Annotated in this window: 50 protein-coding genes (1 of these 50 running past the window's edge); 24 read left to right on the plus strand and 26 right to left on the minus strand. The window is 69.1% G+C overall.

Annotated elements, in window-relative coordinates:
• Positions 1–53 carry the 3' portion of an iron ABC transporter permease gene (locus ACFWMR_RS07785; protein ID WP_378377829.1) on the plus strand. Its footprint begins 2,026 nt before the window's first position, so 53 of the gene's 2,079 nt are visible here — the last part of the coding sequence; its start codon lies beyond the left edge, outside the window; the stop codon is at positions 51–53.
• 68 nt (positions 54–121) lie between these two features.
• Here the strand turns inward: ACFWMR_RS07785 and htpG are convergent, their stop codons facing one another.
• From htpG to ACFWMR_RS07800, 3 genes are read right to left on the minus strand one after another with little or no spacing between them, the layout of a single operon-like run.
• A complete protein-coding gene (gene htpG, locus ACFWMR_RS07790; RefSeq protein WP_378377830.1) occupies positions 122–1,987 on the minus strand; it encodes a molecular chaperone HtpG in 1,866 nt (621 codons plus the stop codon).
• A gap of 29 nt (positions 1,988–2,016) precedes the next feature.
• The gene (locus ACFWMR_RS07795) at positions 2,017–3,603 is read right to left on the minus strand and encodes an alkaline phosphatase D family protein (protein WP_378377831.1); all 1,587 of its coding nucleotides are present in this window, start codon (positions 3,601–3,603) and stop codon (positions 2,017–2,019) included.
• 51 nt (positions 3,604–3,654) lie between these two features.
• Positions 3,655–4,272: a hypothetical protein gene (locus tag ACFWMR_RS07800; protein WP_378377832.1), complete on the minus strand. Its 618-nt coding sequence runs from the start codon at positions 4,270–4,272 to the stop codon at positions 3,655–3,657.
• Between the two features lie 84 nt (positions 4,273–4,356).
• On the opposite strand from ACFWMR_RS07800, the gene ACFWMR_RS07805 reads away from it, so the two are divergent.
• Positions 4,357–6,015 carry a sulfatase-like hydrolase/transferase gene (locus tag ACFWMR_RS07805; protein ID WP_378377833.1) on the plus strand — a complete coding sequence of 553 codons (1,659 nt, stop codon included), beginning with the start codon at positions 4,357–4,359 and terminating at the stop codon, positions 6,013–6,015.
• Positions 6,016–6,245: 230 nt separating this feature from the next.
• Here the strand turns inward: ACFWMR_RS07805 and ACFWMR_RS07810 are convergent, their stop codons facing one another.
• Entirely contained in the window at positions 6,246–7,205 is a 960-nt protein-coding gene (locus ACFWMR_RS07810) for a helix-turn-helix transcriptional regulator (protein WP_378377834.1), read from the minus strand.
• Positions 7,206–7,266: 61 nt separating this feature from the next.
• Here ACFWMR_RS07810 and ACFWMR_RS07815 point away from each other — a divergent pair, with 61 nt between their 5' ends.
• Positions 7,267–8,424, plus strand: coding sequence for an epoxide hydrolase family protein (locus ACFWMR_RS07815; RefSeq protein WP_093932383.1), 1,158 nt, complete (start codon positions 7,267–7,269; stop codon positions 8,422–8,424).
• Between the two features lie 116 nt (positions 8,425–8,540).
• Here the strand turns inward: ACFWMR_RS07815 and ACFWMR_RS07820 are convergent, their stop codons facing one another.
• Positions 8,541–9,545: an aldo/keto reductase gene (locus tag ACFWMR_RS07820; protein ID WP_378377835.1), complete on the minus strand. Its 1,005-nt coding sequence runs from the start codon at positions 9,543–9,545 to the stop codon at positions 8,541–8,543.
• Positions 9,546–9,592: 47 nt separating this feature from the next.
• Here ACFWMR_RS07820 and pdxR point away from each other — a divergent pair, with 47 nt between their 5' ends.
• Positions 9,593–10,954 (plus strand): MocR-like pyridoxine biosynthesis transcription factor PdxR, encoded by a 1,362-nt coding sequence (pdxR, locus tag ACFWMR_RS07825; RefSeq protein WP_378377836.1) that lies wholly within the window; start codon positions 9,593–9,595, stop codon positions 10,952–10,954.
• 86 nt (positions 10,955–11,040) lie between these two features.
• Positions 11,041–14,091, plus strand: coding sequence for an AfsR/SARP family transcriptional regulator (locus ACFWMR_RS07830; protein ID WP_378377837.1), 3,051 nt, complete (start codon positions 11,041–11,043; stop codon positions 14,089–14,091).
• Positions 14,092–14,613: 522 nt separating this feature from the next.
• On the opposite strand, the gene ACFWMR_RS07835 is transcribed toward ACFWMR_RS07830, so the two are convergent.
• Positions 14,614–14,973: an arsenate reductase family protein gene (locus ACFWMR_RS07835; protein WP_378377838.1), complete on the minus strand. Its 360-nt coding sequence runs from the start codon at positions 14,971–14,973 to the stop codon at positions 14,614–14,616.
• A 90-nt stretch (positions 14,974–15,063) separates the two neighbouring features.
• Between ACFWMR_RS07835 and ACFWMR_RS07840 the strand changes: the two genes are divergently transcribed.
• Positions 15,064–15,426 (plus strand): YdeI/OmpD-associated family protein, encoded by a 363-nt coding sequence (locus ACFWMR_RS07840; RefSeq protein ID WP_378377839.1) that lies wholly within the window; start codon positions 15,064–15,066, stop codon positions 15,424–15,426.
• Between the two features lies 1 nt (position 15,427).
• Here ACFWMR_RS07840 and ACFWMR_RS07845 read toward each other — a convergent pair whose 3' ends face one another.
• Positions 15,428–16,633 carry a PP2C family protein-serine/threonine phosphatase gene (locus tag ACFWMR_RS07845; protein WP_378377840.1) on the minus strand — a complete coding sequence of 402 codons (1,206 nt, stop codon included), beginning with the start codon at positions 16,631–16,633 and terminating at the stop codon, positions 15,428–15,430.
• Positions 16,634–16,642: 9 nt separating this feature from the next.
• Positions 16,643–17,338: a TetR/AcrR family transcriptional regulator gene (locus ACFWMR_RS07850; RefSeq protein WP_378377841.1), complete on the minus strand. Its 696-nt coding sequence runs from the start codon at positions 17,336–17,338 to the stop codon at positions 16,643–16,645.
• A gap of 58 nt (positions 17,339–17,396) precedes the next feature.
• Between ACFWMR_RS07850 and ACFWMR_RS07855 the strand changes: the two genes are divergently transcribed.
• The 9 genes from ACFWMR_RS07855 to ACFWMR_RS07895 all read left to right on the plus strand — a co-directional run bounded on the left by ACFWMR_RS07855 (position 17,397) and on the right by ACFWMR_RS07895 (position 28,753).
• Positions 17,397–18,194 carry a thioesterase family protein gene (locus tag ACFWMR_RS07855; protein WP_093932376.1) on the plus strand — a complete coding sequence of 266 codons (798 nt, stop codon included), beginning with the start codon at positions 17,397–17,399 and terminating at the stop codon, positions 18,192–18,194.
• A gap of 78 nt (positions 18,195–18,272) precedes the next feature.
• The gene (locus ACFWMR_RS07860; protein WP_378377842.1) at positions 18,273–20,324 is read left to right on the plus strand and encodes a hypothetical protein; all 2,052 of its coding nucleotides are present in this window, start codon (positions 18,273–18,275) and stop codon (positions 20,322–20,324) included.
• Between the two features lie 62 nt (positions 20,325–20,386).
• Positions 20,387–20,797: a DoxX family protein gene (locus ACFWMR_RS07865; protein WP_378377843.1), complete on the plus strand. Its 411-nt coding sequence runs from the start codon at positions 20,387–20,389 to the stop codon at positions 20,795–20,797.
• A gap of 299 nt (positions 20,798–21,096) precedes the next feature.
• A complete protein-coding gene (locus tag ACFWMR_RS07870) occupies positions 21,097–22,389 on the plus strand; it encodes an extracellular solute-binding protein (protein WP_093932373.1) in 1,293 nt (430 codons plus the stop codon).
• Complete coding sequence (locus tag ACFWMR_RS07875) at positions 22,386–23,372, plus strand: carbohydrate ABC transporter permease (RefSeq protein ID WP_378377844.1); 987 nt, start codon at positions 22,386–22,388, stop codon at positions 23,370–23,372. The genes ACFWMR_RS07870 and ACFWMR_RS07875 overlap by 4 nt, the downstream gene beginning before the upstream one ends.
• Positions 23,369–24,199 (plus strand): carbohydrate ABC transporter permease, encoded by an 831-nt coding sequence (locus ACFWMR_RS07880; RefSeq protein WP_093932371.1) that lies wholly within the window; start codon positions 23,369–23,371, stop codon positions 24,197–24,199. Before ACFWMR_RS07875 ends, ACFWMR_RS07880 begins: the two co-directional genes overlap by 4 nt.
• Positions 24,200–24,202: 3 nt before the next feature.
• On the plus strand, positions 24,203–25,645 hold the full coding sequence (locus ACFWMR_RS07885) for a glycoside hydrolase family 3 protein (RefSeq protein ID WP_378377845.1): 1,443 nt from the start codon (positions 24,203–24,205) through the stop codon (positions 25,643–25,645).
• 206 nt (positions 25,646–25,851) lie between these two features.
• Entirely contained in the window at positions 25,852–27,774 is a 1,923-nt protein-coding gene (locus tag ACFWMR_RS07890) for a GTP-binding protein (RefSeq protein WP_378377846.1), read from the plus strand.
• A gap of 16 nt (positions 27,775–27,790) precedes the next feature.
• Positions 27,791–28,753 carry an LLM class flavin-dependent oxidoreductase gene (locus tag ACFWMR_RS07895; RefSeq protein WP_378377847.1) on the plus strand — a complete coding sequence of 321 codons (963 nt, stop codon included), beginning with the start codon at positions 27,791–27,793 and terminating at the stop codon, positions 28,751–28,753.
• 80 nt (positions 28,754–28,833) lie between these two features.
• Here the strand turns inward: ACFWMR_RS07895 and ACFWMR_RS07900 are convergent, their stop codons facing one another.
• The 4 genes from ACFWMR_RS07900 to ACFWMR_RS07915 form a co-directional block, all read right to left on the minus strand.
• The gene (locus ACFWMR_RS07900; RefSeq protein ID WP_378377848.1) at positions 28,834–29,706 is read right to left on the minus strand and encodes an NAD(P)-dependent oxidoreductase; all 873 of its coding nucleotides are present in this window, start codon (positions 29,704–29,706) and stop codon (positions 28,834–28,836) included.
• A 110-nt stretch (positions 29,707–29,816) separates the two neighbouring features.
• On the minus strand, positions 29,817–30,554 hold the full coding sequence (locus ACFWMR_RS07905) for a Long-chain-fatty-acid--CoA ligase (protein WP_378377849.1): 738 nt from the start codon (positions 30,552–30,554) through the stop codon (positions 29,817–29,819).
• Between the two features lie 54 nt (positions 30,555–30,608).
• Positions 30,609–31,703, minus strand: a complete 1,095-nt coding sequence (locus tag ACFWMR_RS07910) for a glycosyltransferase family 4 protein (protein ID WP_378377850.1) — start codon at positions 31,701–31,703, stop codon at positions 30,609–30,611.
• An 80-nt stretch (positions 31,704–31,783) separates the two neighbouring features.
• On the minus strand, positions 31,784–32,572 hold the full coding sequence (locus ACFWMR_RS07915; RefSeq protein ID WP_378377851.1) for an inositol monophosphatase family protein: 789 nt from the start codon (positions 32,570–32,572) through the stop codon (positions 31,784–31,786).
• Positions 32,573–32,589: 17 nt separating this feature from the next.
• Between ACFWMR_RS07915 and ACFWMR_RS07920 the strand changes: the two genes are divergently transcribed.
• Positions 32,590–33,285, plus strand: a complete 696-nt coding sequence (locus ACFWMR_RS07920; protein ID WP_167406248.1) for a creatininase family protein — start codon at positions 32,590–32,592, stop codon at positions 33,283–33,285.
• Positions 33,286–33,354: 69 nt separating this feature from the next.
• Here the strand turns inward: ACFWMR_RS07920 and ribA are convergent, their stop codons facing one another.
• Genes ribA through ACFWMR_RS07950 form a run of 6 tightly spaced genes read right to left on the minus strand, consistent with a single transcriptional unit; the run spans position 33,355 to position 38,252 of the window.
• On the minus strand, positions 33,355–33,993 hold the full coding sequence (gene ribA / locus ACFWMR_RS07925; protein ID WP_378377852.1) for a GTP cyclohydrolase II: 639 nt from the start codon (positions 33,991–33,993) through the stop codon (positions 33,355–33,357).
• Positions 33,990–34,976: a lysylphosphatidylglycerol synthase transmembrane domain-containing protein gene (locus ACFWMR_RS07930; RefSeq protein ID WP_378377853.1), complete on the minus strand. Its 987-nt coding sequence runs from the start codon at positions 34,974–34,976 to the stop codon at positions 33,990–33,992. Before ACFWMR_RS07930 ends, ribA begins: the two co-directional genes overlap by 4 nt.
• On the minus strand, positions 34,973–35,791 hold the full coding sequence (locus ACFWMR_RS07935) for a class I SAM-dependent methyltransferase (protein WP_378377854.1): 819 nt from the start codon (positions 35,789–35,791) through the stop codon (positions 34,973–34,975). Before ACFWMR_RS07935 ends, ACFWMR_RS07930 begins: the two co-directional genes overlap by 4 nt.
• Positions 35,788–36,855: a glycosyltransferase family 4 protein gene (locus tag ACFWMR_RS07940; RefSeq protein ID WP_378377855.1), complete on the minus strand. Its 1,068-nt coding sequence runs from the start codon at positions 36,853–36,855 to the stop codon at positions 35,788–35,790. Before ACFWMR_RS07940 ends, ACFWMR_RS07935 begins: the two co-directional genes overlap by 4 nt.
• On the minus strand, positions 36,852–37,250 hold the full coding sequence (locus ACFWMR_RS07945) for a 6-pyruvoyl trahydropterin synthase family protein (protein WP_378377856.1): 399 nt from the start codon (positions 37,248–37,250) through the stop codon (positions 36,852–36,854). Before ACFWMR_RS07945 ends, ACFWMR_RS07940 begins: the two co-directional genes overlap by 4 nt.
• Before the next feature lie 21 nt (positions 37,251–37,271).
• The gene (locus tag ACFWMR_RS07950; RefSeq protein WP_378377857.1) at positions 37,272–38,252 is read right to left on the minus strand and encodes a zinc-dependent alcohol dehydrogenase; all 981 of its coding nucleotides are present in this window, start codon (positions 38,250–38,252) and stop codon (positions 37,272–37,274) included.
• Positions 38,253–38,312: 60 nt separating this feature from the next.
• On the opposite strand from ACFWMR_RS07950, the gene ACFWMR_RS07955 reads away from it, so the two are divergent.
• Positions 38,313–39,008: a CDP-alcohol phosphatidyltransferase family protein gene (locus tag ACFWMR_RS07955; RefSeq protein WP_378377858.1), complete on the plus strand. Its 696-nt coding sequence runs from the start codon at positions 38,313–38,315 to the stop codon at positions 39,006–39,008.
• Here the strand turns inward: ACFWMR_RS07955 and ACFWMR_RS07960 are convergent, their stop codons facing one another.
• The 4 genes from ACFWMR_RS07960 to ACFWMR_RS07975 all read right to left on the minus strand — a co-directional run bounded on the left by ACFWMR_RS07960 (position 39,009) and on the right by ACFWMR_RS07975 (position 43,793).
• Entirely contained in the window at positions 39,009–39,371 is a 363-nt protein-coding gene (locus ACFWMR_RS07960; RefSeq protein WP_378377859.1) for a tautomerase family protein, read from the minus strand.
• A gap of 1 nt (position 39,372) precedes the next feature.
• Positions 39,373–39,936 (minus strand): TetR/AcrR family transcriptional regulator, encoded by a 564-nt coding sequence (locus ACFWMR_RS07965; protein ID WP_378377860.1) that lies wholly within the window; start codon positions 39,934–39,936, stop codon positions 39,373–39,375.
• 566 nt (positions 39,937–40,502) lie between these two features.
• Entirely contained in the window at positions 40,503–41,087 is a 585-nt protein-coding gene (locus ACFWMR_RS07970) for an Rv1733c family protein (protein ID WP_378377861.1), read from the minus strand.
• Positions 41,088–41,216: 129 nt separating this feature from the next.
• Entirely contained in the window at positions 41,217–43,793 is a 2,577-nt protein-coding gene (locus tag ACFWMR_RS07975; protein WP_378377862.1) for a sensor domain-containing protein, read from the minus strand.
• A gap of 134 nt (positions 43,794–43,927) precedes the next feature.
• Here ACFWMR_RS07975 and ACFWMR_RS07980 point away from each other — a divergent pair, with 134 nt between their 5' ends.
• The 3 genes from ACFWMR_RS07980 (at position 43,928) to ACFWMR_RS07990 (ending at position 46,515) form a co-directional block, all read left to right on the plus strand.
• Positions 43,928–45,079, plus strand: a complete 1,152-nt coding sequence (locus tag ACFWMR_RS07980) for a beta-ketoacyl synthase N-terminal-like domain-containing protein (RefSeq protein ID WP_093936151.1) — start codon at positions 43,928–43,930, stop codon at positions 45,077–45,079.
• A 110-nt stretch (positions 45,080–45,189) separates the two neighbouring features.
• Complete coding sequence (locus ACFWMR_RS07985; protein ID WP_378377863.1) at positions 45,190–45,855, plus strand: DUF998 domain-containing protein; 666 nt, start codon at positions 45,190–45,192, stop codon at positions 45,853–45,855.
• Positions 45,856–45,921: 66 nt separating this feature from the next.
• On the plus strand, positions 45,922–46,515 hold the full coding sequence (locus ACFWMR_RS07990; RefSeq protein WP_378377864.1) for an AAA family ATPase: 594 nt from the start codon (positions 45,922–45,924) through the stop codon (positions 46,513–46,515).
• Here ACFWMR_RS07990 and ACFWMR_RS07995 read toward each other — a convergent pair.
• The 3 genes from ACFWMR_RS07995 to ACFWMR_RS08005 all read right to left on the minus strand — a co-directional run bounded on the left by ACFWMR_RS07995 (position 46,512) and on the right by ACFWMR_RS08005 (position 50,767).
• A complete protein-coding gene (locus tag ACFWMR_RS07995) occupies positions 46,512–47,471 on the minus strand; it encodes a DNA polymerase domain-containing protein (protein ID WP_378377865.1) in 960 nt (319 codons plus the stop codon). The two genes, ACFWMR_RS07990 and ACFWMR_RS07995, sit on opposite strands and share 4 nt — an antisense overlap.
• Before the next feature lie 77 nt (positions 47,472–47,548).
• Positions 47,549–48,064, minus strand: coding sequence for a lytic polysaccharide monooxygenase auxiliary activity family 9 protein (locus ACFWMR_RS08000; protein WP_093936148.1), 516 nt, complete (start codon positions 48,062–48,064; stop codon positions 47,549–47,551).
• A 213-nt stretch (positions 48,065–48,277) separates the two neighbouring features.
• Positions 48,278–50,767 (minus strand): CHAT domain-containing protein, encoded by a 2,490-nt coding sequence (locus tag ACFWMR_RS08005; protein WP_378377866.1) that lies wholly within the window; start codon positions 50,765–50,767, stop codon positions 48,278–48,280.
• 758 nt (positions 50,768–51,525) lie between these two features.
• On the opposite strand from ACFWMR_RS08005, the gene ACFWMR_RS08010 reads away from it, so the two are divergent.
• A complete protein-coding gene (locus ACFWMR_RS08010) occupies positions 51,526–52,176 on the plus strand; it encodes a hypothetical protein (protein WP_378273743.1) in 651 nt (216 codons plus the stop codon).
• 31 nt (positions 52,177–52,207) lie between these two features.
• On the plus strand, positions 52,208–52,531 hold the full coding sequence (locus ACFWMR_RS08015) for a hypothetical protein (protein WP_378377867.1): 324 nt from the start codon (positions 52,208–52,210) through the stop codon (positions 52,529–52,531).
• 49 nt (positions 52,532–52,580) lie between these two features.
• On the opposite strand, the gene ACFWMR_RS08020 is transcribed toward ACFWMR_RS08015, so the two are convergent.
• The gene (locus ACFWMR_RS08020) at positions 52,581–53,039 is read right to left on the minus strand and encodes a hypothetical protein (protein ID WP_378377868.1); all 459 of its coding nucleotides are present in this window, start codon (positions 53,037–53,039) and stop codon (positions 52,581–52,583) included.
• Positions 53,040–53,194: 155 nt separating this feature from the next.
• Here ACFWMR_RS08020 and ACFWMR_RS08025 point away from each other — a divergent pair, with 155 nt between their 5' ends.
• Together ACFWMR_RS08025 and ACFWMR_RS08030 are read left to right on the plus strand one after the other, a co-directional pair.
• Positions 53,195–54,091 carry an ABC transporter ATP-binding protein gene (locus ACFWMR_RS08025; protein WP_378377869.1) on the plus strand — a complete coding sequence of 299 codons (897 nt, stop codon included), beginning with the start codon at positions 53,195–53,197 and terminating at the stop codon, positions 54,089–54,091.
• Entirely contained in the window at positions 54,081–54,905 is an 825-nt protein-coding gene (locus ACFWMR_RS08030) for an ABC transporter permease (protein ID WP_093936142.1), read from the plus strand. Before ACFWMR_RS08025 ends, ACFWMR_RS08030 begins: the two co-directional genes overlap by 11 nt.
• The last annotated feature ends 269 nt before the right edge of the window (positions 54,906–55,174 follow it).

A 55,174-nucleotide genomic window follows, 5' to 3' on the forward strand; every position in this document is an offset into this window, starting at 1 on the left:
CCATGGTCGGGACGCCCTACTTCGTGCTGGTGCTCTGGCGGACCCGGCCGTAGCAGTACATGAAGGCCCCCTTCCTGTACCTAGGCGCAAGGAAGGGGGCCTTCATGTACTTCGGACCGGACTACAGGGTCTTCTGCAGGTGGGTCGCGAGGAGTTTGGTGAAGCGGGCGGGGTCGCCCAGTTCCCCGCCCTCGGCCAGCAGAGCCATGCCGTAGAGCAGCTCCGCGGTCTCCGCGAGCCCCTCGGACTCACCCTTGTCGGCGAACGAGGACCGCAGCCCGGCGACCAGCGGGTGGCCCGGGTTGAGTTCCAGGATCCGCTTGATCTGCGGCATTTCCTGGCCCATCGCGCGGTACATCTTCTCCAGCGTCGGGGTGACGTCGTTCGTGTCGCCGACGATGCAGGCGGGCGACGTCGTCAGCCGCGACGAGAGCCGGACCTCCTTGACCTGCTCCGACAGCGTCGTCGTCAGCCAGGTCAGCAGGCCGGAGAACTCTTCCTTCTGCTCGTCGGTGGTGTCGTCGTCGAGTTCGACCTCGCCCTTCGCGACCGACTGGAACTGCTTCTCCTCGTACCCGGAGACGGCGTCGACCCACATCTCGTCGATCGGGTCGGTGAGCACGAGCACCTCGTAGCCCTTGGCCTGGAAGGCTTCCAGATGCGGGGAGTTCTCGATGCTCTGCCGCGACTCGCCGGTCAGGTAGTAGATGTGCTCCTGGCCGTCCTTCATCCGCTCGACGTACTCGCGCAGCGAAGTCAGCTTCTCCGGGTCATTCGTCGAAGCGAACGAGCAGATGTCGAGGATCGCGGTGCGGTTCTCGTGGTCGTCCAGCAGGCCTTCCTTGACGGCGCGGCCGAACTCCTTCCAGAACGTCTCGTACTTGTACGGGTTCTCGTCGGCCATCAGGGTCTTGACGGTCGAGAGGACCTTCTTCACCAGGCGACGGCGGATCAGCTGGATCTGCCTGTCCTGCTGGAGGATCTCGCGCGAGACGTTGAGCGAGAGGTCCTGCGCGTCGACGACGCCCTTCACGAAGCGCAGGTACTCCGGCATCAGCGCTTCGCAGTCGTCCATGATGAAGACGCGCTTCACGTACAGCTGGACACCGCGCTTGCGCTCCCGCATGAACAGGTCCAGCGGCGCGTGCCCCGGCAGGAACAGCAGCGCCTGGTACTCGAAGGTGCCCTCGGCCTGGAGCCGGATCGTCTCCAGCGGGTCGTTCCAGTCGTGCGCGACGTGCTTGTAGAACTCGTTGTACTCGTCTTCGGTGACGTCGCTGGAGGAACGGGCCCACAGCGCCTTCATCGAGTTGACCGTGGCGGTCTCTTCGCCCTCGGTCATCCGGATCGGCCAGGTGATGAAGTCCGAGTACTTCTTGACGATCTGCTTGATCTTGGTCGCCGAGGTGTAGTCGAAGAGCTGGTCTTCGGCGTCCTCGGGCTTGAGGTGCAGGACGACCGACGTGCCCTGCGGCAGGTCCGGGACCGTCTCGATGGTGTACGTGCCTTCGCCTTCGGACTCCCACCGGACGCCCTCGTCCGATCCCGCGCGGCGCGTCAGCAGCGTGACCTTGTCGGCCACCATGAAGCTGGCGTAGAAACCGATGCCGAATTGGCCGATCAGATCCTGCGAGGCCGCGGAATCCTTCGTTTCCTTCAGCTTCCTCAGGAATTCGGCGGTGCCGGATTTCGCGATCGTGCCGATCAACGCGACGACGTCGTCCCGGCTCATCCCGATTCCGTTGTCCCGCACGGTGAGGGTGCGGTTTTCGGGGTCGGTGTCGATCTCGATGTGGAGATCGTCGGTATCCGCCTGGAGTTCCTTGTCGCGGAACGCTTCGAGGCGGAGTTTGTCCAGTGCGTCGGAGGCGTTGGACACCAGTTCCCGCAGGAAGGTGTCCTTGTTCGAGTAGATCGAGTGGATCATCAGCTGAAGCAGCTGACGTGCCTCCGACTGGAACTCGAGTGTTTCGGCAGAGGTGGTCACGCGCCGATATTACCGAGCGCGGGAGCCGCTCAAGCCAGCCTCTGCCTGGCCACCTCGACGAGCCCGTCTTCGGTGGCCTGTTCGATCGTGGTGACGGCGGATCGGCCCTCGGCCTCGACCGTGGAGATGACGTTGCCGAAATGCGGGCCGGACAGCTTGGACCAGGCGAGCGGATCGGGTCCGACACCGCCGCGCGTCGCCCAGCGGCGGGCGAGCGACGCCACCGAGGACGACCAGGTGGCGGCGAAGGCGAGCCGGAGCGGGCGCGGCATCGCGTTGTGCACCGGCGAGCAGGTGAGCTGGAAGACCGACGACGTCACCGGTTCGGGATAGCGCGCCTCGGCGATGTAGGCGTGGTGGACGTCGCCCGAGAGCACCGCGATGGTGGCGGGCGGTTCGTCGCGCCGCCCCTCGCGGGCGATCATCGCGGACAGCCGCTCGAACGACGCCCGGAACGCCGCCCAGTGTTCGAGGTCGCCCGCCTGGCGGATCTTCTCCGCGAGCCTGCCGCGCCACCCGGGGCGGTTGCAGGCGCGCTCGTTGAGCGACTGCAGGTGCGAGATGACCGGGGGCAGCAGCCACGGCAGCGAGGAGCCGATGAGCAGGTGATCGCACGGCGCGGCGGCGTTCTCCTCGATCCAGTCGAACTCGTCGTCGTCGACCATCGACCGGGTGCCGCCCGCGAGGATCCGGCCCGCCCGGCTGTCGATGACCAGCAGCCGCACACCGCCGAAGTCACGGCGATAACTCCAGCGCGCGCCCTTGGTGCCGTCGCGTTCGTTGTCGGCCTCGTCGGCGTACGCGGTGAGCAGGTCGGCGTTGTCCCCGCCGGAGGTGATGGCCTTCTGGAAGGTTTCGTCCTCGGCGAGTTCCGCGGGGCCGAGATTCCCGAGGTGCTGATAGACCCAGTAGGTCATGATCGCGCCGCGCAGGCGCTCCTTCCACCACGGCTGGGCACGCATCTGCTGCTGCCAGGTGTAGGAGGTGTTCCAGTCGTCGCGGACGTCGTGGTCGTCGAAGATCATCGACGTCGGCACGGTGGACAACAGCCAGCGGATCGCCGGTTCGCCCCAGGCCTCGAAGTAGAGGTGGGTGTACTCCTCGAAATCCTTGACCTCGGTCCCCGGCGGCTCCGATGTGTCGCGACGGCGGGCCAGCCATTCCTGGGTCTCGTCGGTGGTCTCGTCGGCGTAGACCTGATCGCCGAGCATCAGCAGCGCCTGCGGCCATTCGGTTTCCTCGCCCACGGCCATCCGGCGGGCGTACGCGGCCAGCGCGTCCGGGCCCAGGGCGTCGTCTTCGTGGGGTTTCCGGCAGGAGCCGAACACGAGCCGCACCCGTGATTCCTCCTCGGGCAGCGTCCGGATCCGGCTCGGCGGGAACGCGGAATCCTCCAGCGGCCACACCTTTTCACCGTCCACGCGCACTTCGTATTCGAGGCACGAGCCGGGTTCGAGGCCGGTCAGCACGAGCAACGCGTAGTGATGGCCCCGGATCTCGAAGGTGCGGGCGGTCGTGCCGAGGACTTCGACCTCACTCGCGGTGTCGGTCTCGACCCACACCGTCGCCGATGTCGCGTCGACGTGTCTCAACAGGGGTCCCAGGCGCAGACTCATTCCTGAAACGGTGCCACAGCCGGGCGAAGATCGTGCGCTGAGCGGTTCCCCTCAGCCGAGCCTGGCGAAGATCTCCTTGATCTCGGCCAGGTTCTTCCGCCGTTCGGCGTCGTCTTCGTAGTAGCTGTCCTCGGCGCGGGCTTCGACGATCGCCTCGGGGGAGAACTCCTCGCCGAACTGGTAGTCGCCGAGGCAGTAGGTGAACCCCGACTCGCCGAACGCGTCGAAGCCTTCCCGGCGGCAGTGCTCCACGAAGCCTTCGGCCTGCGCCCACCGCTCGCCGTCGAACCAGAACACGCCACCGGCGTAGAGGATCGTGGCTCCCGTGTCCTCGTCGACGATGTTGAGGGACTCGTAGTTCTCCGGGCGGTCGCGCACCAGCCGGACGAGGTGCTCGGGGACACCGCCGTAGAGCGCCACCTGCTCCGCGTAGGTCCCCTCGGCGAACAGGTTCAACGCCGACTCGTGGTCGAAGGTCAGCAGCAGCGCGTGCTTGTCCGGCGTGAAGTACCAGACGGCCGACTGCCCGCCACCGTCGTTCCAGGCGAATCGCTCCGCGCCGTCCACCTCGACCGGCTCGATCTCGGTGACCGCGTCGATGATCGCGGCGCGTCGCCGCACCTCGTCGAGGGTCGTCGCACCGAGGGCCGCCCAGATCTCATCACTCACCGGCGCAGACTACCGACCTTTGAACCGCCGGGACCCGCACTCCGTGTAACCCGGTGAAGGCTGTCCCGGCGGAAGGAACGTGCGTTGTCGGTTTTCCCACGCCCCGCCCTGGTGGGCCTGCCGGGCGACCGGACGGCCGCCCGCGAAATCGCGTCCAGCGCGGTGACCACGCTGTCCGCCGTCCTCGTGTTGTTCGCCCTGCTCGCGCCGAAGGACCTCGACGGGCTCGGATCCGAGGCGTTCGTACGGCTGCCGGTGGAGGCGCTGCTCGGGGTGGGTCTCGTCCTCGTGCTGCGCGACGGCGCCCGGCGGATCGTCGCGGTGTCCGCGGGCGCGGTCCTCGGGCTCCTGACCGTCGTCAAGGCCATCGACATCGGCTTCGGGCTCGCGCTGAACCGGCGGTTCGACCCGGTCTTCGACTGGGGCGTCCTCGGCAACGGCGTCGACCTCCTCGGCACGTCGATCGGCCGGGCGGGGGCGATCGCGTCGTTCCTCGGGCTGACGCTGCTGGCCGTCGTCGTGATCGTGCTGATGGGGCTGGCGACGCTGCGGCTGAGCCGGGTGGTGGTGGGCAGGCGCACCGCGTCGACCAGGGTGACCGCTGTGCTCGGCGTGGTCTGGATCGGGTGCGCGGTGTCCGGCGCGCAGCTCGCCCCGGGTCAGCCGTTCGCGTCGCGCAGCGCGGCCGCTTTCGCCTACGAAGACCTCCGCCAGGTGCGGGCCGGTATCCGCGATCGGGAGGCCTTCGCCGCGGAAGTCGCCGCCGACTCCTTCCGCGACACGCCGTCGTCCGGTCTGCTGAACGCGTTGCGCGGCAAGGACGTCCTGTTCACCTTCATCGAGAGCTACGGGCGGGTGGCCGTGCAGGACTCCGACATCGCGCCCAAGGTCGGCGCGGTCCTCGACGCCGGGACCGCGCGGCTGAAGAGCGCGGGGTACGGCTCGCGCAGCGCGTTCCTGACCTCGCCGACGACGAGCGCGGGAAGCTGGCTGGCGCACTCCACGCTCCAGTCCGGGGTCTGGGTCGACAGTCAGCACCGCTACGACGACTTCGTGAAGACCGACCGGTTCACCCTCGGCGGCGCCTTCAAACGCGCGGGCTGGCAGACCGTCGGCGTCGTGCCCGCGCATACGGAGGACTGGCCGGAGGGCAAGGTCTACGGCTACGACCGCTACTACGACTCACGGACCATCGGGTATCACGGCCCGCCGTTCTCCTACGCCACGATGCCGGACCAGTTCACGCTTTCGGCTTTCCAGCGCGCCGAGCGCGCGCGGGAACATCCGCCGCTGATGGCGGAGATCGACCTCGTCACCAGTCACTGGCCGTGGACGCCGCTCCCCCGCCTGGTCGACTGGACGGCCGTCGGCGACGGTTCGGTCTACAACCCCATGCCCTCGCAAGGGAAAACGCCCGACGAGGTGTTCACCGACCCCGCCAAGGTGCGCGGCGCGTACGGCGACTCGATCGCGTATTCGCTGAACTCGCTCATCTCGTACGTGGAGACGTACGGGGGCGACGACCTCGTGCTCGTGTTCCTGGGCGACCACCAGCCGAACCCGATCGTCGCCGGCGCGGGCGCGGATCGCGACGTGCCGATCAGCGTCGTCACGCGGGACAAGGCCGTGCTCGACAAGGTCGCCGGATGGGACTGGCAGGACGGCCTGTACCCGGACCGGAACGCGCCGGTGTCGCGAATGGACACGTTCCGGGACCGGTTCCTGACCACCTTCGCCCACTGATCCCCCGCGTTCAGAGGACTAAACGCGGGTCTCCCGCGCCCCTCCGAGAGCTTCCCGCCGCCGCAGGCGAGCGTGCGGCCTGCGGGAGGTGTTGTGAAAGCCACTTTCGCAACCTTCAGCGTTGTGAAAGCGACTTTCACAACACCTCCCGAAAGCGACCCGCACAACACCGGAAACCACCACACCGCCCAGCGTGCGAGACGGTGCGACCACACACCGCATTTAGCCGACTAAACGCGGGTCGCGTCGCGATACCGGTCGGCCAGCTCGCGCAGGTAGTCGACCAATTGCGGGGGTTCGGTGGCCCGGAAGGGGTGACCGAGCAGTCCAAGGTGGACGGCCAGCGTCTCGATGCTGTCGGCGCCGGTGTGCAGCACGCAGGTGCTCGCGTCGACGGCCTCCACCGTGCCGACGGCCGGGTTGATCCGCGCGGACACCTCCTCGGCGGACGCGTGCACGACGACGTCGGCCCGGTATCGCCAAGCCGCGGCCGAGACCCCGCGCCGCACCCGGTCCGTGACGTCCTCGGGCAGGTCACGCGGGGTGAAGCGGGGGCCGATCGGGACGCGCGGGTTCAGCCTGTCGACGCGGTAGGTGCGCCAGTCGCCGCGGTCGAGGTCCCACGCGACCAGATACCAGCGGCGTCCCCAGTTCACCAGGCGGTACGGCTCGACCTTGCGGACACTCTCGGAGCCGTCATGGCTCCGGTAGCCGAACCGCAGCACCTCGTGATCCCGGCAGCAGGCCGTCAGCACGGTGAGCGTCTTCGCGTCGACGCGCGGGCCGGGATCGTCCCTCGGCACGGGGATCGTGTACGCCTGCAAGGCGTTCACGCGACGTCTCAGCCTCGACGGGAGCACCTGCTCCAGTTTCGCGAGCGCGCGCAGCGACGTCTCCTCGACTCCCGCGATGGTGCCGCCTGCCGCCGTGCGGAGTCCTATCGCGACGGCGACGGCCTCCTCGTCGTCCAGCAGCAGCGGCGGCAGGTCGGCGCCGGCGCCGAGACGGTAGCCGCCGACGGAACCGCGGGTCGCGTTCACCGGGTACCCGAGCGCGCGCAGGCGCTCGACGTCGTTGCGGACCGTCCGGGAGCTCACTTCGAGGCGTTCTGCCAGTTCAGTGCCGGTCCAGTCACGGGGAGTCTGCAAGAGGGAGAGCAAACGGAGCAGCCTTGCCGAAGTTTCCAACATTTTTCGAGCGTGCCTCCCCATTAGGAACGAGATGTTCCTAATGGGAGCTTACCTTGGTCTCATGAACGAGAACACAGAGATCAGACCCTTCCGCGCCGACATCCCGCAGTCCGAATTGGACGATCTGGCCGACCGCCTGGCCAAGGTCCGCTGGGCGAACGAACTGCCCGCCGACCAGGTGACCGACGGGGTGCAGCGTGGACCGGTCACGCCGGGCTGGGAGTACGGCGTGCCCTTGGACTACGTGCAGCGTCTGGTCGCCTACTGGCGCGATGGCTACGACTGGCGGGCGTGGGAGGCGAAGCTCAACCAGTACCCGCAGTTCACCACCGAGATCGACGGGCAGAACGTCCACTTCCTGCACGTTCGCTCGCCGGAGCCGGACGCGACGCCGCTGATCCTCACGCACGGCTGGCCGAACTCGGTCTTCGAGTACTTGGACCTGATCGACCGGCTGACCGACCCGAAAGCGCACGGCGGCGACGCGGCCGACGCGTTCCACGTCGTGATCCCGTCGCTGCCCGGCTTCGGTTTCTCGGGCGCCACCCGGGAGAAGGGCTGGAACCGGTACCGCACGGCCCGCGCGTGGGCGGAGCTGATGCGTCGGCTGGGCTACGAGCGCTACGGCACGCACGGGAACGACGCCGGCTCGTTCGTCGCCCCCGAGATGGGGCGTGCCGACGCCGAGCACGTCATCGGCGTGCACGTCACGCAGCTGTTCTCGTTCCCGAGCGGCGACCCGGCCGAGTTCGAGGGCATGACCGAGAAGGAGCTGGAGTACATGCAGTTCCTGCAGACCTTCAACGACGACATGTCCGGCTACGCGAAGCTCCAGGAAAGCGCGCCGCAGAACCTGGCGCACGCCCTGGCCGACTCTCCGACCGGGCAGCTGGCGTGGAGCGCTCAACTGCTGTCTGGCACGAGCGACGACCACGTCCTCACCAACGCCACGCTGTACTGGCTGACGAACACGGCGGCGTCGGCGGCGCGGTTCTACTACGAGGACAAGCACACCGAGCACCCGGCCGAGCCGACGACCGCGCCGACCGGGCTGGCGAGCTTCGCCTACGACTTCCGTCCGCTGCGCCGGTTCGCCGAGCGGGACCACGCGAACATCGTGTCGTGGCAGGAGTTCGACCGCGGCAGCCACTGGGCGACGCAGGACGCGCCGGACCTGCTGCTGGGTGATCTCCGGGACTTCTTCCGCAAGCTGTCCTGACCCCGCGGGGGCCTGCCCAAGTGTCATGAAAGAGTCTTTCAGGACAAAAAATGTCTTGAAAGACTCTTTCATGACGTCCGCGCGTTCCGCATTTAGAGGACTAAACGCGACAGGGATCAGGCCCCCGCGCCGTCCAGCACCGCCAGTTGCGACGCGTCCAGCTCCAGCGTGAAGGCGGGCCGGATCGCCTCGTAGTGCTCCCACGTCCGCGGCCCGATCAGCGGCAGCACCCGTGGCGACGTCTGCCGCAGCAGCCACGCCAGCGCGACCTGGTTCCCGGTCGCCCCCGCCTCCCGCGCCACGGCGTCGACGGCGGCCATCCGTGCCTCGCCGTCCGCCCCGGCGTAGGTCTGCCAGACCGGATGCGCGAGCCGCCGCGCGGAGTCGTCGTAGATCCCGCGCAGGATCGACGAGTAGGCGGCGAGCGCGATGTCTTCGTTGCCCCGCAGGAAGTCGAGCATGTCCCCGGTGGCCAGCGACGCCGAATCGGCCACCGGCCGCAGGTACGAGTGCTGCAGCTGGACGGCCACCGGCGACGCCCACCCGTTCCGCTCCGCGAGCGAGCGGACCTGTTCCAGCCGCCAGGAGCGGACGTTGCTCCAGCCGATGTGCCGGATCTTCCCCGCCCGGACGCTCTCGTCGAGCGCGGACAGCGTCTCCTCCAGCGGGGTCGCCCGGTCATCGACGTGGATGTAGTAGAGGTCGATGTGGTCGGTCCCGAGCCGCCGCAGGCTTTCGTCGACGCCGCGCCGGATCACGTCGCCGCCGGCGCCCTCGAAATGCCGTCCGATGTAGTCCCAGTCCGCGGTGCCGTCCTCGTGGTAGCCCTTGCGCGCGCTTTCGGCGTCGGCGACCGCCGCCGATCCCTTCGTCGCGAGGAAGACCTTGTCCCGCCTGCCTTTCAGCAGTTTCCCGAGCAGCTCCTCGCTCTCCCCGCCCGCCGCGCCGGGCACCCACCACGAGTAGCAGTTCGCGGTGTCGAGGAAGTCGCCGCCGTCGTCGAGGTACGCGTCCAGGATCCGCGCCGAGGTCCGCTCGTCGGTGGCGGTGCCCATCGTCATGCACCCGAGCGAGACCTGGCTGACTTTCCGGCCGGTCCGGCCGAGCTCCACCTTTTCCATGGTCTGGACCATACGGCCGGATCGGTCCGGTACTACAGTCCATTCACATGACGAAATCCCAGACCAATCTGGCTTGGGACGTGCTCCTGGACCTCTCCGGACCGGGGCCGCGGCACGAGCGGCTCACCAGGGCTCTGCGCACGGTGATCCGCGAAGGCACGCTCGGCTCCGGCGCCGCGCTGCCGCCCAGCCGCACCCTCGCGGCGGATCTGGGCTTCTCCCGCTGGGTGATCACGCAGGCGTACGAGCAGCTGATCGCGGAGGGCTACCTCGCCGCGCGCACCGGCTCGGCGACCGTCGTGCGCTGGTCGACGTCGAGCACCGGACCGGCGAAAGCCCTCCCGCGCAAAGCCACCCCACCGGAGATCGACCTCGCGCCCGGCCTGCCCGATCTGCGCCACTTCCCCCGGCAACGCTGGGCGGAGGCGGTCCGCGAAGTCCTCGCGAACGCGCCGCACGGCGAGTTCGGCTACCCCGTTCCCGGCGGGCATCCGCGGCTGCGCGCGGTGCTGGCCGACCACCTCCGCCGCTGCCGGGGAGCCGTCGTCGAAGACGTGCGGATCTCGTCGGGCGTCACCGACGGATTCGGCCGCGTGTGCCGCGCGCTGCGCGCCGCCGGGATCACCCGTATCGCGGCCGAGGAACCCGGCTGGCTGACGCTGCGCCGGGTCGCGACCCGTGCCGGGCTCGAAGTCGTCGGTGTCCCGGTCGACGAAGACGGCCTGCGCGTCGACGAGATCCCGGCGGGCGCCCGTGCCGTCCTCGTGACCCCGGCCCACCAGTTCCCCACCGGCACCGTCCTCTCCCCCGCCCGTCGCGCCGGGCTGCTGAGCTGGGCGCGCGACGTCGACGGCGTGATCGTCGAGGACGACTACGACGCCGAGTTCCGCTACGACCGGCGCCCGGTCGGGACCGTGCAGGGGATGGATCCGGCGCGGGTCGTGCTGCTCGGGTCGGTCAGCAAGACGCTCAGCCCCGCGCTCGGCCTCGGCTGGTACGCCCTGCCTCCACAGTGGACCGACCTGGTCGATCCCTCGCCGACGCCGCCCGCGCTGGAGCAGCTGGCGTTCGCGGCCTTCCTCGAACACGGCTCCTACGACCGGCATCTGCGCGCGGCCCGGCGTCGCTACCGGGCGCGGCGCGACGCGCTGGTCGGCGCACTCGGCCCGCTGCCGGTGTCCGGGATCGCGGCCGGTCTGCACCTCGTGCTCGACCTGCCCGGTGTCCGGGCGGCCGAGGTGGTGCGGCGGGCGGCGGTCAAAGGATTGCGCGTGGCCGATCTCGACGACTACCGCGCGACCCCCAGGACACCCGGGATCGTCCTCGGTTACGGCAACCTCGCCGACGGATCCGTCGGCACCGCCGCCCGCCTGCTGATCGAGGCCATCGGGGAGGCCTCGCGGGGGTGATCGTGACAGGTGCCGGTTTCAACCGGGCAACAGCAGTAATCTGGCGCACTGGGAGGTGAGCGCGTATTCCCCGCTTCGGTTTCGGTGTGCTCGGCCCGCTCGAGGTGACCTGCGACGGGAAGCCGGTGGCGGTCGCCGGGCCCAAACTGCGGGTCCTGCTCGCGGCGCTGCTGGTGCGGGCCAACACGACGGTCTCGCTGGACCGGCTCGCGGACCGGCTGTGGGGCGAGGACCAGCCGTCCACCGCCCGCAAGAGCACGCAGGTCTACGCGCTGCGGCTGCGCCGGATGCTCGGCGACGGGCTGATCGAAACCCGCCCGGACGGTTACCTGATCCGCCTGGAGCCTGAGCAGCTGGACCTCCTCCGCTACCGGCGGCTGGCCGACGCGGGCCGGGAAGCGGGCAAGGCGGGTGATTCCGCCGAGGAACTCGCGCTGCTGGCCGAGGCGCTGGAGTGCTGGCGTGGTCCGGCCCTCTGCGACGTCCCGTCGGAATCCCTGCGGCGTGACGAAGCCGCGCAGCTCGACGAAGACCGCCTCCGCACGCTGGAGCACTGGATCGAGGCCGGGCTCGACGCGGGCGGGCACCGCGAACTGGTCTCCGAGCTGATCACGCTCACCAAGGAACATCCGTGGCAGGAGACGTTCTGGGCGCAGCTCATCACCGCGCTCGACCGATCCGGGCGCCGCGCCGACGCGCTGGAGACCTACCGCTCGATGCGCCGGATGTTCGCCGACGAACTGGGGATCGAGCCCGGTCCGCGGTTGCGGCGCGTCCACGCCGCGATCCTCGACGAGGGCGCCGATCCCCCGAGGGAGACGATCAGCCAGCTGCCGCCCGACGTCCACCGGTTCGTCGGCCGCGCGGATCCGATCGCCGAACTCGCCGGCCTGCGGCTGACCGCGACCGGGCGCAACTTCGTGATCTCCGGGCCGCCGGGAGTCGGGAAGACAGCGTTCGCGGTGCACGTCGCCCACCGGTTCCGGCCGTACTTCCCGGACGGCCAGCTGTACGTGAACCTTCAGGGCTACGCCGCCGGTCCGCCGCTCGACCCGTCGGCCGCGCTGACCCGGTTCCTCGGCGCGCTCGGCGTGCACCGGGACCGGATCCCGGCCGAACCCGCCGACCAGGCGGCCCTGTTCCGCAGCGTGCTGGCGGACAAGAAGATGTTGCTGCTGCTGGACAACGCGGTGCACGTCGACCAGGTCCGGCCGCTGCTGCCCGGGCGGCCCGGCTGCGCCGTGCTGATCACCAGCCGCAACGACCTGCGCGGGCTCGCGGTCAATCCGGGCGCCGTGCACCTGCCGCTCGGTGTGCTCGCCGAGGACGAATCCCGTGCCGTGCTCGCCGAACTGCTCGGGCCCGCGCGCACGGCCGCCGAGCCCGAAGCGGTCGGCGCCCTCGCCGCGGCCTGCGCGCATCTGCCACTGGCGCTGCGGATCGCCGGAGCGAACCTCGCCGCCGACACCGGCCGTGGCATCGCCGAGTACGCCGCCGAGCTGACCCGTTCGGGTCGGCTGGAGGAGCTGGCCATCGACGGCGACTCGTCGTCGGCCGTGCGGGTCGCCTTCGATCAGTCCTATCTGCGGCTGTCCGAACCGGACCGCCTGTTGTTCCGGATGCTCGGCCGCGCACCGGGTCCGGACTTCGGCGCGCCCGCGGCGGCCGCTGTCGCCGGGGCTTCGCGAGTGGCGACCGGCCGCGCGCTCGACCGGCTGGCCGCGGCGAACCTGCTGCAACGGACCGCGCCCGGCCGCTACCAGTTCCACGACCTCATCCGGGAGTACGCCGCCGAACGCGGGCACGCCGAAGACCCGCAGGAAGCCGCGCTGACGGCGTTGTCCCGGCTGATCGAGTCCTATGTGGAGACAGCGGCCGCGGCCACCCGCGTGCTGTACGCCGGCGCCGCCTCGCCGGTCTTCGACGAACACACCGCGTTGCGCTGGCTGGACACCGAACGGGACAACCTGGTCGACACGATCGCCCGCGCCACCACCGATCCGGCGTTCCAGCCCGCCGCGTGGCGGCTGATCGACGTCCTGCGCGGCTACCTCCAGGCGAGCGGACACGCCCGTGAGGCTGTCGCGACCTGCACGGCCGCGCTGCGGTCGGCGACCGAGACGGGCAACGTGCGGGCACGGCTGTCCCTGCTCGACGTCCTCGGGCAGATGTCGCACAACCTCAGCGATTACGGTCCGGCGATCGAGCACTTCCAGGAGGCGCTCGCGGCCGCACGGGAACTGGAGGACCTCGACGCGGAGACCGACGCGTTGCGCAACCTCGGCCGCGCGTCCAGTCAGCAGGGCAAGGCCAGGCAGGCGCTGCACTTCCACGGCCAGGCGCTGGCGGTCAGCCGCCGGGCGGGCAACACCGGGGCGGAAACGCTGGCGCTGAACTGCATCGGCGTCATCCACACCTTCTCCGGCAGGCCGAGGACGGCGGTCGGCTGGCACGACCGGTCACTGCGGCTGGCCAGGGAAACCGGTCAGCGCGAGGCCGCCTTCCACGCCCTCAACGGACGCGGGATCGCGCTGTGGGCGCTGGGCCGGTTCGACGAGGCCATCGCGGACCACGAGCAGGTGCTCGCCTACACCCGCGAGGCCGGGCTCGGCTTCGGGGAGACCGCGACCCTGAACTGCCTCGCCGAAACCCACTGCGACGCGGGCCGTCTCGACGTCGCGATGACACTGGCGAGCGAATGCCACGCCCGCTCCGTGCAGATCGGCGACCGGCGCGGCGAGGCGGCGGCCGCCGAGATCATCGCGACGGTCCGAAACCGGCGGGGCGAGCACACGGAAGCGATCGCGGGTCTGCACGAGGCGTTGCGGGTGTTCACGGAGATCGGCCTCGGCTACGGACAGGGCTCCGCCCGGATCGGCCTCGCGTTCGCGCACCGGAGTCTCGGCGATCCCGCGAAAGCGTTGGAGTACGCCGAAAAGGCGTTGGCCACGCTCCGCGAGAACGGTCAGCTCCTGCTGGAGGCGGACGCCCTCACCGAAGTCGCCCACGCCCGGCTGGACCTGGGCGAGCCGGAAGCGGCGAGGGGACTGGCCGATCAGGCGGTGCGGCTCGCTTCGAAACGGGGACGGCGGCTGCCCGAGGCGCGGGCGCGGGCACTGGTGCTGCTGCTCACGTGAGGCTCACCCGGCCATTGCGGCAGCGGGGTGGTCGTGAGTGGCGGTTCGGGTTACTGAGAGGCAAGGCGAATATGGCGCGATCGGCTTTCGCGGCTCGACCTGAACTGTCCGCGTGAGCCGATCGCGACCTCGACCGTCCACAAGGGACACTCTTACCAGCCGGAATGCCCGTTTTGGGCACTTTGCGTGACTTTGCGAAGGGGTCGTGAGTGATAAGGAGCGTTCTAACCCTCTTTATCACTCACGACCCCCCACCGAAAAGCCCATATGGGCATGAATCGGACGCTCAATCGTCGCCAAACGTCCCATGTGGACACTCGGGGCGCGATGCGCTCCGGCAGCACCCAGCGTCGCGAAGCCGATCGCGCCCTCGCCCGTCCACAAGAGACACTCTTGCCGCCGGAACGCCTGTTGGGCACTTTGAGTGACAGCCCATAAGGGCATAAATCAGGCACTCAATCGTCGCGAAACGTCCCCGTGCGTCAGCTCCCCGAACAACCGGCCTCACCACACCTGAGACACTCAGCCGGGCAGTACCGCCTGCACGGCCTCCGGGGTCCGCCCGACCACGGTCGTGCCGTCGTCGGCGGTGATGATCGGCCGCTGGATCAGCTTCGGATGCGTGGCCAGGGCCTCGATCCACCGGTCGCGGTCGGCGGGCGTGCGCCCCCAGGTCTTCAGTTCGAGTTCCTTCGCGATCGGCTCGGCGGTGCGGGTGATGTCCCACGGTTCGAGGCCGAGCCGCTTGAGGACGGCCTTCAGTTCCCTCGCGGTCGGCGGGTCCTCGAGGTACTTCCGCACGGTGTACTCGGCCCCTGCCTCGTCGAGCATCGACACCGCGGACCGGCACTTGGCGCACGCCGGGTTCACCCAGATCTCCATCCGGGACCACCTCCCTTCGAAAAGTGCTCACTCGATGAGCACTTTGCTTCCGATGATGGTCACAGACGTTACGACGGAAGGAACCCGGTCATGGACGAGCCCACCTTCGCCGCCGCCACCCCCGCCGAGTGGCGCGCGTGGCTGGCCGAGCACGCCGACTCCGAAAAGGAGGTCTGGCTGATCATCCGGCACAAGAACAGCGGGATCCCCAGCGTCCGCATCCACGAGGCGATGGAACAGGCTCTGTGCTTCGGCTGGATCGACGGGCTGCATCGCAAGAACGACGCCACCAGCTCCCGGCTGCGGTTCACCCCGCGCCGCCCGCGGAGTACGTGGAGCGGGCTCAATCGCGAGCGGGCAGCCCGCCTGATCGCCGAAGGACTGATGACCGAACGCGGTCAGGCGGCGATCGATCTGGCCAAGGAGAAGGGTCGCTGGAACCCGGTCGGGTGACTCAGGCCGGGTCCCGCCGCGCCACGAGGAGGGCGATGTCGTCCTGCGCCGGGGTCGCACCGACGAGCGCGGCCATCACCCGCGCGCACACCACGCCGGGCTGATCGGGGGTGACCACGTCGGTGAGCCGCCGCAGACCGACGTCGATCAGGTGATCCCGGCGCTCCACGAGACCGTCGGTGTAGAAGGCGAGCACACCGCCGGGCGGCAGTTCGACGTCCGTCGTTCGCCGTCGCGGCCCGGTCACCCCGATGGGCGGATCCACCGGGACGTCGACGAACGCCGACGGCAGACCGGGCGCCGCGAGCACCGGCGGCAGGTGCCCGGCCAGGGAGATCGCCACCCTGTCCCCCGAGGCCGGCACCAGCCCATAAACCACGGTGGCCAGCGCTCCCGGCTCGAAATGCTGGACCTTCCGATCCAGTTTGGACAGTACTTCCGCGGGGTCTTCCGTTTCGAGCGCGTAGGCGCGAAGCGCGCTGCGCAGCCGTCCCATGATCACGGCGGCGTTGAGGCCGTGCCCGGCGACGTCACCCATCACCATGCCGAGACGGTCGCCCGGAAGAGGGAACAGGTCGTACCAGTCGCCGCCTACCCCGGGTTCGGTACCCGGCACGTAGCGCGCGGAGAACTCCATCCCGGCGACGGCGGGCAGCCGCCCCGGCAGCAGGCTTCGCTGCAACGCCGCCGCTGCCGCGCGGTCGGTGGTGGAAAGGTCGATCTGCACGGCCAGCGCGAGCCGTGCGGCCACCAGCTTCAGCAGTTCGACGTCGCTCTCGGAGAATTCGCGCGACGTCAGCGAGCCGACGTGCAGCACGCCGACCAGCTCGTCCCCCGCGAGCATCGGCACACCGAGCAGCGTGCGCAGCCCGCGTTCCCAGAGGAGCGAGTTGACCACGGTGGTCTCGTCCACGTGGTCGATGATCACCGGACGCCGCTGGGCGGCCACCCGCCCCGCGAAACCGGCCCCGATGGCCACCCGGACGTCCTGGTAGACCTCTTCCTCGATCCCGGAGGCGGCGATCGCCTGCAATTGCCGGGCCGCCTGGTCGTGACGGAGCACCGTGGCGGTGTCGACTCCGAGCAACTCGCGCACGCGCGCGAGGATCGTGGCCATCACCTTGTCCTGGTCGAGGTGTCCCAGGGCCGCGTCGGTGAGAGCTTCGAGCACCTGGAGCCGGTCCTCGGCTGTCGGGGTCTCGGGCATGCGCAAAGCCTAACGAGGCCCCTCGGCCCCCATCGTCCAGGTCGTCGCCAGCCTGTCGAGATCGGCCGCGAGTTCGGCACTCGGCGGAATCGCCTCGCGCGGGACCCGGCAGGCGAGCGCCGTCCCGAGCCCCGCCATCCGGATGACGGTGTCGATCAGCGCTTCCGGTTCTTCCGGCCAGTCGAACCCCGGCTGGGCGATCAGCAGGCTCACGCAGCCGTGCATCGCCGACCAGAGTCCCATCGCGAGGCTTTCCGGTTCGCCGCGCAGGATCCCGGCCCGCACGCACGCGGCGGTCGCGTCGGCGAGATGCCGGAAACAGGCGACCGCGCCGGGCGACGAGCCGCCGGACGGGCGCATCAGCAGGACCCGGTACTGCACCGGATGGTCCAGGGCGAACCGGGCGTACACCCGGGCGCAGCGGCTGAGCGCGCGCATGGGATCGGAGACCTCGGCGGCGTGCTCGCGCATCCGGTGCGCGAGCTCGTCCCAGACCCGCAGGCAGACCGCTTCCAGCAAGGCGTCACGGCTCGGGAAGTGCGCGTAAACCGACGGCGTGGAAACACCTGTCCGCCGTGCGACGGCGCGCAAGGTCAGCGCCTCGTCGGTCCCCGCTTCGCCGAGCAGGTCGTCGGCGGCGCGCAGGATCTCGCCCCGGAGCTTCTCTCCCTCGCCCGGCCGCGCTTTCGTCCGCTTCGCGCCCATGCCGTGATGCTGCCAGCATTGACTTGACACCGTCAACTTGACGATGTCAGCTTGAGGTATGGCGCACTTCCAGACCGCGACCGCCCTGGTCCGCCGGGGCGACGGCCCGGTGTTCGACACCGAGCTCGATCCACAGTGGACGATCGGGCCGAAGCTGCACGGCGGCTATCTGCTCGCCGTGCTCGCCAAGGCCGCCGCCGAGGTCTCCACGCATCCGCACCTGACCGCGATCAGCGGTTCGTTCTCGGTGGCGCCGGAGCCCGGTCCCGCGGTCGTCGAGGTCGAGGTGCTGCGCGAAGGCCGCGGCCTCACCCAGCTGCGCGCGCGGCTGAGCCAGAACGGCGCGCCCTGCACCGAAGCCCTGATCACCCAGGGCGTCCTGACGGACGACGACGCCTGGTGGTCCGGAGTGGACCCCGTCGAGATCCCACCGGAACAGGACTGCCTGCCCGTGCCCGCCGACGGCGGTGGCGGCTTCCGGATCGGCCTGATGGACGTCGTCGAGCAGCGCATCGACCCGGCCGCGGCGGGCTTCGCGGTGGGACAGCCGTCCCGGAAAGGCGTCATCTCGTCCTGGCTGCGGCTCGCCGACGGTACCGATTGGGACCCGGCGAGCCTGCTCGTGGCGCTCGACCCGGTGCCGCCGATCTCCTACGACCTCGGCATCGCGGGCTGGGCGCCGACCATCCAGTTCACCGCGTACCTGCGCGGTATCCCGGCGCCGGGACCGGTGCGGGTGCGGATGCGCGCGGGCGAGATCGGCGGCGACCGGATGGACGAGGTCGCCGAGCTTTGGGACGAAAAGAACAGGTTGATCGGGCAAGCCACCCAGATCGCCGCCGTCCGCGTGCCCTGATCCCCCCGAAAGCGGGGCCATGACAGAACTCCGGGAGTTAAGATCCGGCGTCGACGTCATCGTTCTGGGGGCAGGACCATGGAAGTGGAACCACGCCGCGCGGACGCGGAGGGCTCCGACGGGGACGGGGCCGAGATCAGCAGGCTCTGCCGGACCCTGGTGCCACTGGCGGCCGCGGGCAAGCACGCCGAGGCCGCGTCGACCTATCGATGGGTGACCAGGGCCTCTTCCGGGGCCCCGCTGGAGTACGGCGACCACGCCTTGCGCCTGGAGTTCTGCGCGCTCACCGGCAACGAGCACACCGGTCTCGATCTTCTGTCGCTTTTGGACGGTGTCGGTGACCACGCGGAAGCCGTCGGCAGGCTGGAGTTCTTCGCCTCGGCGGCACTGCTCACCCGGCGGTTGACGGAAACCGGATACGGCGAGATCCAGTTCGTTCTCAACGGTCCCTACGACGGCCTCACCCTCGACCTGCTGCACCGGCGGATGCGGGCGGCGGCGTTCGTCGAAGCCGAGGAACTCGACGAGGGTGATCCGACCGGCTATTTCACCGCGCACGCCGAGCGGAAGATGGCCGCGAAACCGGTCGCGGAATTCGTCCCGCTCCTGCCTTCCGCGCTGCCCCGGGTCCCGATCCTGCCCCCGCCGGGCCTGTCGGCGGAGGAACTCGTCACCCGCGCCGAAATCCACAATCACCGGTGCGAGCCCGAGGAGGCGCGGGCGTGCCTCGCCGCGATCGACATCGTGTCGGACGACATCGCCCCGCGGCTGGCCGAACTGCGCGCGATCTTCTTCCAAGGCGGTGACACCGAGGAGCGGCTGCGGCGCGCGGCCGCCGGCTTCCGGCGCCAGGGCGACGAGATCCGGTTTCTTCTCAACCAATGCTGGCTCGGTTTGTGGCTCGTTTTCGACGATCAGGCCGAGACCGGCGTGGCGCTGACGACGGTGGCCGCGGCACGGTTGCGCGCCGGGACCGACGATCGAGCCGCCTGCTGGGGCGAGTACTGGCTGGCGCACGTTCTTTCCGGCCAGGGCCGCACTCCCGAGGCGTACGAGGCGCTGCGGCGTGGGGCGGAACGCGCTCGCGAGGCGGGCGATCCCTTGCTGCACGGCACTCTTCTGTGCCTGGAGGCGTCGCTGCGGAACGGCGACGGCGAGGATCCGGCGACCACGCTGGAACTCGCGCAGGCCGCGACGGACGCCTTCATCGTCGGGAACGTCGGCGAGAAAGCCGTCGAAGCCGTCGAACAGGTCCGGATCGCTTATGAGCGCACAGGATCGCTCGACGAACTGGACGTCTTCGTGGAGCACCTGCTGGCGACGCTGCCCGTGGGCGGCCCGGAACGGTTGCGCGGGCATCTCCGCCAGCTTCGGGCGCTGTCCCTGATCGGCACCGGACGGTTCGCCGAAGCCGTCGACGACGCCTACGCCTCGCTCGGGGTCGCCGCGTCGAAAGGCAAGGACAACGCGGAACACTGGTACGTCCTCGTCACCGCGCTGCACGGCGCCGGCCGCTACGACGAAGTGCTCGACGTCGCGCCCCACACCATCGACCTGCTCGGCGGCTTGCCGGACTGGGGCCACCGCTGCCGGTGGATGTACGCCGACACCTACCGCGCGCTCGGCGAATCTTCGCGTGCCTTCAACGAATACGCCGTCCTCGCCGAAATCCTCGCGGAGTCGGGCGACACCGGGCACTCCTACATCTCGGTGAGCATGGCCGCCGCCGAACAACTGGACCTGCTCGGCTACGGCGCGAACGCGGCCGACTTCTACGCGCAGGCGGCCGACGCGGCCGTGGCGATCGGCGGCGGCTACGTGGCCGCCACCTGCCGCAACGCCGCGACGCTATCGCGCTTGCGGTCCGGCGACCTCGACGCGGCGCTGACCGCGCTCGACGCCGCGGAATCCGCCGTGCACGCCGTCGAAACCGAAACAGCGCCCGCCAGGGAGCACCTCAACGCGCAGCTGGACCACGTCGCCGCCCACGTGCTCAGCGCGGCGGGCCGTGTCCGGGAAGCCGCCCGCCGCGCGCTCCGCGCCGCCGAAACGTTCCACCGGATAGGCGAGGCCGAGTCCGCCCGGGACGTCGACCTCTTGCTCGAACAGATACTCCTCGGCGAACACTAGGCGCATTTAGTCCTCTGGACGCGGCCTTGCCAGCCCAGCCCACCCGGAGAAAGAATTCCGGCATGCCCGGACGACCCAGCCTGCCCCTCGGCTCGATCGCGCTGTGGATCGTGCGTGCCGTGCTCGCCGCCGAGTTCCTCTACAGCGGCTACCTGCTGTTCGCGGGCGGCCACACGGAGCAGACCTTCGCCGAGATCGGCCTCGGACAGTGGCTGCGGTACGTCACCGGTGTCCTGGAGGTCGGCGGCGCGATCGGGCTGCTCGTCCCCCGCTTCGGCGGGCCGTCTGCGCTGCTGCTGGCGGGCATCATGGTGGGCGCGAGCGTCACCGAGCTGTTCATCCTCACCGACGGCGGCCCGGTCCTCCCGCTGGTCCTGCTGATCATCACCGCGACGCTGGCGTGGTTCCTCCAGGATCAGACCCGTGCGCTCTTCGGCATCGAGCCTCCCGAAGACGACGAGGACTACCGCTAGGCGAACGCGAGCCCGGTGTTCCACTGAACGGAGCAACGGCGACCGGCCGAATGCACCGACCACCGGGACAGTCAACGAAAAACCGCATGTCAGCGCGCCTCGCGAGCCCTTGTCGACACGCTCGAAATCCGATCATCAGCGTGATCATGCGCTCACACAAGGTGAAAGATTGCGGCTCGTTTACAACGAACCGGCCACCCGCTTGACAGTCGGAGTGGTACGTACCACGCTGCCGACATTGGTCTACACCATTTTGTGGGAGCCCGGCACAGTGGCCGGGCATCGAAAGGACGGCACGAGTGAAGCGCTGGCTCAAGATGGCTGCGGGCGCCGCCGCCATCACCCTCGCGACGGCGGGCTGCGCCGGTTCCGGTAGTGGCGACAGCACGAATTCGAGCGCTCCGGCGTCGAACGGCTCGCTCACGGTCTGGCTCATGACCGGGACCGCCCCGGAATCGCTGACGAACTCGCTCCACAAGGAATTCGAAGACGCACACCCCGGCGTCAAGGTCAAGTACGAGATCCAGCAGTGGAACGGCATCCAGCAGAAGCTGACCACCGCGCTGGCCAGCGACAACCCGCCGGACGTGATCGAGCTGGGCAACACCCAGACCCCCGCGTTCGCGAACCAGGGCGTGCTCGCCGACCTCACCTCGAGCGTGGGTGACTTCAACGGCGCGCAGTGGCTCCAGGGCCTCAAGGCTTCGGGCGAGTACGACGGCAAGACCTACGGCGTCCCGTTCTACGCGGCCAACCGTGAGGTCATCTACCGCAAGGACATGTTCGAGCAGGCCGGCATCACCGCGACGCCGAAGACGCGCGCGGAGTGGCTCGACGCGATCACCAAGCTCAAGGCCAAGTTCGGCAGCGACCCCGAGTTCCAGGCCCTCTACCAGCCGGGCCAGAACTGGTACGAGCTGCTGTCGTTCATCTGGGACGAGGGCGGCGACATCGCGCAGGCCAACGGGAAGTCCTTCAAGGCGACCCTGGACTCCGCGCAGGCGAAGGCCGGGCTCGAGTTCTACAAGCAGCTCACCGACGCCTCGGGCACCAAGGCCCCGAAGGACGCCGACGAGGCCACCCCGCAGCAGGCCGGCATCTACGGCGCGGGCAAGGTCGCGATGATGATCGGCGTCCCGGGTGAGGCCGACACCGCCGCGAAGACCGACCCGTCGATCAAGGAGAAGTCGGGCGCGTTCCCGATCCCGGGCAAGTCCGCCGACAAGTCGGCCCCGGTCTTCCTCGGCGGCTCGAACCTGGTCATCCCGGCCAACAGCAAGAACGCGGCCGCGGCCAAGGACTACGTCAAGCTGTTCTCCACCCCGAAGTACCAGACCGAGCTGGCCAAGGCCGGTTACGTACCCGGTACCTCGACCGACGTGTCCGCGCTCGACGCGAACCCGCTCACCAAGGTCATGGCCGAGGCTTCCAAGAACGGCCGTGCCGTCCCGACCAGCCCCAAGTGGGGTGACGTCGAGTCCGGTCAGAACCCGATCAAGGACATGCTGACCGCTTACCTGACCGGAACGAAGACGCTCGACCAGGCGACCGCCGACGCCAACGCAGCGCTCGACAAGCTCATCGGCGGATGACCACGACCAAAGATGTGACGATGCCGGCGGGGGCCACCCCGCCGGCATCGCCGCGCATCAAACCCCCGAAGTCCAATCGGCGCCTCCGCATCGGCGAGCGGACGGCGCCGTACCTGTTGATCCTTCCCGCGCTGGTCGCGATCCTGGTCCTGCTGGGCTGGCCGACGATGCAGCTGATCGGGATCAGTCTCCGGAAGCTCGACCTGCGTGAGCTGGTCTCCGGGGAGATGGTGTGGGTCGGGTTCCAGAACTTCTCCGAGATCCTGTCCGACTCCGAATTCTGGGAGATCACGGTCCGCACGCTGGTGTTCACCGCCGCGGTCGTGATCACCACCCTGCTGCTCGCGCTGTTCATGGCGCTCCTGATGCGGCACCTGAACCCGGTGGTCCGGGTGGTCCTGCAGGTCGCGCTGATCCTCGCGTGGGCGACCCCGGTGCTCGCGACGACCACGGTCTTCCAGTGGATCTTCGACCAGCAGTACGGGATCCTGAACAAGACGCTCGCGAAGCTCGGTTTCGAGAGCTTCATCGGACACTCCTGGTTCGCCACCGGCCCGAGCACGCTGACCGTGATCGGCCTGCTGGTCGTCTGGCAGGCCGTGCCGTTCGTGGCGTTCACGCTCTACGCCGGGCTCCTCGGCGTCCCGAAGGAGCAGTACGAGGCCGCGGGCATCGACGGCGCGAACGCCTGGCAGGCGTTCTGGGCGGTCAGCTGGCCGGCGATCCGGCCGATCCTGACCATGGTGACGTTCCTGTCGGTGCTGTGGGACTTCAAGTTGTTCGCCCAGGTGTGGGCGATCCGCCAGGGCGGGCCGGACGGCGCCAGCACGACACTGCCGGTCTACATGTACCTCAAGGGCCTCGCGGGCAACCACTTCGGCCTGGCGGCGACCGCCGCCCTGCTGATGATGCTCGTGCTGATCCTGCTCACCGCCCGGTACGTCCAGCTGCTGGTGCGCTCGAAGGAGGCCGACCTGTCATGAAGAAGTCCCTGACCCAGCGGATCGGCCTCGGCGCGTTCGGCGTGATCGTGGCTCTCCTGTTCGTCTTCCCGACGTACTGGATGGTCACGTCCTCGCTGAAGACGCCGGGCCAGGTCCTGTCCCCGGACTACGACCTGATCCCGTCCGCGGCGACGCTCGACAACTTCGTCACGGCGCTGACGAAGCCCGGGTTCACCACGTACCTCATGAACAGCCTGATCGTCACGCTCGGCGCGGTGCTGTGTTCGCTCGTCGCGGGTGTGCTGGCGGCGGTCCCCCTGTCCCGGATGCGGTTTCGCGGGCGCAAGGGCTTCCTGATGCTGGTGCTGGTCGCCCAGCTCGCGCCGTTCGAGGCGCTGCTGATCCCGATGTACCTGCTCATGCGCGACGCCGGGCTGCTCAACCAGCTGCCTTCGCTGCTGCTGGTGTACTTCGCGGCGACGCTGCCCTTCACGTGCTGGATGCTCTACGGCTTCGTCAACGGCATCCCGTACGACCTCGAAGAGGCCGCGATGATCGACGGCTGCAGCCGGGCGGGTGCCTTCCGCCGGGTGACGCTGCCGCTGCTCGCGCCGGGCCTGGTGACCACCTCGGTGTTCAGCTTCATCACCGCGTGGAACGAGTTCCTGTTCGCGTTCGTGTTCATGCGCGACCAGAACAGGCAGACCCTGCCGGTGTGGCTTTCCTCGTTCCGCACGGCGTTCTCCGTGGACTGGGGCGGGATCATGGCGGCGTCGGTCATCTACGCCGTGCCCGCGCTGGTGTTCTTCATCATCGTTCAGCGCAAGCTCGTGTCCAACCTGACCGCAGGCGCAGTGAAGGGGTAATCCTTGTCTTCACCGGAAAAGCTCGCCGCATCCGTTCTCGTATCGGGCTTCGACGGCACCACCGCTCCGGATTGGCTGCGCCGCAAGGTGGCCGACGGCCTCGGCGGCGTGATCCTGTTCGGCCGCAACGTGGTCGACGACGAGCAGGTGGCCGCGCTCAGCGCGCAGCTGCGGGCGGAACGGCCCGGCGTGCTCATCGGCATCGACGAAGAGGGCGGTGACGTCACCCGGCTCGACGTCGCCACCGGCTCGTTCATCCCGGGGCCACTCGCACTCGGCGCGGCGGACGACGTCGAGCTGACGGCCTCGGTCGCCGCGGCACTCGGCGAACGGCTGGCCGCCTGCGGGGTGACGATCAACTTCGCCCCGTGCGCGGACCTGACCCTGGCGGCGGAGGATCCCTCCATCGGGGTCCGGGCGTTCGGGTCGGATCCGGTGAAGGCGTCGCCGCATGTCGCGGCGTACATCACCGGGATGCAGAAGTACGGCGTGGCCGCGTCGGCCAAGCACTTCCCCGGGCACGGGGCGGCGACCGACGATTCGCACCACGCGCTGCCGGTGCTGCCCCGGACCGAGGCGGAGCTGCACGAGATCGAACTCGTCCCGTTCAAGGCGGCGATCGCGGCGGGCGTCCGCGCGGTGATGACCGGGCACCTCGTGGTGCCCGCGTGGGGCGATCTGCCCGCCACGCTCAACCCGAAGGCGCTCACCGACGTCCTGCGCGGTGAACTCGGCTTCACCGGCGCGGTGATCACCGACGCGCTCGACATGGGCGCCGTCGCGGGCGAACTCGGCAAGACCGAGGGCGTCGGCCGGGCCTCGGTGCGGGCGCTGGTCGCCGGCGCCGACGCGCTGTGCCTGGGCGGCGTGTCGTTCGAAGAGGACGAGCTGAACCGGATCGCGGCGGTCATCGCCGCCGCGGTCGAGTCCGGCGAACTGCCGCTGGAGCGGCTGGTGGAGGCGTCCGAACGGGTCGCCGCGCTGGGCACTCCGCCGGTGCCGTCGACGATCTCGCCGGTGGATCACCGGCTCGGTCTGGAGGCGGCGCGCAAGGCCCTGCGGATCCAGGGCACGCCGAAGCTGGACGGCCCGCCGCTGGTGATCGACATCGAGACCGAGCCGATCATCGCGGCCGGTCCGATGCCGTGGGGGCTCGGCTCGCATCTGACCGGGCTCGTGCCCGGCACCCGCGCGGTCAAGGTCGGCGCGGACGGGATCGCGACCGCGATCGAAGCCGCCCAGGGCGCGCGCGACCTCGTCGTCGTGACGCGTGAGGCGCATCGGCACCCCGAGGTCCGCGAGTTCCTGAGCTGGCTGCGGGAGTCGGGCGCGGACTACATCCGGGTCGAGACCGGCGCCCCCGGCCCCGCCACCGAAGGCCCGCGGATCGACACGTTCAGCGGGTCCTACGTCAGCCTCCGCGCCGCGGCTGAATACCTGGCCTGACCGACCCCTTTCGCATTTCGTCCTCTGGATGCGGTTCTTGCACACGCAACTACCGCATCCAGAGGACGAATTGCGTTCGGGGGTAATTCGGTTGCGGCACCGACGCGAGAGTGCTGTAGTCGACTGGACCTAGGAGATGATCGTCTTGCCGGTGTCTGCGTCCTTCCCATGGGTAATTTCCGCCTACCTCAAGGACAAGACACCTCGTGAAGACCCTCAATCTGGGGATTCTGGCGCATGTTGACGCCGGGAAGACGAGCCTGACCGAGCGGCTGTTGCACACCGCCGGGATCATCGGCGAGCTGGGCAGCGTCGACGACGGCAGCACGCAGACCGACTCGCTGGCGCTGGAACGCGCCCGCGGGATCACCATCAAGGCGGCCGTGGTGTCGTTCGCCGTCGGCGACGTCACCGTGAACCTGATCGACACCCCCGGCCACCCCGATTTCATCGCCGAGGTCGAGCGCGCGCTCGGCGTGCTCGACGGCGCCGTCCTGGTGCTGTCGGCGGTCGAAGGCGTCCAGGCACAGACCCGTGTGCTGATGCGGACGCTGCGACGGCTGGGAATCCCGACCCTGCTGTTCGTGAACAAACTGGACCGTCGAGGCGCCGACCCGGGCCGCGTTTTCCGGGAGATAGCCGGGAAACTCACGCCGTCGGCCATCGCGATGGACCCGATGGAACCCGATCGGGTGATCGACGTGCTGTCGGCACTCGACGAGGACTTCCTGACCGGATACCTCACCGACCCCGGCGGGTTCACGCCGTTGCGCCTCCACACCGAGCTCGCCGCCAAAGTGGCCGAGGGGCTCGTGCATCCGGTCTACTTCGGCTCGGCGATCACCGGCGCCGGTATCGACGCCCTCCGCGAGGGTATCGAGAACCTGTTGCCCGCCAAGGAAAACGACGTCGGCGGACCGCTTTCCGGCACCGTGTTCAAGGTCGAACGCGCACCGGGCGGCGAGAAGATCGCCTACGTACGACTGTTCTCCGGCAGCGTCGCCGTCCGCGACAAGGTCCCGCTCGGCGACGGCGAAGGCAAGATCACCGCGATCAGCGTCTTCGACAACGGCTCGGCCGTGCCGTCGGGATCGGCCGGAGCCGGGCGGATCGCGAAGCTGTCGGGGCTCGACGTCCGGATCGGTGACGTGCTCGGGATCCGGCCCGACCACGCGCCGCGGGCGCTGTTCTCGCCGCCGACGCTGGAAACCGTCGTCACCCCCGTACGTCCGGCCGATCGCGGGCCACTGCACCAGGCGCTCACCTGGCTCACCGAACAGGACCCGCTGATCGGTCTGCGGCACGACGAGGTCCGGCAAGAGACGTCGCTTTCGCTGTACGGCGAGGTGCAGAAGGAGGTCATTCAGGCGACGCTCGCGGACGAGTACGGCGTCGACGTCACGTTCAGCGAGACGACCACGATCTGCGTCGAGCATGTCGCCGGAACCGGGTCCGCCGCCGAACTCATCGGCAAGGAACCCAATCCCTTCCTGGCGACGGTGGGACTGCGTGTCGAGCCGGGCGAGGCGGGGAGCGGGATCTCGTTCCGGCTGGAGGTCGAGCTCGGCTCGATGCCGTACTCCTTCGTCAAAGCCGTCGAGGACACGGTGAAGGAGACGCTGCGCGAGGGCGTCCACGGCTGGGAGGTGCTCGACTGCGTGGTGACGATGACGCATTCCGGTTACTACGCCAGGCAAAGCCATGCCCACGGCACCTTCGACAAGAGCATGTCCAGCACCGCGGGCGACTTCCGCGACCTGACGCCGCTGGTGCTGATGGCCGCGTTGCGAGAGGCCGGGACGACCGTGCACGAGCCGCTGCACCGGTTCACCCTGCAGGCTCCGGCCGACACGCTCGGCCCGGTCACCGCGCTGCTGACGCAAGCTCGCGCCGTCCCGCGCACGACGTTCACGAGAGGCGAAACGGCGGAGCTCGACGGCGAGATCCCGGCGGCGAAAACCCATGAGGTGCACCGGCTCCTGCCGTCGGCGACGCGAGGGGAAGGAGCGATGGAGACGGTCTTCCACGGCTACCGGCCCGTCCGGGGCCCGGTGCCGTCGCGATCGAGGACCGATCACAACCCGTTGGATCGCAAGGAATACCTGTTACGCGTGCTTCGGCGCGTTTGAAGGAACGGAGAACTTCATGGTTTCACGACTCGGGGTCAGGATCCCGCGCGAACTGCCGGCCGCGCGGCTGACCGGTCTGGCCCGCCGCGCGGAACAGGAAGGCCTCGACGAGGTCTGGATCGTCGAGGACTGCTTCTACGCGGGCGGGATCGCCACAGCGGCGACGGTGCTGGCGGCGACCGAAAAGATCACTCTCGGCATCGGCATCATGCCCGCCGTGGCCAGGAACCCGGCCATCGCGGCGATGGAGATCGCGGCGCTGGCGGAACTGCACCCGGGGCGCCTGATCGTCGGATTCGGGCACGGCGTGCCGAGCTGGATGCGGCAGATCGACGCGTGGCCGCGCTCGGCGCTGGCCGCGTTCGAGGAGACACTGACGGTCATCCGGCGGCTGCTGGCGGGTGAGCGGGTTTCCTTCGAGGGCAAGCACGTCCGGCTCGACGAGGTCGAACTGGAGTTCCCGCCCGCGGTACCGCCGAAGCTCATCGCCGGGGTCCGCGGGCCGAAGTCCCTCGCGGCGGCGGGCCGGGTGGCCGACGGGACGCTGCTGGCGGAACCGGCGACGCCCGAGTACGTCCGCGCGACACGGGACCTCATCGGCGTCGAGGCCCACTCGATCGCCACCTACAACTGGCTGGCCCTCGACGACGATCCCGAGCGGGCCCGCGAGCGCGCCCGGTCCGACGTCGCGTCCGCGATCGGACCGAACTCGGGCCCGGCGCTGGAGCCACTGGACTTCGGTGCCGAACTGCTGGCCGAGGTCGCCGCCGCGGGTGACGACCGGGCCGAGCTGGCACGGCGCCTGCGACCGGAGTGGATCGACAGGCTGAGCATCAGCGGCCCGCTCGACCGCTGCGTCGAGCAGATCCGCGCGCTGTACGCGGCCGGGAACGAATCCGTCATCCTGCTCCCCTTGCTCGGGGAGCCGGAGGAAGAGTCTTTCGCGGCCGCCGGCCGGATCGCCGCCGCCCTGCGCTAGCGGCCTCGTGAGTGGCGGGGCGCGAGTCACGGCTCCAATCACGCGAGTCACGGGTTCAGACACGCGAGTCACGGCTCTGATCACGCGAGTTCCGCGCGGGCTTCGAGGGCTTTGACGACGGCGACCATGTCCTCCGCGCCGAGACCGAGCTGCTCGGTCTCGGCGTAGAGGGCGTGGGCCGCCTGAAGCAGCGGCAAGGTGAGTCCGGCTTCGTCCGCCGCGGCCGCGATCAGCTCGACGTTGGCCAGGACGTTCGCGATCGACGCCTGCGGCGCGAAATCCTCCTCGGCCAGCTTCAGAGCCTTGACCCGCAGGATCGGGCTGGCCAGCTGTCCCGCACCGAGCACCCCGGCGAGGAGGCCGAGGTCGAGCCCGTGGCCGCGGGCGAAGTGCACGGTCTCGGCCAGGCTCGTCACGACCCCGGTCAGGTGCACGTTGACCGCGAGCTTCATCAGGAGCCCGTTGGGCACCGGCCCGCAGTCCACGGTTTCCCGGCACAGCGGCTCGAACAGCTTCCGGACCTCGTCGATCGTGCCGGGGTCACCGGCGAGCATGGCGACCAGTTCCCCCGCCTCCGCGGGGACCCGCGAACCGGAGACCGGCGCCTCCACGTACTTGGCCCCGGCCGCGAGGAGCTCGGTCTCCAGCGCGCGGGAATGATCCGGCGCCGTCGTTCCCATGTGGACGATCGTGCGGCCTTCCACCCGCCCGGCGAACGCGGGACCGCCGCGGCCGAGGACGGCGTCGACGGCGGCCGCGTCCTTGAGCATCAGGATCACGACTTCGCACCGTGCGAAGAGGTCGGCCACGTCTTCGACAGCCTCGGCCACCCAGTCCGCTTTACCCGGGGTGCGATTCCACACGAGCAACGGGATCCCGGCACGCGCCAGGTTCAGTGCCATCGGCTCACCCATACTGCCCAGCCCGGCGAAGCCGACTCGCGAGATGTCCATGGCGTCCACTGTGCGGCACGGCCGGGCGGCAGTGCCTACCTTGCGACGATCCCGCCGGAAATCGCGAGGAATGCCCCGGCGGCCGGGTCAGTGGCTCTGCGCGATCCCGCTCAGAACGGGTGTTCCATCCACACGTTCGCCTCCACGTAGACCCCGCAGTCCCGCTCCACGTTCGCGTGCACCGGCGCGATCCCGCCGGGGATCACGTTGTCGCCGTCGACGAGGTCGACCCCGCTCCACTCCTTCCAGTCCGCGATCGAGCCCGAAATGGTCACGGCGAACGGGCAGATCTTGATCATCCGCGCGCCGAGCCGTTCGTGGGTGCGCAGCCAGCGGTCGGCGAACAGCCCGTCTTCGCGGCGCCGCACGGCGTAGGACTCCATGGAGACGTCCGGCTCGTCCTCCTTGCCGATCGGGCGCACCGAGACGATCAGCCGCTTCAGCCCCGTTTCGGCAGCCCGGGCCTTGAGCGCCTTGAGCATCGGCGTCGACAACCCTGTCCCCCGCATCCGCGGAGCCACAACGACTTCCAGCGCGCACAGGGTGTCCGGCGCGCGGCCGTCCATGAGGTCCTGCGCGGCCCATTGGATCGCCTCGTCCCAGCCGTGGGCGGGCAGTTCGTGCCGGTCTTCGGCGGGGTAGGTCAGCGGGACCGACAGCGCCCGCGCGATCGGCGCACCGTCGTCGTCCAGCGCGATCAGGAAATACCGGGACCAGTGCCGCAGCAACCGCTCCGGGGTGATGATCTTCCCGCTGAACCCGGCGTAGATGAACTCACCGCCGACGTCGCCGAGGTTCAGCGCGGGATCCAGCAGATCGGGTCGGGACGCAAGATCGACGATTCGCATGCCGCCAAGTCAACCGAGCCGAAGATCGCCCCGATAGCTGCTTACGGGCGATGATCAAGCCATCTGACGCGGCGCGGACTGCAACCGGGAGAGGACGTCGGTGAGCCTGCCCGCCGCCACGTCCCATTCCTCGAGGGCACTGCTCCGCGCGAGCGCCGCCGTGCGCAGTGAGTGACGGAGTTCGGCGTCGAGCGACCAGCGCAGCAACGCCGTCGCGAGCGCCGACGGGTTGTTCGGCGGCACCAGCATGCCGGGAACCCCGCCGCCGGGCGCCGTGCCGAGCGCGTCGTGCGCGCCGGCGGTATCGGTGACCACCACGGGGATCCCGCGCGCCAGTGCCTCGGCGACGACCAGCCCGGACGTGCCGCCGCGAGCGGGCAGGACGAGCAGGTCCGCGCCGTCGTAGACCAGATCGAGGTCTTCCGGCGGCCGGATGAGGCTGATCCGGGAGCCGAGCCCGAGCCGTTCGACCGTCCAGCGCAATTCGTCGACGTACGCGGGATCGTGGTGCGTCGCCCCGGCGAACACGCATTTGAACGCCAGTTCGTCGACCGTCGAAAGCGCCCGGATGAGCACGTCCTGCCCGTGGCGCGCGGTCATCGGCGCGAGACACAGCAGCCGGGAGACGCCGTCCGCGCCTGCCGCGAGCGGGGCCGCGTCGGTGCCGGGTGTGGCGACGTAGACGCGGGTGGGGTCGAGGTCGTGCCGGTCGATCAGCTGCCGCGCGAGCCACGGCCCGGTGGCGACGATCATTCCCGCGAGTCGCAGGGTCTCCCGCTCGCACGCGTCGAGTTCGGCGGCCTGCGCCGGGTCGAGCGCGGGGTCGTCGGCGAGCGGCTGGTGGACCAGGACGGCCAGCCGCAGCCGCCGGGCGTGCGGGACCACGATCTCCGGGACCCCGCAGGCGACCGTGCCGTCGATCAGGACCACGGTGTCGTCGGGCAGCGCGGCCAGCGATCGGGCCAATCTCGACCGGGACAAGGCCCCTGGCATCGGCCAGTCGCCGGCGATCGGCAGTTCGAGCAACGGGAGGCCGGTGGCCGGGAGGTTCTGGCACATGCGGCGGTCGTACTCACCGCTGGTGTCCCCGGCCTCCCCCGGCAGGACGAAGACGACCGGTTCGGTCACGCGGACATTCGAGGTGAACACGGTTACCTCCAGATGCGGGCGCCTTACCAGGGAACACGGATACGGCGCCCGGCCGGTTCACACCGGAGGTGACAAACTTTTCACCCGCCGACGCGCGCGATCGCCGCCACGATCTCGTCCCGCAGCCCGGCGCCGACCGCGATGGTGGCCGCCGAACGCACCGTGTGATCGCCGCCGTCGCTGTCGACGACCACTCCCCCGGCCTCGCGCACGAGGAGGACTCCCGCCATCGTGTCCCACGGTTTGTTGGCGAGGATGACGCTCGCGTCGAGTTTGCCGTGCGCGACCCAGGCCAGGTCGATCGCCGCGGAGCCGAGGAACCGGACCCGCTGCACGCGGCCGCCGAGTTCGGCCAGCAACGCCATCCGGACCCGGTTCTTGACCTCCGCGCCCTCGCCGACCGCGAAGTCGCCGATGCTCACGATCGCGTCGGACAGTTTCGTCGCTTTCGAAGCTTCGAGACGCTCTTCGCCCGCGTACGCGCCCTGGCCCTCGGCAGCCGTGTACGTGACGTCGAGGAAGGGCAGGGAGATCGCCGCGACCGTGCTCTTCAGCCCGTCGACGAGACCGAGCGAAACACCGCACAGCGGGATGCCGCGCGCGAAGTTCGCCGTTCCGTCGACCGGGTCGAGCGCCCACCACAGGTTCTCGTCGCCCTCGTGCCCGCGTTCCTCCCCGAGGATGCCGATCTCCGGGGTCTCGCGCGCCAGGAACTCGCGGACGGCGTCCTCGACGGCGAGGTCGACGTCGGTCACCATGTCGCGATCACCTTTGGCGGCAACGGAAAACGACGTCATCGAGCGGATGATCCCGGTGGCCTTGGCGACGGCCTCGCGGGCGACGGACAACAATGCGGCGTGGTCGGTCATGTGGGTACCGTAGCCGGGTGAACCTGTTCCCGACGGCCACGACGGCCGACGAGCGCGCCCGGGGCGCCGACGTCGCGGTGCTGCCCGTCGGCAGTTTCGAACAGCACGGCGCGCATCTCCCGCTCGCCACCGACGCGGTGATCGCGACGACCATCGCCGACGCCGTCGCCTCGGCGTATCCGGTGCTCCGGCTCCCGCCGATCACGATCGGCTGCTCGCACGAACACGCGGACTGGGCGGGCACGGTCAGTATCTCGGCCGCGACCCTGTACGCCGTGGTGAACGACGTCGCCGCCTCGCTGCGCCGGTCCGGCGTGCCGAAGCTGGTGCTGGTGAACGCGCACGGCGGCAACTACGTCCTGTCCAATGTGGTCCAGGAGTCGACGTCACCGATGGCGCTGTTCCCCGGTGTCGAAGGCTGGCAAGCCGCGCACGACGCGGCCGGGCTCGAAACGTCGCTGGACAGCGACATGCACGCCGGGGAACTGGAGACTTCCCTTTTGCTGCACGCCCATCCTTCGCTGATCCGGCCCGGTTTCGAGAAGGCGGACCACCTGGCCGACGACAGGCGGCACCTGCTCACCGTCGGACTTCGGCCGTATTCGGAGTCCGGTGTGGTGGGGCGGCCTTCGCTGGCGACGGCGGAAAAGGGACGGCTGGTGCTGGAGTCACTGGTGGAGAGCTTCGGGGAGACTCTGGCCGCGCTGGGCTGAAGGGGACTTTCCCCGCATATCATGTGGCGAAGGGTGCTTTCGTCGCATGGCATGCGGCGAAGGGCCCCTTCAGCCCCCCGCCGCGCCCACCTGGCCGCGCTCTCCTGAGTCGACCAGGTCCAGATGCGGCAGGAAGTGGTGCATCCGTTCCTGTTTCGTCCGCAGGTACCGCAGGTTCTCGTCGTTCGGCGCCACCAGCAGCGGCACCCGCTCGCTGATCCGCACGCCGTGCAGCGTCAGCTGGTCGACCTTCGCCGGGTTGTTGGACAGCAGCCGCACCGAACGCACCCCGAGGTCGGTCAGGATCGCCGCGGCCGCGCGGTAGTCACGCGCGTCCACCGGCAGCCCGAGCGCGATGTTCGCCTCGACGGTGTCGAGCCCTTCGTCCTGCAACCGCATCGCCTTCAGCTTCGCGAGCAGGCCGATCCCGCGTCCCTCGTGGCCTTGGGCGTATACGAGGACTCCGGCGCCTTCTTTGACGATCGCCATGAGCGCGGCGGCCAGCTGATCCCCGCATTCACAGTGCATCGAACTGAAGACGTCGCCGGTCAGGCATTCCGAATGGACTCGCGCCAGCGTGCCGAAACCGGCGATTTCGCCGTGTACCAACGCCATCTGCTCGGTGCCGTCGGCGTCCAGGTATCCGTACGCGCGGAAAACGCCATATCGGGTCGGCAGCCTGGTCTCCACCACTCTCTCGACGGTCATCGCGTGTCTCCTGTCTCGACGGGTGTCCTCGCCGCGAAGCGCGGTGCGGCCGGTGTGCGGGTCTTGAAGGAGCCGGCGAGCAGCACGCCGGCACCGGGAAGGCTGGAGACGAGCGCGAGCACGCCGTAGACGACGGCCACGGTGACGCCTTGCGCCGAACCGAGCCCGGCCGCGCCGAACAGCAGCGCGCAGACGCCTTCGCGCGGGCCCCAGCCGCCGATGTTCAGCGGCAGGCCCATCGCGAGCAGCGCGAGGATCATCAGCGGCAGCAGCTCGCCGACCGGCGCGGTGACCCCGGCCGCCCGCGCGGCGACGACGAACAACGCGAGATGACCGGCCAGGGTGGCCACGGAAAGCAGGCTCACGCCGGGCCAGGTCTCCTTGGTCAGCAGGCCGAGCCGGACGTCGGCGAGGGTGACGGCGAATCCGCGGCGCCACTTCGATCCACTGTGGATCCAGTGTTTCCCCGCCGTCATCCCGGTGACGACGGCCGCGAAAGCGAGCACGACGACCACGATCCCGGCGACCATGACGACCCCGTCGATCGGCGGCGGCACCACGGACGGCGTACCGAGCACGACGGCGACCGACGCGCCGATCACCACGACCTGCCCGGCCGTCCGCTCCAGCACCACCGCGCGGACGCCGCGCAGGACGTCACCGGCGCCGCGGCCGTGCTGCACGGCGCGGTCGACGTCGCCGAGCACCCCCGCGGGCAGGACCCCGTTGAGGAACAGCGCGCGGTAGTACTCGCCGACGGCCGTCGGCAACGACAACTTCAGGCTGAGCCGCCGCGCGACCAGGCACCAGCGCCAGGCGCTGAAAACCGTGGTGGCGAAACCGATCGCGAGCGCGGCGGCGACACCGCCCGCGTCGACCTCACGGAGTCCGTCGAGGAACGCACGCGTGCCCAGCTGCCAGACGAGCACCCCGAGGATCGCGAGCGCGCCGAGGACCCTCAGCCAGGGCCAAAGTCGCTTCACGACGGCACCACCAGGAGGTCTTCGTGCTGGATCGTCGCGTTCAGTTCACCGGCCGCGCACTGCGCGAGCCGCCACTGGAGGTAGGCGTCGCCGTCCTGCGAAAGCTCCGGCCGCTGCTCGCAAGCGGCGGCGACCCAGCCGTTGAGCCATTCCGCGGTGAGCGCGGCCTGATCCGCCCCGAGCCGCCACGGGCTCGGCGCGCGCCGCACGGTGGCACCGAGCCGTTCGAAGACGCCGAACGCGACGTCCACCGCGTCCGGGCCGAGCAGCCACCGGCCGTTGGTCACGCGACGCTGGTGCGCGTTGAAGGCGTCGGAGATCTCGATGTCGAACTTGTCCTTGGGCGACAACACCACCCGGCCCGAGACGCTCAACGTGAACAGGACCGCGCACCCCGCCTCGACGCAGGCCTCGGCCAGGCGCGACATCTCCTCGGCGGTGAGCAGATCGAGCAACGCCGACGCCGCCACGAGCGAGGTCCCGGTGAGGTCGTCGGCGCCCAATTCGGTGATGTCACGCTCTTCGGTGACGACGGTGACCTCGCTCCCGTCCAACGCCTGCCCCGGACGGCTGGTGCGGGCCAGCGCGTGGGTGAGCAGGTCTGGGTCGCGGTCGTGCAGGATCCAGCGCTGCCTGCCGGGCAGCCGCCGGGCCAGCCAGCGGCCGAGCGAACCGGTCCCGCAGCCGAGGTCCCGGACGACGACCTCGTCCTGCCCGCGCAGGAACGCCCGCACCGGCTCGATCAACTCGGTCGCGCGGGCGGCCGCGTCGGCGTCTTCCCGCAGTTGAAGCCAGCTCGGGGCGTACTTGGTCATGCCGCCGTCCTTTCGCTCAGCAGCACGGCGGCGACACCCCGGGCCGTTTCTTCCCAGCCGGTCAGCGTCTCGCGGCGAAGGCGAGCGGAAGCGCGAAGCTGTTCTCGGAGTTCAGGTTCGGTGAGCCAGCGGCGAAGAGCCTTCGCCAGCGCGCTGACGTCCTCACCCGGGACGAGCATCCCGGGGACACTGCCGTCGGGCGACCGTCCGAGGGTGTCCGGCAAGGCGTCGACAGCGGTCGCCAGCACGGGGATGCCGCGCGCGAGCGCTTCGGTGACGACCATGCCGTAGGTCTCCGCGCGCGAAGGCAGCACGAGAAGGTCCGCGGCCGCGTACGTCGCTTCGAGCGCTTCGCCGGACCGAGGGCCGGTGAGGGTGAATCGGTCGCCGAGGGTGTGCCGCCGCAGGCGTTCGACGTAGCGGGTTTCGCGGCGGATGGCGCCGACGCATTCGCAGCTCCACGGGAGGTCCCTGAGCGACTTCAGCGCGTCCGCGAGCAGGCCTTGGCCTTTGCGCGGAGTCACGTTGGCGACACACACGAGGTGTGTCCCGTCCAGGCTCCCGGAGGCGACTTCGGCCTTGTCGACCCCGGGCGGGACGGCGTGCACGCGATGCGGGGCGAGGTCGTGATGCTCGATCAGCCGCCGCGCCGCCCAGTCGCTGGTCGCGACCACGGCCTCGACAGCGCCGAGCGTTTCCCGCTCCAACCTGTCGAGTTCGGTGGCGAGCGAAGGCGAAAGTCCTGTTTCGTCGGCCAGCGGCAGATGCACCAGCACCGCGATCGACAGCCGCCGCGCCGCCGGCACGATCACTTCGGGCACCCCGCAGGCGACCAGTCCGTCGAGCAGGACCGCCGCACCGGCGGGCAGGTCGGCGAGTTCGCGCGCCAGCGCCTTGCGCGCCTCGGTGTCCGGCCGTGGCCAGTTCCCGGGCACGGCGATCTCGTGGACCTCCACTCCCGCCGCGGCGAGGCCGTCACAAAGCCTTCTGTCGTAGACGTTGCCGCCGCTGGGCGCGCTCGAGTCGTCGATGTCGTTCGGCAGGACGACGTGGAGGCCGTTCACAACGCACGCTCGTAACTCGCCCACGCGACGTGGGATTCGTGCAGCGAGACGGTGATCCCTTCGAGTCCGCGCGCGCCTTCGCCGAGCGCTCCCGCGTGGACGCGGCCGGCGAGCCTGTCGGCGATGACCTTGGCGAGAAACTCGGTCGAGGTGTTGATCCCGGCGAACTCCGCCACGTCGTCGAGGTTGCGGTAGTTCAGGTCGGCGAGTACCGCCTTGAGCTCTTCGGTCGCTTTGCCGAAGTCGACGACGATGTTGTCCGCGTCCAGTTCGGACCGGCGGAAAGTCGCGTCCACCACGAAGGTCGCGCCGTGCAGGTTCTGCGCGGGTCCGAAGACCTCGCCGCGGAAGCTGTGGGCCACCATGACGTGGTCGCGGACGGTGATGCTGAACAACGGACCTCCCGGGTAGTGCCCTTAGCGCGTGTTCTCCCTCTGATAGGTGACACGGAGGCAGAGCGTTCCTGGTTCATTCGCGGCCAGACGCGGAAGGACGTCCGGTAGTTCATGGAACCGGCATTCCCCGTTGACCAGCACACTAAAGACGGGGTCCGACAAAATTTGCAAAGAGAGAGCCAAGCGGTCGCGATAACTTCGGTTCATGCGGCGAGCGGGTGAGACCATGCCGACCTGGCTGCATCGGATCGTCAGCCGTCGTGAGTGGAAGTTCTCGCCGAGCGGGACGCTGATCCGGCGGTCGCCGTACCAGCTCAGCTCGATGACCTCGCCCTCCGGCGCCAGCAGTTCCAGGGAACGCGCGAGCCCCGCTTCGCTCGCGCTGGCGTGCACGACGAGGTCACAGTCGCCCAGCGCGTCCTCCGGTGCCGAGAAGTCGACACCGAGCGCTTCGGCGACCTTCGCGCGCTCCGGGTCGACGTCGATCAGCTGCACCCTGGTCGCCGGGAAGCCGGACAGCAGCTTCGCGACGCTGCTGCCCACCATCCCGGCGCCGACGACGGCGATCCGGTCGCCGAGTTTCGGCGCCGCGTCCCAGACGGCGTTGACCGCGGTCTCGATGGTCCCGGCGAGGATCGCGCGCTCCGGCGGCACGCCGTGCGGCACCGGCGTGACGGCCGACGCCGGGACGACGTAACGCGTCTGATGTGGATAGAGGCAGAAAACGACTTGCCCGACGAGATTTTCGGGGCCCCGTTCGACCACACCGACGTTGAGGTAGCCGTACTTCACGGGCCCTGGGAAGTCGCCCTCCTGGAACGGCGCGCGCATGGCCGTTCGTTGACTGGCCGGGACCTCGCCGCGGAACACGAGCGTCTCGGTGCCCCGGCTCACGCCGCTGCACAGCGTGCGGACCAGCACCTCGCCGTCGCCGACCGGAGGGAGCGTGACCGGCCTGAGCTCGCCGTCACCGGAACCACTGAACCAGAAGGCGCGTTCCATCGTGTCCTCTCATGCCGGACCCCGGAGACGGGGTCGCCGTCACCATAACGAGGAGGCCTCGTGATCAACCCCGGTATTTTCCTGAGGGTCCTCGTCCAGCTGGCGTTGCTGGGGACGCTGGACGCCGTCGCCGGACTGGGCCCGCTGGGCTGGCTCGCCGGCGCGGCCTACGGCATCGCCGTCGGCGGATTCCTGACCTATGGCCTGCACCGGAGCACCGCGCGCTCCCTGGGTCCGGCCGACGCCGTCACGCTCGCCCGCTCCGGGCTGGTCGGCTGCGTGACCGCCCTCGTCGTCGACACCGCGGGCCGGGAGATCGTCACGATGGTCGTCATCGCGTCGGTCGCCCTCGCCCTGGACGCCGTCGACGGCCAGGTCGCGCGCCGCACCGGGACGGCCTCGCCGCTCGGCGCGCGCTTCGACATGGAGGTCGACGCGTATCTGATCCTGATCCTGAGCGTGGTCGTCGCGCAGTCGCTGGGCCCGTGGGTGCTCACGATCGGCGCGATGCGCTACGTCTTCGTCGCCGCGAGCAGGCTGTGGCCGTGGCTGAACGCCCCGCTGCCGCCGAGCATGGCGCGCAAGACGGTCGCGGCGGTGCAGGGCATCGTGCTGGTCGTGGTGGCTTCGACGGTGCTGCCGCTCTGGGCCGGTTTCGTGGTCACGCTGGGCGCGCTGGGGCTGCTGACGTGGTCTTTCGGCCGCGACACGTGGTGGCTGCTGGAGCAGCACACCTTCGCTCCCGTTCCCGCCTGATCAGGCGTACTGCGCTTCGCCGTTCCCGAACGACCAGTTGACCAGATCCGTTTCGGAGACCGTGACGAACACGTTCCGCGGCTCGGTCCCCGCGTACTCCCCGGCGAGTTCCGCGATCCGGCGGTACAGCGACTTCTTCTGCTCGTCGGTGCGCCCGGGCCGCATGGTGATCGCGACGAAGACCATCCCTTCGTCCCGATGGATCCCCAGGTATTCCTCGTACTTCAGGGTGCTTTGGCCGTTGAGGACCTGGAAGCGGTCGTCGGCCGGGATGCCGAGCGTTTCGACCATCGCGTCGTGGACGGCGTTGCCGAGGGCTTCGAGCTTGTCGGTCCCCACGGTGTCGATGCGGACGAAGGGCATGTCAGTTCTCCTTGGTGGTGAGCAGGCCGAGGGCGCCGTCGACGGCTTTCGCGAAAACGTCCGGTGACCCGGCGGCGCGGGCGAGGACGTAACCGCCCTGCAGCACCGCCACCAGCGCGATCGCCGTGGCGAGCGGATCGAGCGAGGCGTCGAGTTCACCGGCCGCGCGGCCCTCTTCGAGCAGTTCGGCGAGACGGCCGGTGACCCAGCCGAAGGCGTCCTCGACCGGCTTTCGCAGGTCCGCGTCGGCCATCACGTCGGGGTCCTGGGTGAGCTTGCCGACCGGACAGCCCTTGAGCGCGTCGCGCTCGCGGCGCAGGTAGGCGGTGACCCGCTCGACGACCGTGCCGGGCCCGGAGAACTCGGCCTCCGCCCTGGCGCGCAGCTCGTCGGCGTTGCGGCCGATAGCGGCGAGCGCGAGTCCGGACTTGCCTTGGAAGTGGTGGTACATGCTGCCCTGACCGGCGCCGGAGCGCTCCTGGATCGCCTTCGGGCTGGTGCCGACGTACCCGCGCTCCCACAGGAGCTCGCGAGCGCTCTCGATGAGCTGTTCCCTCTTGTCCACACCCAAACTGTACATACTAGTAGGTACAGGCTCAACCCGAGGCGGCGGGAGCAAGGGACCTTTGCTATCACTTTCCCTCGAACCCGCAGGTCAGCGCTTCGCCGCCCCCAAGGCGGACGCATTTAGTCCTCTGAATGCGAGGCCACCCACCCAAGTACATGAAGGCCCCCTTCCTTGCGCCTAGCTCCGTGAAGGACCCCTTCATGTACTTGGGCCATCGCGAAGGCCCTTCACGCGCGCCTGATGTGACACATGAGGCGGCTGAGGTTCCTGAGGCGATTCGGCGGTCCGTGAAGGACTCCTTGAGGGACCCAGGGTCCGTGAAGGCCCCCTTCACGGACTTGCCCCGGGACCACGCCGAGAACGCATTTAGTCCTCTAGATGCGACCCGGGCTGTCCGTGAAGGCCTACTTTCCTACCCTCAAAGTAGGCAAGGAGGCCTTCACAACCCACCCAAGTACATGAAGGCCCCCATCCTTGCGCCTAGCTCCGTGAAGGACCCCTTCATGTACTTGAGACCACCAAGGCCGGAGCCTTCAGCCCTCCGGACCCGACAAGCGACACGCTCAGGAAGGCGTCCAGTCCTGCCCGAGCCGCTCCCACTCCCGATCCCAGGCCGCCCGCCGCGCCCGGTCAAGCAGGCGCAGCGCGAACAGGTATCCCGAAGCCAGCAGCGTCACGCCGACCAGCCATACCCCCACCCCGACGCCGATCCCGGTACTCGCCGCGTCCAGCGGCATCACCGGCGGAGCGACGACGGCGTCGGACTCGTCGAGCCACACCGTCACCCCGTCACCCGCCGAAGCGCCGAGATCGGCGGTCGCGAGGCCATCCTGCAAGGTCCCGTCCGACAGCTCCCAGCGAGCCCGCACCCGAGCGGTCTCGGCGGACGGAGTCCCGTCGACGCCGACACGCGCCGGCGGAGCGTCTTCGAGCAGGACAGCGTTCGTCGCATGACGCGTGGCGGTCTCGAAGTCCGAGCGCGCCATCATGGTCGCGTAGGCCTCCGAACCGGCCGCGGCGGCCAGCGGGACGCCGAGCAGCGCCGCCAGGACACCGCCGATGAGGATGGCCGCCTCGATCCGGTCGGTGATCCGGGCGAGCGGGTTCCGGCCGGGGCAGATCCGGCGCCACAGGAAAACGAACGACACGACGGGCCTCCTCACCGGTTCCCCACCGACAAGACTGCGTCGCGAAGAGCCGGAGTGACAGGAGGCTTTGGTCCCGTCAGCCGCGAGGAACGATCTCAATCGGGATCACGTACGCGGCGGCCGCCCGGTTCACCGCACCACGTGCGGGTACTCGGGCTTCAGGTCCCCCAGCGGTCCCGGCGGCGCCACCAGCGGCCCTTTCGCCCAATCGCAGCCGAGTTCGTGCAGCACCTTCAACTGCTGCGCGGTCTCGACTCCCTCGGCGACCACCACGAGATCGACAGCGTGCGCCATCGCCATGATCCCGGCGACGATCGGCTCGGCGTCGCTCGAAATCCCGAGGTCGGCCACGAACGACCGGTCGATTTCGATCACGTTCAGGTCGAGTCTGCACAGCTGGGCGAGCGACGAGTACCCGGCGCCGAACCGTTCCGCGGTCACCCGCACGCCGGTCTTCCGCAGCGCGTCGACGGCGTCGGCCGCGTCCTTCAGCGCCGTCTCGTCGACGTCGAGACTCAGATCCCCGGGCCCCAGCCCCGCCTTCTCCAAAGTTGTCTGTACCACTTGCAGCAACGTGGGATCGCCCAGTTGGCGGACCGAAAGGCTCACATTCACATTACAGTGCACACCATGATCGGCACGCCATCGCGAGATCTCGCCGGCGGCCTTGGCAAGGACTTTCGCACCGATGATCGTCAAAAGATCGCCGTCGTCGGCGATCTCGGCCAATTCCGCCGGATCGATCGACCCCCGGGCAGGGTGATTCCACCGGGACTTCGCCTTCACCGCGACCATTTCGCCGGTCCGCAAATCCACGACGGGCTGATAAACGGTCTCGACCAGGCCCTCCGCGACGGCGTTGCGCAGATCCTGCTCCAGTGCGAATCGGTCCCGTACTCGTTTCCGCATGAGTGGCGCATAGAAGGCATAGCGGCCCGGTCCGAATGTTTTCGCCTGGTACATCGCCAAATCGGCGTCTTCCAGCAATTCGTCGGCACTGCGGGTATCGCCGGGCTCTGCGATCACTATTCCGATACTCGTATTTATATGCAGTTCCCGGCCGTGCACCGTGAGCGATTCCGCGAGATGTCGCTGAAGGTGATCGGCCAGCGCCCGCACCTCGGCGGCTTCGGTATAACCGGTGGTGATGACCAGGAACTCGTCCCCGCCGAGCCGCCCGACCAGGTCCGACGGGCCGGCGGCGGCCCGCAGCCGGTCGCCGATGATGCGCAGCACCTGGTCGCCGACGGTATGACCGAGCGAGTCGTTGATGATCTTGAACTTGTCGAGATCGATGAACATCACGGTGGTCGTGCGAGCCGGATCGGCGATCGTGAGACGCAGCCGGTTCAGCGCGAGCGTGCGGTTCGCGAGCCGGGTCAGCGGATCGTGGGTGGCCTCGTAGGCCAGCCGCTCGCTGATCGCCCGCCGTTCGGTGATGTCGGCGAAGGACGTCAGCACCGAGGGCACGCTCTGCCCCGGCGCCATCAGCGGGCCGGAGGTCAGCGAAAGCCAGCGGTGCGCACCGTCGCGCCGCCGCACCTGCACGACCCTCCCGGTCTCGACCTTCCCGGACCGCCGCACGCGCGCGGACGGCAGATCCTCGACGGGCACCGGGGCGCCGCTCTCGTCGTGCAGCCGCAGCGTCCGGCTCTCCAGTCCGACCAGGGAGCCTTCCGGGACACCGGAGATCCGGTGCGCCGCGGAGTTGGCCAGTTCGATCCGCCCGCTGGGGCCGACCACCAGCACCCCTTCGTCGAGCGTTTCGACGACGGTGGCGAATTCGGCCTCGGCCCGGCGCTGCGCGGTCTCGTCGGCGCACAGCAGCACGTAGCCGTCGAACATCTCGGCCGCGGAGACCCGCACCGCCAGCGCCGTGCCGTCGGCGCTGTAATGCGTCGCCTGCACGACACCGCCCGCCGCGACGACCTCCCGCGGGCTCATCGGCGCGCCGACGACCTCGGCCACCGGCACACCGATGACCTGGTCGAGGTCGTGCCCGTAGACGGCCTCGGCCGCCGGATTCCAGCTCGTCACCAGCCCGTCGGGCGAGGTCGCGATGATCGCGTCACTCGCGTGCCCGACCAGCGCGGCCTGGAACCGCAGGCCGACCTCGGCCGCCTTCTGCGTGGTCAGATCGCGCATGATCACCTGGTAGGCGGGTTCGCCCTCCCAAGTCGTCAGCACCGCCTGCGATTCGACGGTGACGCCGCGGCCACCGAGGGTCCGCAGCGTCATTTCGGTCGGTTCACTGAACGAGCCGGGCGAAACCAGCGAACCGATCCGCGCCAGCAGCGCGTCCTGCGAATCCGCCTCGACCAGGTCTGTGATGTGCATCCCGATGAGCTCCGTCGACACCTTCGCGCCGACGAACCGCATGGCGGCGGAGTTCACGAACACGATTTTGCCCCGCTGGTGGACACAGATCCCGTAAGGGCTCGCCTCGACCATCGTGAGATATTGCGTGCCCAATGCGCCGCCGTCGGAATTTTGCTCCAAAAGGCGGTACCCCTGGCCGAGAAAGGCGAGCGCGGGTTCACCGCGGTGATCCCTCTCGGCGGACAACTCGGTCAGCAGACGGACGAGCGAGGCATGCCGGTCGGGTTCTCCAACCGTGCGGGTCGCGGCGCCGTTCGCTGGCGAGGAATCCTGATCCGAGGGCCGGTGGGTGTCGGGAGTCCCACCGTCGAGATCGTCAGGATCCATCTGATCCAAACCCCCTACTCGACTGCTGTAGCTTCCGATTAGATCACTAAATCGACGTAGCCGTCCCCCTCGGACAGCTGATCGGTGCGGCTATTCCACCCCAGCGTTGACTGAATGTAGTTGAAGGGAAACACGTGCGGAGCAAAACAGACATCTGCGGCATCGGCGCCGTAACCGCCTACGGCTGGGGCCGCGAATCACTCTGGGAGGGCCTCGCGAGCGGCGTCCCCTGCGCCCAGTTCACCGAAGGCTTCGGCGAGACGCCGGATCTGCCGGGCTGGGTCGCGCACGTCGCCGAGGGTGGCAGATCCCGTGACGGCAGTCTGCACGCCCGCGCTTTGCTCGCGGCGGCACGTGACGCGATCGAAGACGCCGGCTCACGGGGCTGGTCACCGGGACGACGGGTCGGCGTCATCGCCGGCGGCGTCCGCGAGGACCTGCGGAGCTGGGACAGGCTCACCGAGATGGGCGATCAGCTCATGTACCGGCGCGAGTTCATCGGCATGATGCCTTCGACCCCGATCGCTTCGCTGATGGCGGAGTTCGGCTTCCACGGCCCGTCGATGACCACGTCCGCCATGTGCGCGACCGGCAGCGCGGCGACCCTCACCGCGAAGATGTGGCTGGACGCGGGCATGGCCGACGACGTCGTGGTGCTCACCACCGACCTGTCCGCGACCAGGCCGGTGGTCCGCAACTTCGTGCACTGCGGAGTGGCGATCACCGACGTGCCGCCGCTGGAGGCGTGCCGTCCTTTCCAAGAGGGCACAATGGGTTTCACCTTCTCCGAAGCCGCGGTCGCGATAGTGCTGACCCAGCGGAAGACCGATTCGTACGCGTCCGTGCTCGGCGGCGCCATGACCCACGAGGCGCACAACGCGATGGCGCTCGACCCCGACCCGACGACCGCGATCGCGGCGGTGACCGAGGGACTGGAGAACGCGAACGTCTCCGCCGCGGACATCCGCTACGTGAACGCGCACGGCACCGGCACGAAACTCTGTCACCGCACGGAATCCCGGATCCTCGAGACGGTCTTCCCCGGCAGCACCCGGATCTATTCGATCAAACCGCTGACCGGGCACAGCCAGTCGAGCAGCGCGCTCACCGAGATCGCGGCGAGCTGCCTGGCGGCGGAGCACGATCTGATCCCGGCGCCGAAACCGGTGGCCGACGGGCATCCGCAGCTGCTGGAAGGCCCGACCCGGCCGGAAAGCGGGCTCACCGTCAAGACGTCGATCGGAATGGGCGGCTACGTGACCTCTGTCGTGCTGGACACCGCGTAGACGGCCAATTCGATAACACACGGTCTCAACGTCGTCACGAACCGTCATTTACCGTGCTCACGTGGTCGATACTCCCGAGTAGTGACAACGCACTGAGCACGGAGGCGATCATGGGCGCGCGAACGGCATCCGACAATCTCGTCCGCAACTACCTGTTCCTGCGGCGCGCCATAGGTTTCCTCGGGATCGGGCTGCCCTTCGTGCTGATCTTCGGGAAGCTGATCGTCGACGGCGGTGGCCTGCTCAACTCGATCAGCGGTTACTACTACTCGGGAATGCGTGACGTCTGGGTCGGCGTCATGTGCGCCATCGGCGTCTTCCTGTTGTCCTATCGGGGTTACGGCCGGGTCGACGACATCGCCGGGAACATCGCCGCGGTGGCCGCGGTCGGGGTGGCGCTCTTCCCCACCACACCGTCGAACGGTGACCGCGAGGACGTGTTCATCGGCTACCTGCACCTCGGTTTCGCCGCCGTCTTCTTCCTCACCTTGGCCTTCTTCTGCATCGTGCTGTTCACCAAGTCGGACAAGGAGATCCCCGGCGCCCGCAAACCCGAACGGAACCGGCTGTACGTCACCTCGGGCGTGATCATGCTGGTGTGTCTGGCCTTGATCGTGCTCTGCGGCCTCGTCTTCGACGACGCGACGAAGTCGCTCTACCCGGCGCTGTGGCTGGAATCGGTGGCGATCTTCGCGTTCGGCGTCGCGTGGCTCACCAAAGGCGGGACGCTGCTTCCCGACCGGACGGTGACACCGGAGACACCCATGACGGCCTGACCAGTACCGGAGCCGAGCGGATCAAGGTAAAGGAACCTTTATCATCGGCCGGGTCGTTGAGGCCTTATGACCGATCGCATCGCACTCCAGCTCGGCCGGCGCGATCTGCTGGTGGTCGCGGGGATTCCCGGGGCCGGGAAGACCACACTGCTGTCCAGGGCGGCGACCGGTGCGCTACCGGTGCTCGATTCCGACCAGGTCCGCGCCCGGCTGCGCGGACGCCTGCCCGCCGCGCTGCCGTACCGGTGCTACCGGCCGGTGGTCCACATGTGGCACCGTGCGAGAGTCGTCCGGTTCGCGCTGACGGACGGCGGCCCGCTGATCGTGCACGAGCCCTCGACCCGCGCGACGACACGCGGACTGCTGGCCCTGCTCGGCCTGGTGAGCCGCCGCCCCGTCCGGCTGCTGTGGCTCGACGTCTCCCCGGAGGAGGCGCGCGCGGGCCAGATCGCGCGCGGGCGCGTCATCCGGCGGCATTCGTTCGCCCGTCACGTCAAAAGGGCCGAGAAGGTGCGGCGTGACCTGCGGGCGGGCTGGGTCCCGGCGGGCTGGCGCGGCGCGCGGATGGTGACCCGCGAGGTCACCGGCGCGCTGCGGTTCGTCACGGAAGAGGAGCCGGGAAGAGTCCGGCTCCTCCCGGTCGAGCGGCCTGCCGCTTAGGCGTTGTCCTGGCCCTCCTGGGCACGCAGCCTCGCGCGGCGTTTCCCTTCGTGCATCGCCACGACACGGGCGACCGGGATCGTGTGCCCCTGTTCGACGAGGTCGGCGGGCAGCGTCTGCGGCCCGGGCATCGCGTCGGCCCAAGGATCCTTGTCCCCCAACAGATCGGGCGCCGTGTAGACGGTGAAATCGGCGGGGACCACGTTTTCGAGATCGTCCCAGGACACCGGGAACGACACCGGAAGTCCCGGCCGCAGCCGCGGGCTGTACGCCGCCGCGACCGTGTTGCCGCCCGCCCGCGTCGAATCGAGGTACACCTTTCCCTCGCGGTCTTCCACGATGTACGCGGTCGTCGCGACCGACGGGTCGACCTGCTCAGCGCGGGCACCGAGCGCGCGAGTGGCGGCCGCGACGTCTTCGAAGCCCTGCCCCGGCACCAGCGGGACGAAGATGTGCACTCCCTTGGAACCACTGGTCTTCACCGCACCGGACAGCCCGGAGTCCGAAAGTGCCTGCCGCACCAGCCCGGCCGCCTTGACGACATGCGCGAAATCGTCCCCGGGCGGCGGGTCGAGATCCAGCACGAGATGGGACGGGCCCGCTTCGGTGTCCGCGGTCATCAAGGTCGGGTGGTATTCGACCGCGCGCTGGTTAGCGAACCACAGCAGCGTGCGGCGGTCGTCGCAGAGGGCGTAGGACACCTGCCGCTTCGACGTCTCCGCCCACATCCCGTACCGCTTCACCCAGTCAGGTGTGTACTTGGGCAGGTTCTTCTGCATGAACGGGCCCTGGCCGCGCAGGACACGGATCACCGAAAGCGGCCTGTTCTCCAGCACCGGGAGGATCCGGTCCGCGACGGCGTCCAGGTAGTCCACGAGATCGCGTTTGGTCGCGCCCTCGAACAGCGGCTGGTCGAGGTTGGTCAGCTTGACCCCGTCGCGCTCGTCATCGCTCATGGGGTGAGCCTTGCACAAAAAAACTCGTGGGTGGTGAAGCCGGTTCTCACCGTCTTCACCACCCACGAGCCCGACGCTTAGCTGATGTTGGCGTCGATGCAGGCGTAGAACGCGTTCGCCGTGTCGTAGACGTTCCAGCGGGCGAGGATCTTGTGCCGCCCGCTCTGCTGCAGGTTCACACTGTGGGTGACCGTGGCCCCAGGCTGCGCACCGTTGTCGTTGATGGACGCGACCTTGGCGCCGTCGACGAAGTACTCCCAGGTGCTGGTGCGGTGGCGAGCCGTCAGCGTCCACCGGAAAGTGGTGGTACGGCCGAGGGAATGCACCTTCCAGCCCTTGCTGTCGTCGTTGAGGTCGGCGAAACGACCGACACCACCGTTACAGCTCATGAGCCCCTTGGGACCCTCGACGCTTTGCGGCTCCCATTTGATGGAGCCACAGGAAACCGTGTTCTGGGCGCACTGTGCCTGCCTGCTCGGGGGCGAGGAAACGTAACCGTGCGCGCTGGCGGTTCCCGCCGGGATCGCAACCAGAGCCGCCGGCACCATTGCCGTACCCGCCGCCAGGGTCAAAAGCCGTCGTTTGAAGCTCATGCCTACCCCTTTCCCATCTCAACACCCACCGGTGACTCGAGATTCCTGGGCCACAGCGAGCGAAAAACCAATGAAGGTCGGGACCACATCCGCCGAAGCGCGGAGGCTGGCGAATGTGGTCTAGACCATAATTGGTTCAGACGACTCGGTCAAGAGTAACCAACCGGGCACTTGGAGTCGTGAAGATCGAACAGGGGTTGTCAAGCCGTACGTTCAGCCCGCACCCAAACAGACGAACGGTCGCCGGAACGGATCAACGGCGACGGTGTCCGCCAGGGCCGTCGCCGGTCCGGCGCCTTCGGCCAGTCCGCGGTGGTAGTCGTCCATCGCCGCGGCCGCGGCCTCGTCACCGACTCGGCTCAACGGCGCGATCACCGTCCGCGAACCGCTCGCGAGCAACGCGCTGGCGAAACCGAGCACCTCGTCGCCGGGCCGGATCCGGTTCAGCGCCAGTTCGCACGCCGCGAAGACCACCTGCGACGGCGGTTGCGCCAGCCCCGCCATCTCGTGCGCGAAGAGCGCCCCGTCGGCGAGTTCCAGCCGGGAGAACAAGGCGTTCTCGGGTTCGTGCGCGCCGTGCGCCGCGATATGCGCGAGGTTCGCGCCGTCCAACGCCTGGAGCACGGACGTCACCGTCGCGTCGGGGCCGGTCAGCGTGTGCGCGTCCCGGTAATGCATGGTGAGCTTGTCCAGCTCGCCCCTGGTCCCCACGAGACCCGGGCCGCGGACGAGGACGATCTTCCGCGAGTCCGGCGTCGCCGAGCGCTCGGCCCACAGCCACGCCGTCGCGGACGGCGCGACGACGATCGGCCGCGAGCGCAGCGCCGGCAGCACCCCCCAAGGGACGGCGTACAGCGGACCGGTCGGCACGACGACCAGGCCGCGGTCCCCGAGCAGCTCTTCCAGCGGGCGGATCAGCTGGATGTCGAGCCGCTCGGCTTGTTTCCGCGCCGAACCGAGTACCGACTGGACCAGGAGCGGCGGCAGCCGATCCGGCGCCAGGGCGTCGAGGTCGACGTTCAGCATCCGCGCGGACTCCGCCGCCCGCGCGGCCGAGCCGAGCCGCACCAGTTCGCACCGCCCACCGGCGACGACCACGGCCACCAGGTCGTCCCCGGAAGACGCGAAACTCACCAGCGCGCGCTCGCCCAGCTCCTCCGCGACCTCGGCGAGCCGCGCGATCGGCCGTGGCTTGCCCCACCGCCCGGTGTGCCACCCGAGCCGATGCGCCTCGCGCAACCGTTCGGCGTGCTTGGCGCGCAGGGCCGCCGTCGGGTGCCCGTCGTGCTGCGCCTGGTGGATCGCCTGATCGAGCCCCCGGACCTCACCGACGCGCTCCGCGAGGTCCGGATCGGTCGCGGCGACGGGTTCGTAGCGGTAGCTCTGCGCGCGAGTCCGTTCCGTCCAGCCGAACAACCGGGCCGCGTCGGCCCGCTCCAGCACGATCTTGACCGCCAGATCCGCCAGCTCCCGGCCGTGCAGCGCCGTCCCGGACACCAGTTCGAGGCCGCCCATCCGGTCGCGGACGCGGTCGAGTTCGGTGAGCCCGGCCCGGATCTCGGCCAAGGCCCTGGTCTTGTTCCCTTCGGCCACCGCGAGTTCCGCCAGGCAGAGCCTTCGCAGCATGCGGTAATCGACGGAGGTCAGCCGTCCCGGCCGCGGAATCCGGTCGAGCAATTCGGTGGCACGCTTGCGTTTTCCCTTCCGCAACTCGACGCGGACGGCCAGCATGCGCGCCAGCGCGGCCTGATCGGAGAGCCGCGGCATCGGCATCCCGTTGGCCGCGCGGAGCGCGCGAGCTGTCAGCGTCGGCGGGATTTCGTTGGTGCGCAAGGCATCGCGCACGTCGGCGCGGAGACCGACGATGGTCGCGTTGGCGACACAGGTCTGACACCCCCAGCGCAGCGTACGACGCCGGGCCGAAGCGGCATACGTTCGCGCGAGTTCCAGGTCGTCGGTCATCAGCGCGGCGGACGCGCGGAACAGCTCCACGTCCGCGAGATCGCGGCTGATACTTCGTTGCGCGAGCATCGCCGGCAGTACTTCGTCAAGATGCCCTCCGGCCTCTTCCGCGAGCCCGGCCGTCAACAAGGCCTGGGCTTGAGCGAGCCGCAGGAGCGGAGGGACCTTCATGTCGAGCGCGCGATAGATGCGTTCACCCTTGTTGAAGATGCGCAGCGCCGCAGGAACATTCCCGACTCGAAGCTCCAGCGAGCCGAGCGGCCTCATCACATCGGCGGCCTGCGCTTTGAGCTCATGCCGCTCCGCGAGATCGATGGAGCGCGTCAAGTCGTCGCGAGCCTTGCGGACATCGCCCAATCGAGTATTGGCCAAGCCGCGTGTCGCCAGCGTGCCCAGATAAGGCCCCAAGAGCGAAGCCGGGTCTTCCGCGGAAGCCAGGACCACGTTCTTCTGCCCGATGGACGAATCGAAGTAGGCCAAGCTTTCTTGATTCCTGCCCGCGGCCATGAGCAGGAGAGCGTAATTGTGGTCCAGCTGTCCTCCGAGTTCGGCACGCAGAAGCGCGTCGGACACGGATTCGAGCAAGAGCCGGACTTCGTCGAGACCTGCCATGCCCGCCGCGACCTCACCCGCGGTCTCTGACGAAAGAGCCGCGATGGTGCAGGTCAGCCGGATCCTGGTCGCCAGCCAGTCGTTGTGATGTTCCGCGGCGACAGGGTGAATGGAGTCCAGCAGAGCCATACCTCTGCGGAGCAGACGAATGCCTTCGCGCTGGCGGGCCGAACACGCCGCATCGACACCGGCACGATGCAGCCCCCGAGCCTCACGGATGACCTCGGAGTGCTTCAGCTCAATCACAGCCACTGAACTATGACAACACACGCTGTAGCCGAAGGAGGCCCGGCCGTTGAACAACTTCACGACCGGACCCCTTCGAGTCACGGATCAGGGAGTGGGCGGCGGAGTCTGCACGCAACCGCCTGAGCATTCCAGGAGCTTGTCACGATAGTGATCGCAGTCCGGGCTGTGCTGGTGTTCCCCCTGGTCAGGCGTGGGCTGAGCCGGGTCGACCGGCTCCTCCTCACCGATGGGATCCTTGACGTCCGTAGGCGTCGACATTCGACGATCTCCTCCCCTGATGATCTTTCTTTGTCTTACCAGGCAGCCCTTGAACGCCGGGCCCCCTCTGTTCACAGGCCCTCTTCCTGCGAACGGGGCAATAGTGCCACAACGGAGCAGTGATCGGGAGTTTTTACCTACACTGAGTCATCGGCGGCACCCATTAGAGGGACGCCTGGTTAGCGAGCCTTACGACCTGATCCGAATGGCCGACAAGGGCTTACCCCGCTCACCGGAACAAGGCCGGATCGAGGTCATTTCACTGCGCCATCCGGCCTAAGATCCAAAACTTCTTGCGGCACAAGGGTTTCCGCTCACGAAGGCCCGGGAACTCATGGCCCGTCGGGGGTTGACCGGCGAGAAATCCGGAGGAGATAACGATGCCAACGTGGTTGGTCGTCATCATCGTGATCGCCGCGGTCCTGGTTGTGGGAGCGGCTGCCTGGTTCGTGATCCAGGGGCAGCGCAGGCGGCGATTACAAGAGACGTTCGGGCCCGAATACGACCGGGCCGTCAAGGAACACGAGAGCCCGCGGGAAGCGGAACGCGACCTCACGTCGCGGATGAAACGGCATTCCGATCTCGACATCCGGCCACTGCCTTCGTCCACAAAGGACCGGTACGCGCAGGAATGGGCGCTGATCCAGGAACAGTTCGTCGACCGTCCGTCCGGCGCCGTCGTCGAGGCGGATCGGGTACTGGTCTCCCTGATGGCCGAGCGCGGCTACCCGACCGAAGGGTACGACCAGCAGCTCGCGGATCTGTCCGTCCGGCACGCGAACGCCTTGCGGCACTATCGCGCCGGACACGACACGCTGGAGCGTCATCGGGAATCCGAAATGTCCACGGAGGACATGCGTGAGGCGATGAAGCACTACCGAGAGGTGTTCGAAGATCTTTTGACCGACGATGGTGGCGAAGGAGCGAAGAGTCATGGACAGCAGGCCGCTCGGAACCGAGGAAACGGAACCGCGGACAACGGAAAGCGTCGCGGGGACGACGGATCGGCCCGACGAGGAACGGACCGCTGACGGGGGCCACACGCTGAGCACCGAAGACCTGGTGGCGGCGGCGCCCGAGCGCGCGGGCGATACGGCGGCCGAGCACCGTGAGGACGAGGCGCAGACGTTGTTCGACAACGTCGACGTCGACCGGTTCCGGGACAGCTGGCAGGGCATCCAGACGGCCTTTGTGGACGATCCGCAACGGGCCGTCAGGGAGGCCGACGAACTGGTCGCCGTGGTGATCCAGAACCTGGCCACGACCTTCGCGGACCACAAGAAGGAACTGGAAGCCGAGTGGAGCCAGGGCGAACCGGCCACCGAGGATCTCCGGATCGCGTTGCGCCGCTACCGCTCGTTCTTCAATCAGCTGCTCAACGCCTGACGAAGACTCGTGAGTGGTGGGGACGGTTGCCCTGAACCGTCCCCACCATTCACGCGCCGGTGGTGGAGCCGGGCCGCACGATCATCAGAACCGTCACCACGGCCCAGAGCAGGTTGAACATCCCGGTGTACATCGCCACGCGGCCGGCCGTGACCGGCTCCGACGGCGGCTCGGCGGCCAGCGCCGCGAGGATGGCGTTCTGTCCGGGCAGGACCAGCAGCGCCAGCACACCGGCGGCCGCGGCGGTGAGCACGATCGACACGATCACCCACACGTCACCGAACACCCGCATACTCCCCGCCGTCGCCAAGCCGAAGAACGGCACCGCCAGGCCGAGAATCGCGTAGACGCGGCAAATCCGGTTCAGCAGGCGCGGCACGGAAAGACCGGAACCCGGCTCGGCGAACGCCTTCCTGGCGGCGGCGGGGAACATGCTGGCCGCGACGGTGACCGGACCGATCGCGATGACGGCGGCGAGCACGTGAATGATCAAAAGGACTTTCGACACGCCACCGAGCCTAGAATCGTCTCCCCGGTGCCCGGTACCGGTGTTTTCGACAGATGTCGCAGGATTCCGGCCATCGCCTACGTCTCCTGACGTACGCGTGGTGCCGCCTGGGAACGGATGTGGCGAAGGCCTCTCCCGAGACACCATTCGTCACCATGAACCTTCCCGTGGACACAGACGAACTCACGAAACGGTACGGAGAACAGCTCGCCGTCGACCGGATGAAGCTGACCGTGCTGCCCGGCGAGATCTACGGCTTCCTCGGCCCGAACGGCGCGGGCAAGACGACGACGTTGCGGATGCTGCTGGGCCTCGTCCGGCCGACGTCGGGCAGCGTGCGGCTGTTCGGCAAGCCGCCCGGCGATCTCGGCGGAGTCGGCGCGCTGATCGAATCGCCCGGGTTCTACCCCTACCTGTCCGGCGCGGAGAACCTCAAGGTGCTGGCCCGCTACAGCGGAACGGATCCGCTCCGCGTCGGCGAAGTCCTCGCGATGGTCGATCTCGCCGACCGCGGCAAGGACCGGTATTCGGCCTACTCCCTCGGCATGAAGCAGCGGCTGGGGGTCGCTGCGGCGTTGCTGAAGGATCCGCGGCTGCTGATCCTCGACGAGCCCACCAATGGGCTCGACCCGGCGGGGATGGCCGACATGCGCGTGCTGATCCGGCGGCTCGGCGCGGAGGGCTGCACCGTGCTGCTGTCGAGTCATCTGCTGGGCGAGGTCCAGCAGATCTGCGACCGGGTGGGCGTCGTCTCCCGCGGCAGGCTGGTCGCGGAGAACACGGTGGCCGAACTCCGCGGCGGCACGGTGCTGCACATCGAGACCGACGAGAACCCGCGCGCCGCCGATCTGGTGCGGCGCTGGATCGGCGCGGAGAACGTGCGAGCGAGCGGGGCAGGGCTCGATCTGACGGTCGATCCGGAGCGCGCGTCGTGGCTGAACCGCGAACTCGTCACGGAAGGGATCGCGGTGCGCGAACTGCACGCCCGCGAACGGGATCTGGAGCAGGTCTTCTTCGAGCTCACCGGAGAGGTGGCAAGTCATGTGGGGTAGCTGCACCGCCGAGCTCGCGAAACTCGTCCGGCGTCCGGCGAACTGGTTCATGCTGGGGATCGCGGTCGTGCTCGGCCTGACCTTCACCTACCTGCTGCCGCTCGCGGGCGCGGCGGGGTCTTCGAGCGGGGCGCCCGGCACGGATCGCGGACTGGCCTCGACCATGCCGTCGAACCTGGTCGGCAACTCGATCGGCGGACTGCCGGTGTTCCTCGGGGCGATCATGCTCGTGATCGGGGTGCTGGCCGTCGGCACCGAATACGGCTGGAGCACGTGGAAGACCGTGCTGACACAAGGTCCCTCGCGGCTGACTGTCTACAGTGGAAAGTTGTTCGCGCTGGCTGCCGCGACCCTGACGGTCGTGTTGACGAGTTTCGCGACCGGCGCGGTCACGAGCGCGGTCATCGCCTCCTCCGAGGGCGAGCCGATGAACTGGCCCACGATCGGCTCGCTGCTGACGGGAATCGGCGCGGGCTGGCTGATCGCGATGACCTGGGCGGCGTTCGGCGCGGTGCTCGCCATCGCGATGCGCGGGGTGGCGCTGCCGATCGGGCTCGGCCTGGTGTGGCTGCTGGTGGTCCAGAACCTGCTGTTCGGGGTCGCGGCCCCGCTGCTCTCCTGGGTCGACACGCTGCAGCGGGCGCTTCCGGGGGCCAACGCCGGTTCACTGGCCGCGTCGCTCGGCGCTTCGAGTGGGACGCCGGGGATCGGGGAACTCGTCGGCGTCTCCCAGGCGACGCTGGTGGTGGCCGCGTACCTGGTGGTCTTCGCCGCCCTCGGCGGCTGGCTGCTGCGGCGCCGGGATGTCCTCTGAAGTCCGTGAAGGCCTCCTTCCCTACCCTCAAGGTCAGGGTCCCGACAAAGTCGCGTAAGCGGGTCGTGAGTGGCGTTTCGGGTTCTCTTAAGGGGTACGGCAAATGTGGCGTGCCCGTGGAACGGGTCAGTGGCTCTGCGTGGCACCGGGACTCGGGCGCCGACTGTGTGGATTTTGGTGCGTTGGACGCTCCGAAATCCACACAGTCCCGCGTGACCGGACCGGTCACGGCCAGGTGGCCCGAAAGGCTCGAGGGGTGTGTGGAAATA

The sequence above is a fragment of the Amycolatopsis thailandensis genome, from assembly GCF_042723255.1.
GTDB classification, from domain to species: Bacteria; Actinomycetota; Actinomycetes; order Mycobacteriales; family Pseudonocardiaceae; genus Amycolatopsis; species Amycolatopsis thailandensis.

Coding starts and splice junctions, on each gene's coding strand:
- ACFWMR_RS07905 (WP_378377849.1), bottom strand. CDS start 30,554: ATGCGAATCGTCGATCTTGCGTCCCGACCCGATCTGCTGGATCCCGCG.
- ACFWMR_RS07820 (WP_378377835.1), bottom strand. CDS start 9,545: ATGGAAAAGGTGGAGCTCGGCCGGACCGGCCGGAAAGTCAGCCAGGTC.
- ACFWMR_RS07975 (WP_378377862.1), bottom strand. CDS start 43,793: ATGGATCCTGACGATCTCGACGGTGGGACTCCCGACACCCACCGGCCC.
- ACFWMR_RS07865 (WP_378377843.1), top strand. CDS start 20,387: ATGCCCGGACGACCCAGCCTGCCCCTCGGCTCGATCGCGCTGTGGATC.
- ACFWMR_RS07950 (WP_378377857.1), bottom strand. CDS start 38,252: ATGGAACGCGCCTTCTGGTTCAGTGGTTCCGGTGACGGCGAGCTCAGG.
- ACFWMR_RS07795 (WP_378377831.1), bottom strand. CDS start 3,603: ATGAGTCTGCGCCTGGGACCCCTGTTGAGACACGTCGACGCGACATCG.
- ACFWMR_RS07850 (WP_378377841.1), bottom strand. CDS start 17,338: ATGGGCGCGAAGCGGACGAAAGCGCGGCCGGGCGAGGGAGAGAAGCTC.
- pdxR (WP_378377836.1), top strand. CDS start 9,593: ATGACGAAATCCCAGACCAATCTGGCTTGGGACGTGCTCCTGGACCTC.
- ACFWMR_RS07835 (WP_378377838.1), bottom strand. CDS start 14,973: ATGGAGATCTGGGTGAACCCGGCGTGCGCCAAGTGCCGGTCCGCGGTG.
- ribA (WP_378377852.1), bottom strand. CDS start 33,993: ATGACCGTCGAGAGAGTGGTGGAGACCAGGCTGCCGACCCGATATGGC.
- ACFWMR_RS07900 (WP_378377848.1), bottom strand. CDS start 29,706: ATGGACATCTCGCGAGTCGGCTTCGCCGGGCTGGGCAGTATGGGTGAG.
- ACFWMR_RS07895 (WP_378377847.1), top strand. CDS start 27,791: ATGGTTTCACGACTCGGGGTCAGGATCCCGCGCGAACTGCCGGCCGCG.
- ACFWMR_RS08030 (WP_093936142.1), top strand. CDS start 54,081: ATGTGGGGTAGCTGCACCGCCGAGCTCGCGAAACTCGTCCGGCGTCCG.
- ACFWMR_RS07960 (WP_378377859.1), bottom strand. CDS start 39,371: ATGCCCTTCGTCCGCATCGACACCGTGGGGACCGACAAGCTCGAAGCC.
- ACFWMR_RS08010 (WP_378273743.1), top strand. CDS start 51,526: ATGCCAACGTGGTTGGTCGTCATCATCGTGATCGCCGCGGTCCTGGTT.
- ACFWMR_RS07990 (WP_378377864.1), top strand. CDS start 45,922: ATGACCGATCGCATCGCACTCCAGCTCGGCCGGCGCGATCTGCTGGTG.
- ACFWMR_RS07880 (WP_093932371.1), top strand. CDS start 23,369: ATGAAGAAGTCCCTGACCCAGCGGATCGGCCTCGGCGCGTTCGGCGTG.
- ACFWMR_RS07840 (WP_378377839.1), top strand. CDS start 15,064: ATGGACGAGCCCACCTTCGCCGCCGCCACCCCCGCCGAGTGGCGCGCG.
- ACFWMR_RS07935 (WP_378377854.1), bottom strand. CDS start 35,791: ATGACCAAGTACGCCCCGAGCTGGCTTCAACTGCGGGAAGACGCCGAC.
- ACFWMR_RS07875 (WP_378377844.1), top strand. CDS start 22,386: ATGACCACGACCAAAGATGTGACGATGCCGGCGGGGGCCACCCCGCCG.
- ACFWMR_RS08005 (WP_378377866.1), bottom strand. CDS start 50,767: ATGGCTCTGCTGGACTCCATTCACCCTGTCGCCGCGGAACATCACAAC.
- ACFWMR_RS07815 (WP_093932383.1), top strand. CDS start 7,267: ATGAACGAGAACACAGAGATCAGACCCTTCCGCGCCGACATCCCGCAG.
- ACFWMR_RS07995 (WP_378377865.1), bottom strand. CDS start 47,471: ATGAGCGATGACGAGCGCGACGGGGTCAAGCTGACCAACCTCGACCAG.
- ACFWMR_RS08000 (WP_093936148.1), bottom strand. CDS start 48,064: ATGAGCTTCAAACGACGGCTTTTGACCCTGGCGGCGGGTACGGCAATG.
- ACFWMR_RS07855 (WP_093932376.1), top strand. CDS start 17,397: ATGGCGCACTTCCAGACCGCGACCGCCCTGGTCCGCCGGGGCGACGGC.
- ACFWMR_RS07915 (WP_378377851.1), bottom strand. CDS start 32,572: ATGACCGACCACGCCGCATTGTTGTCCGTCGCCCGCGAGGCCGTCGCC.
- ACFWMR_RS07985 (WP_378377863.1), top strand. CDS start 45,190: ATGGGCGCGCGAACGGCATCCGACAATCTCGTCCGCAACTACCTGTTC.
- ACFWMR_RS07810 (WP_378377834.1), bottom strand. CDS start 7,205: ATGTTGGAAACTTCGGCAAGGCTGCTCCGTTTGCTCTCCCTCTTGCAG.
- ACFWMR_RS07860 (WP_378377842.1), top strand. CDS start 18,273: ATGGAAGTGGAACCACGCCGCGCGGACGCGGAGGGCTCCGACGGGGAC.
- ACFWMR_RS07845 (WP_378377840.1), bottom strand. CDS start 16,633: ATGCCCGAGACCCCGACAGCCGAGGACCGGCTCCAGGTGCTCGAAGCT.
- ACFWMR_RS08025 (WP_378377869.1), top strand. CDS start 53,195: ATGAACCTTCCCGTGGACACAGACGAACTCACGAAACGGTACGGAGAA.